The organism is Kitasatospora sp. NPDC094028, from assembly GCF_049543595.1.
Taxonomy (GTDB): domain Bacteria; phylum Actinomycetota; class Actinomycetes; order Streptomycetales; family Streptomycetaceae; genus Kitasatospora.
The window spans coordinates 527,362-582,021 of record NZ_JBMVFA010000002.1 but is presented as its reverse complement, the minus strand read 5'-3'; the positions used below and the strand labels follow the sequence as shown (position 1 = coordinate 582,021).

The 54,660-nt window shown below is 75.2% G+C and carries 48 protein-coding genes, 2 tRNA genes, 1 rRNA gene, 2 pseudogenes and 1 riboswitch; of the genes and pseudogenes, 29 read left to right on the top strand and 24 right to left on the bottom strand.

From position 1 onward, the window contains the following. The 3 genes and pseudogenes from ACPC54_RS05750 to ACPC54_RS05740 all read right to left on the bottom strand — a co-directional run. Positions 1-93, bottom strand: a 16S ribosomal RNA gene (locus tag ACPC54_RS05750); the annotation flags it as partial. 596 nt (positions 94-689) lie between these two features. Further along, positions 690-1,982, bottom strand: a pseudogene (locus ACPC54_RS05745) (SpoIIE family protein phosphatase); the annotation flags it as partial. 170 nt (positions 1,983-2,152) lie between these two features. Then, positions 2,153-3,502, bottom strand: a complete 1,350-nt coding sequence (locus ACPC54_RS05740; protein ID WP_498961531.1) for an NAD(P)/FAD-dependent oxidoreductase — start codon at positions 3,500-3,502, stop codon at positions 2,153-2,155. A gap of 578 nt (positions 3,503-4,080) precedes the next feature. On the opposite strand from ACPC54_RS05740, the gene ACPC54_RS05735 reads away from it, so the two are divergent. Further along, positions 4,081-5,016 (top strand): TetR/AcrR family transcriptional regulator, encoded by a 936-nt coding sequence (locus tag ACPC54_RS05735; protein ID WP_498961529.1) that lies wholly within the window; start codon positions 4,081-4,083, stop codon positions 5,014-5,016. A gap of 508 nt (positions 5,017-5,524) precedes the next feature. Continuing rightward, positions 5,525-7,567 carry a sigma-70 family RNA polymerase sigma factor gene (locus ACPC54_RS05730; protein WP_498961527.1) on the top strand — a complete coding sequence of 681 codons (2,043 nt, stop codon included), beginning with the start codon at positions 5,525-5,527 and terminating at the stop codon, positions 7,565-7,567. A 30-nt stretch (positions 7,568-7,597) separates the two neighbouring features. Here the strand turns inward: ACPC54_RS05730 and ACPC54_RS05725 are convergent, their stop codons facing one another. Further along, a complete protein-coding gene (locus ACPC54_RS05725; protein WP_498961525.1) occupies positions 7,598-8,302 on the bottom strand; it encodes a DsbA family oxidoreductase in 705 nt (234 codons plus the stop codon). Positions 8,303-8,559: 257 nt separating this feature from the next. Between ACPC54_RS05725 and ACPC54_RS05720 the strand changes: the two genes are divergently transcribed. Then, positions 8,560-9,084, top strand: a complete 525-nt coding sequence (locus tag ACPC54_RS05720) for a universal stress protein (RefSeq protein WP_498961523.1) — start codon at positions 8,560-8,562, stop codon at positions 9,082-9,084. Positions 9,085-9,096: 12 nt separating this feature from the next. Here the strand turns inward: ACPC54_RS05720 and ACPC54_RS05715 are convergent, their stop codons facing one another. Then, on the bottom strand, positions 9,097-11,253 hold the full coding sequence (locus tag ACPC54_RS05715; protein WP_498961521.1) for an asparagine synthase-related protein: 2,157 nt from the start codon (positions 11,251-11,253) through the stop codon (positions 9,097-9,099). A gap of 768 nt (positions 11,254-12,021) precedes the next feature. On the opposite strand from ACPC54_RS05715, the gene ACPC54_RS05710 reads away from it, so the two are divergent. The 8 genes from ACPC54_RS05710 to ACPC54_RS05675 all read left to right on the top strand — a co-directional run bounded on the left by ACPC54_RS05710 (position 12,022) and on the right by ACPC54_RS05675 (position 22,560). Then, complete coding sequence (locus tag ACPC54_RS05710) at positions 12,022-13,449, top strand: NsdA family TPR-like regulatory protein (protein ID WP_498961519.1); 1,428 nt, start codon at positions 12,022-12,024, stop codon at positions 13,447-13,449. A gap of 597 nt (positions 13,450-14,046) precedes the next feature. After that, on the top strand, positions 14,047-15,624 hold the full coding sequence (locus tag ACPC54_RS05705) for a TROVE domain-containing protein (RefSeq protein WP_498961517.1): 1,578 nt from the start codon (positions 14,047-14,049) through the stop codon (positions 15,622-15,624). A gap of 514 nt (positions 15,625-16,138) precedes the next feature. Beyond that, positions 16,139-17,374: an L-2-hydroxyglutarate oxidase gene (lhgO, locus tag ACPC54_RS05700; RefSeq protein ID WP_498961515.1), complete on the top strand. Its 1,236-nt coding sequence runs from the start codon at positions 16,139-16,141 to the stop codon at positions 17,372-17,374. Positions 17,375-17,530: 156 nt separating this feature from the next. Further along, positions 17,531-18,316, top strand: coding sequence for a tRNA (guanosine(46)-N7)-methyltransferase TrmB (trmB, locus tag ACPC54_RS05695; RefSeq protein ID WP_498961575.1), 786 nt, complete (start codon positions 17,531-17,533; stop codon positions 18,314-18,316). 171 nt (positions 18,317-18,487) lie between these two features. Further along, positions 18,488-19,789, top strand: a complete 1,302-nt coding sequence (locus tag ACPC54_RS05690) for a PrsW family intramembrane metalloprotease (RefSeq protein WP_498961513.1) — start codon at positions 18,488-18,490, stop codon at positions 19,787-19,789. Between the two features lie 50 nt (positions 19,790-19,839). Then, positions 19,840-19,913: transfer RNA gene (locus tag ACPC54_RS05685), tRNA-Met, on the top strand. Between the two features lie 201 nt (positions 19,914-20,114). Next, the gene (locus ACPC54_RS05680; protein ID WP_498961511.1) at positions 20,115-20,957 is read left to right on the top strand and encodes a hypothetical protein; all 843 of its coding nucleotides are present in this window, start codon (positions 20,115-20,117) and stop codon (positions 20,955-20,957) included. Positions 20,958-21,435: 478 nt separating this feature from the next. Beyond that, positions 21,436-22,560: a hypothetical protein gene (locus ACPC54_RS05675; protein WP_498961509.1), complete on the top strand. Its 1,125-nt coding sequence runs from the start codon at positions 21,436-21,438 to the stop codon at positions 22,558-22,560. Here the strand turns inward: ACPC54_RS05675 and ACPC54_RS05670 are convergent. The 3 genes from ACPC54_RS05670 to ACPC54_RS05660 all read right to left on the bottom strand — a co-directional run bounded on the left by ACPC54_RS05670 (position 22,557) and on the right by ACPC54_RS05660 (position 24,900). Continuing rightward, positions 22,557-23,339: a hypothetical protein gene (locus tag ACPC54_RS05670; RefSeq protein WP_498961507.1), complete on the bottom strand. Its 783-nt coding sequence runs from the start codon at positions 23,337-23,339 to the stop codon at positions 22,557-22,559. The two genes, ACPC54_RS05675 and ACPC54_RS05670, sit on opposite strands and share 4 nt — an antisense overlap. 86 nt (positions 23,340-23,425) lie before the next feature. Then, positions 23,426-24,178, bottom strand: a complete 753-nt coding sequence (locus ACPC54_RS05665; protein WP_498961505.1) for a sensor domain-containing protein — start codon at positions 24,176-24,178, stop codon at positions 23,426-23,428. 113 nt (positions 24,179-24,291) lie between these two features. Next, positions 24,292-24,900, bottom strand: a complete 609-nt coding sequence (locus ACPC54_RS05660; RefSeq protein ID WP_498961503.1) for a GNAT family N-acetyltransferase — start codon at positions 24,898-24,900, stop codon at positions 24,292-24,294. A gap of 42 nt (positions 24,901-24,942) precedes the next feature. Here ACPC54_RS05660 and ACPC54_RS05655 point away from each other — a divergent pair, with 42 nt between their 5' ends. After that, entirely contained in the window at positions 24,943-25,815 is an 873-nt protein-coding gene (locus tag ACPC54_RS05655; RefSeq protein ID WP_498961501.1) for a hypothetical protein, read from the top strand. Positions 25,816-25,935: 120 nt separating this feature from the next. On the opposite strand, the gene ACPC54_RS05650 is transcribed toward ACPC54_RS05655, so the two are convergent. Further along, positions 25,936-26,796 (bottom strand): M23 family metallopeptidase, encoded by an 861-nt coding sequence (locus tag ACPC54_RS05650; RefSeq protein ID WP_498961499.1) that lies wholly within the window; start codon positions 26,794-26,796, stop codon positions 25,936-25,938. A 12-nt stretch (positions 26,797-26,808) separates the two neighbouring features. Next, positions 26,809-26,967, bottom strand: a riboswitch (cyclic di-AMP (ydaO/yuaA leader). Between the two features lie 174 nt (positions 26,968-27,141). Between ACPC54_RS05650 and ACPC54_RS05645 the strand changes: the two genes are divergently transcribed. The 7 genes from ACPC54_RS05645 to ACPC54_RS05615 all read left to right on the top strand — a co-directional run bounded on the left by ACPC54_RS05645 (position 27,142) and on the right by ACPC54_RS05615 (position 32,346). Beyond that, positions 27,142-27,432: a YiaA/YiaB family inner membrane protein gene (locus ACPC54_RS05645; RefSeq protein ID WP_498961497.1), complete on the top strand. Its 291-nt coding sequence runs from the start codon at positions 27,142-27,144 to the stop codon at positions 27,430-27,432. Positions 27,433-27,743: 311 nt separating this feature from the next. After that, the gene (locus tag ACPC54_RS05640) at positions 27,744-28,997 is read left to right on the top strand and encodes an ATP-binding protein (protein WP_498961573.1); all 1,254 of its coding nucleotides are present in this window, start codon (positions 27,744-27,746) and stop codon (positions 28,995-28,997) included. Continuing rightward, positions 28,981-29,394 carry a roadblock/LC7 domain-containing protein gene (locus ACPC54_RS05635; protein ID WP_498961495.1) on the top strand — a complete coding sequence of 138 codons (414 nt, stop codon included), beginning with the start codon at positions 28,981-28,983 and terminating at the stop codon, positions 29,392-29,394. Before ACPC54_RS05640 ends, ACPC54_RS05635 begins: the two co-directional genes overlap by 17 nt. Continuing rightward, positions 29,391-29,738: a DUF742 domain-containing protein gene (locus tag ACPC54_RS05630; protein ID WP_498961493.1), complete on the top strand. Its 348-nt coding sequence runs from the start codon at positions 29,391-29,393 to the stop codon at positions 29,736-29,738. Before ACPC54_RS05635 ends, ACPC54_RS05630 begins: the two co-directional genes overlap by 4 nt. Position 29,739: 1 nt before the next feature. Next, complete coding sequence (locus ACPC54_RS05625) at positions 29,740-30,369, top strand: GTP-binding protein (RefSeq protein WP_498961571.1); 630 nt, start codon at positions 29,740-29,742, stop codon at positions 30,367-30,369. Further along, on the top strand, positions 30,366-31,847 hold the full coding sequence (locus ACPC54_RS05620) for a cytochrome P450 (protein WP_498961491.1): 1,482 nt from the start codon (positions 30,366-30,368) through the stop codon (positions 31,845-31,847). The genes ACPC54_RS05625 and ACPC54_RS05620 overlap by 4 nt, the downstream gene beginning before the upstream one ends. 235 nt (positions 31,848-32,082) lie before the next feature. Further along, positions 32,083-32,346 carry a hypothetical protein gene (locus tag ACPC54_RS05615; RefSeq protein WP_498961489.1) on the top strand — a complete coding sequence of 88 codons (264 nt, stop codon included), beginning with the start codon at positions 32,083-32,085 and terminating at the stop codon, positions 32,344-32,346. A gap of 74 nt (positions 32,347-32,420) precedes the next feature. On the opposite strand, the gene ACPC54_RS05610 is transcribed toward ACPC54_RS05615, so the two are convergent. Continuing rightward, entirely contained in the window at positions 32,421-33,230 is an 810-nt protein-coding gene (locus ACPC54_RS05610; RefSeq protein ID WP_498961487.1) for an isocitrate lyase/PEP mutase family protein, read from the bottom strand. An 11-nt stretch (positions 33,231-33,241) separates the two neighbouring features. Beyond that, positions 33,242-33,742 (bottom strand): carboxymuconolactone decarboxylase family protein, encoded by a 501-nt coding sequence (locus ACPC54_RS05605; RefSeq protein ID WP_498961485.1) that lies wholly within the window; start codon positions 33,740-33,742, stop codon positions 33,242-33,244. 129 nt (positions 33,743-33,871) lie between these two features. Here ACPC54_RS05605 and ACPC54_RS05600 point away from each other — a divergent pair, with 129 nt between their 5' ends. The 3 genes from ACPC54_RS05600 to ACPC54_RS05590 all read left to right on the top strand — a co-directional run bounded on the left by ACPC54_RS05600 (position 33,872) and on the right by ACPC54_RS05590 (position 36,003). Continuing rightward, complete coding sequence (locus ACPC54_RS05600; RefSeq protein ID WP_498961483.1) at positions 33,872-34,654, top strand: NRDE family protein; 783 nt, start codon at positions 33,872-33,874, stop codon at positions 34,652-34,654. Between the two features lie 96 nt (positions 34,655-34,750). Then, positions 34,751-34,984, top strand: coding sequence for a hypothetical protein (locus ACPC54_RS05595; RefSeq protein ID WP_498961481.1), 234 nt, complete (start codon positions 34,751-34,753; stop codon positions 34,982-34,984). Positions 34,985-35,082: 98 nt separating this feature from the next. After that, positions 35,083-36,003 (top strand): undecaprenyl-diphosphate phosphatase, encoded by a 921-nt coding sequence (locus tag ACPC54_RS05590; RefSeq protein ID WP_498961479.1) that lies wholly within the window; start codon positions 35,083-35,085, stop codon positions 36,001-36,003. A 95-nt stretch (positions 36,004-36,098) separates the two neighbouring features. On the opposite strand, the gene sigJ is transcribed toward ACPC54_RS05590, so the two are convergent. Continuing rightward, positions 36,099-36,983, bottom strand: a complete 885-nt coding sequence (gene sigJ, locus ACPC54_RS05585) for an RNA polymerase sigma factor SigJ (protein WP_498961477.1) — start codon at positions 36,981-36,983, stop codon at positions 36,099-36,101. 122 nt (positions 36,984-37,105) lie between these two features. On the opposite strand from sigJ, the gene ACPC54_RS05580 reads away from it, so the two are divergent. Further along, positions 37,106-37,555 carry a carboxymuconolactone decarboxylase family protein gene (locus ACPC54_RS05580; protein ID WP_498961569.1) on the top strand — a complete coding sequence of 150 codons (450 nt, stop codon included), beginning with the start codon at positions 37,106-37,108 and terminating at the stop codon, positions 37,553-37,555. 24 nt (positions 37,556-37,579) lie between these two features. Further along, positions 37,580-39,109: a MocR-like pyridoxine biosynthesis transcription factor PdxR gene (gene pdxR / locus ACPC54_RS05575; RefSeq protein ID WP_498961475.1), complete on the top strand. Its 1,530-nt coding sequence runs from the start codon at positions 37,580-37,582 to the stop codon at positions 39,107-39,109. 18 nt (positions 39,110-39,127) lie between these two features. On the opposite strand, the gene ACPC54_RS05570 is transcribed toward pdxR, so the two are convergent. From ACPC54_RS05570 to ACPC54_RS05540, 7 genes are all read right to left on the bottom strand, one after another. Continuing rightward, entirely contained in the window at positions 39,128-39,313 is a 186-nt protein-coding gene (locus ACPC54_RS05570) for a DUF6126 family protein (protein ID WP_498961473.1), read from the bottom strand. A gap of 32 nt (positions 39,314-39,345) precedes the next feature. Further along, on the bottom strand, positions 39,346-39,981 hold the full coding sequence (locus ACPC54_RS05565; RefSeq protein WP_498961471.1) for a helix-turn-helix domain-containing protein: 636 nt from the start codon (positions 39,979-39,981) through the stop codon (positions 39,346-39,348). A gap of 131 nt (positions 39,982-40,112) precedes the next feature. Continuing rightward, on the bottom strand, positions 40,113-41,825 hold the full coding sequence (locus ACPC54_RS05560; protein WP_498961567.1) for a pyruvate dehydrogenase: 1,713 nt from the start codon (positions 41,823-41,825) through the stop codon (positions 40,113-40,115). A gap of 135 nt (positions 41,826-41,960) precedes the next feature. Further along, positions 41,961-44,366, bottom strand: coding sequence for a glycoside hydrolase family 65 protein (locus tag ACPC54_RS05555; protein ID WP_498961469.1), 2,406 nt, complete (start codon positions 44,364-44,366; stop codon positions 41,961-41,963). Further along, a complete protein-coding gene (locus ACPC54_RS05550; RefSeq protein ID WP_498961467.1) occupies positions 44,363-45,118 on the bottom strand; it encodes an HAD family hydrolase in 756 nt (251 codons plus the stop codon). Before ACPC54_RS05550 ends, ACPC54_RS05555 begins: the two co-directional genes overlap by 4 nt. Before the next feature lie 109 nt (positions 45,119-45,227). Further along, positions 45,228-46,028 (bottom strand): VOC family protein, encoded by an 801-nt coding sequence (locus ACPC54_RS05545; protein ID WP_498961465.1) that lies wholly within the window; start codon positions 46,026-46,028, stop codon positions 45,228-45,230. A gap of 185 nt (positions 46,029-46,213) precedes the next feature. Further along, on the bottom strand, positions 46,214-47,959 hold the full coding sequence (locus tag ACPC54_RS05540) for an LCP family protein (protein ID WP_498961463.1): 1,746 nt from the start codon (positions 47,957-47,959) through the stop codon (positions 46,214-46,216). Between ACPC54_RS05540 and ACPC54_RS05535 the strand changes: the two genes are divergently transcribed. After that, positions 47,958-48,743 carry a winged helix-turn-helix transcriptional regulator gene (locus tag ACPC54_RS05535; RefSeq protein ID WP_498961461.1) on the top strand — a complete coding sequence of 262 codons (786 nt, stop codon included), beginning with the start codon at positions 47,958-47,960 and terminating at the stop codon, positions 48,741-48,743. The two genes, ACPC54_RS05540 and ACPC54_RS05535, sit on opposite strands and share 2 nt — an antisense overlap. Here ACPC54_RS05535 and ACPC54_RS05530 read toward each other — a convergent pair. Beyond that, positions 48,718-48,790: transfer RNA gene (locus ACPC54_RS05530), tRNA-Lys, on the bottom strand. The genes ACPC54_RS05535 and ACPC54_RS05530 overlap by 26 nt on opposite strands. A 108-nt stretch (positions 48,791-48,898) precedes the next feature. Beyond that, on the bottom strand, positions 48,899-49,627 hold the full coding sequence (locus ACPC54_RS05525; protein WP_498961459.1) for a nucleotidyltransferase domain-containing protein: 729 nt from the start codon (positions 49,625-49,627) through the stop codon (positions 48,899-48,901). A 125-nt stretch (positions 49,628-49,752) separates the two neighbouring features. Between ACPC54_RS05525 and ACPC54_RS05520 the strand changes: the two genes are divergently transcribed. Next, the gene (locus ACPC54_RS05520; protein ID WP_498961457.1) at positions 49,753-50,136 is read left to right on the top strand and encodes an SDR family NAD(P)-dependent oxidoreductase; all 384 of its coding nucleotides are present in this window, start codon (positions 49,753-49,755) and stop codon (positions 50,134-50,136) included. A gap of 129 nt (positions 50,137-50,265) precedes the next feature. Beyond that, entirely contained in the window at positions 50,266-50,958 is a 693-nt protein-coding gene (locus ACPC54_RS05515) for a tyrosine-protein phosphatase (protein ID WP_498961455.1), read from the top strand. 39 nt (positions 50,959-50,997) lie between these two features. Here ACPC54_RS05515 and ACPC54_RS05510 read toward each other — a convergent pair whose 3' ends face one another. Then, complete coding sequence (locus ACPC54_RS05510) at positions 50,998-51,447, bottom strand: RICIN domain-containing protein (RefSeq protein WP_498961453.1); 450 nt, start codon at positions 51,445-51,447, stop codon at positions 50,998-51,000. Between the two features lie 238 nt (positions 51,448-51,685). On the opposite strand from ACPC54_RS05510, the gene ACPC54_RS05505 reads away from it, so the two are divergent. Together ACPC54_RS05505 and ACPC54_RS05500 are read left to right on the top strand one after the other, a co-directional pair. Then, positions 51,686-52,780, top strand: a complete 1,095-nt coding sequence (locus ACPC54_RS05505) for a hypothetical protein (RefSeq protein WP_498961451.1) — start codon at positions 51,686-51,688, stop codon at positions 52,778-52,780. Between the two features lie 98 nt (positions 52,781-52,878). Then, positions 52,879-53,214: a hypothetical protein gene (locus ACPC54_RS05500; RefSeq protein ID WP_498961449.1), complete on the top strand. Its 336-nt coding sequence runs from the start codon at positions 52,879-52,881 to the stop codon at positions 53,212-53,214. 20 nt (positions 53,215-53,234) lie between these two features. On the opposite strand, the gene ACPC54_RS05495 is transcribed toward ACPC54_RS05500, so the two are convergent. Both ACPC54_RS05495 and ACPC54_RS05490 read right to left on the bottom strand, forming a co-directional pair. Continuing rightward, positions 53,235-54,059 carry a TIGR02452 family protein gene (locus ACPC54_RS05495; RefSeq protein WP_498961447.1) on the bottom strand — a complete coding sequence of 275 codons (825 nt, stop codon included), beginning with the start codon at positions 54,057-54,059 and terminating at the stop codon, positions 53,235-53,237. A gap of 191 nt (positions 54,060-54,250) precedes the next feature. Next, a pseudogene (locus ACPC54_RS05490) lies at positions 54,251-54,660 on the bottom strand (DEAD/DEAH box helicase); the annotation flags it as partial.

The window sequence follows — 54,660 nt, the reverse complement described above, 5'->3', positions numbered from 1 at the left end:
ACTGATCCACCCCGAAGGGCTTCACCGTTCGACTTGCATGTGTTAAGCACGCCGCCAGCGTTCGTCCTGAGCCAGGATCAAACTCTCCGTGAATGTTTACCGGTGATCCGGTTCACACCCGCGTTGAGCGGCACGGCAACCACCGGAATAAGGCGGCCCCGCGCACTGCGTCCTCGCTAGTGTTTATTTCAAAAGGAATCTCCAACCCCAGAAAATCTGAGGCCGGGGATGTCAACATATCTGGCGTTGACTTTTGGCACGCTGTTGAGTTCTCAAGGAACGGACGCTTCCTTCGAGCCGCCTTCCAGCGGGCCCTCTGGGCGCTTCGTTCTTTCGTGTTTCCAGCTTATCAGATGTTTTCCGCTCCGTTTCCGGGGCTTCGTCATCCAACTCGCCGGTGTCTTCCGGGGCTTGACGCCCTGTCCGACGTTTCAAACTCTAGCCGATCCCCGCTCCGAAAAGCGAATCCAGCCGAGTCCGACCACAATCCGATAAAACGTGCACACCGAATAAGCACCCTGCCGCGATGCGAAAACGCAAACGCGACCCGGCGCGAACCAGGAAGTGGTGTTTCAAGGGATTGGCTACCCCGGGGCCGTCCGCGCTGACGCGTGTCCGGTGCTCCCTGCCAGGCAGCTCGAAGAACACTAGACCTCTGGCACAGCCGAGTCAAGCTCCGCAACCGGATTCTCGGCGTCCGCCTCGGCCGGCAGCTGGAAGGCCAGGACGGCGACGTCGTCGTCGTGCTCCGAGGTGACCCCCATCGCCCGCAGCAGGCGGGCGCAGATGACCTCGGGGGCGCCGATCGCGCCGGTGAGGGTGCGGGCCAGGAGGTCGAGTCCCTGGTCGATGTCCTCGTCGCGGCGTTCGACCAGGCCGTCCGTGTAGAGGACGCCGGTGGTGCCGGGCAGCAAGCGCAGGGTGTGGGAGACGTGCAGGCCATCGCCGGTGCCGAGCGGGGGGCCGTTCTGTTCCTCGCTGCGCAGGACGGTGCCGTCCGGGCAGCGCAGCAGCATGGGGAGGTGGCCGGCGGACGCGTAGGTGAGGGTGCGGCGGCACGGGTCCCAGACGGCGTAGGTGCAGGTGGCGATCTGGTTGGCGTCGATCTCCATGGCGAGGCCGTCGAGCAGGCGCATCACCTCGTGCGGGGGCAGGTCGAGGCGGGCGTAGGCGCGGACGGCGGTGCGCAGCTGTCCCATCACGGCGGCGGCCCGCAGGCCCCGGCCCATGACGTCGCCGATGACGAGGGCGGTGCGGCCGCCGTCGATGGCGATGACGTCGTACCAGTCGCCGCCGACCGCGGCCTCGGCGCCGCCGGGCTGGTAGGTGGTGGCGACCCGCAGGCCGGCGGGCTGGTCGAGCTTCTGCGGGAGCAGGCTGCGCTGGAGGGTGACGGCGGCTTCGCGCTGGCGGCGTTCGGCCTCGCGGAGGCGGGCGGCGGCGAGGACCTGGTCGGTGACCTCGGCGGCGAAGATCAGGACGCCGGCGGGCGGGCAGTCCGCCGGGGCGTCGCCGGTGTCGCCGGGGCCGAGCGGGACGCAGGAGACGTTGTAGTAGCGGTTGCCGGTGAGGCCGAGGATGCAGCGGGCCTTGACGCTGCGGGGACGGCCGCCGCGGATGACCTGGTCCATCAGGGGGAGGACGCCCATGGTGCCGAGCTCGGGGAGGGCTTCGCCGGCGGGCAGGCCGGTGCGGCGCTCGCCGAAGAGCTCGCGGTAGGCGCGGTTGGTGTAGCCGAGCTGGTGGGCCGGGCCGTAGGTGACAGCGACCGGGGCGGGGATGCGGTTGAGGACCTCGCGCAGGTGCTGGGGTTTGTGCGGGTCGAGGAGTTCGGCGACGGTGGCCGGGTTGCTCGGGTCCCGGGGGCTGGGGACGACCACGGTGTCGGCGGAGGGCGTGCCCTCGTCGGTGCCGGCCCCGTTGGACGGGGTGGCACGCCAGGGGACCCCGGTGAGCCGGGCGCTCCAGCGCATGAGGTTCAAACGACGGCCACTTCCTCGTTTTCCAGTCATATCATCACCTTTTGTGTGCGCAGCAACACATGGGGTAATGACCAGTTCGGGCTGATCCTGTCAGGCGATGGCCCGGTTCCGGAAGTCGCGCGCCCGGCGTGGCCGTCCGAACGGCCCCCGGGCGGAATCCTCCGTGCCGCTCACCGGGAGGCTTCCGGTCCGCCGCCGGGCGGCCGGCCGGGCCCGGGGTCGAACCCCGCCTCGAAGTCCGAACGCCCGTACTCGATGCCGCCCAGCGAGACCACCTCGCGGGAGAACACCCCGCCGAGCACCCAGTCCATCAGCACCCGCACCCGGCGCTCCCGGCTCGGCAGCCGGCGCAGGTGCCGGGCCCGGTGCAGCCACCAGGCCCGCCGCCCGGTGAGCCGGCCGCCGCGCCGGGTGTGCGTGACGGCCCGGCCCAGGCCCAGCGAAGTGGAGCAGGCGGCGGGGCCCGGCCGGTACGGGGCCAGGCCGGGCGCGTGCGGTCCGCCGTCCAGGGCCACCGCGAGGTTGCGGGCGAGCAGGTCGGCCTGGGCGAAGGCGTGCTGGGCGTTGGGGGCGCAGGGCGCGCCGTCCGCGTGCGGGTCCGGGACGGCGGCGCAGTCGCCGACCGCCCAGACGCCGGGCAGCGCGCGCCCGTCCGGTCCGACCGCCTGCAGGGTGGCCAGGCAGCGGACCCGGCCGAGGGTGTCCAGCGGCAGGTCGGTGGCGCGCAGCAGCGGGGCGGGCCGCACGCCGGCCGTCCAGACCAGGGTGCGGGCGCCGAAGCGGCTGCCGTCCGAGAGCGCCGCGACCTGGTCGACGGTGGACTCCAGGGTGGTGCGCAGCCGGACGTCGACGCCGCGTTCGCGCAGCTCGCGGAGGGTGTGGGCGGCGAGTTCGGGCGACTCCTCGGCGAGGATCCGGTCGGTGGCCTCGACCAGCACCCAGCGCAGGTCCTCGGCGGCGACGTTGTGGTACTGACGGACGGCGGTGCGGGTCATGTCCTCCAGTTCGGCGAGCGCGCCGACGCCCGCGTAGCCGGCGCCGACGAAGACGAAGGTGAGCGCGGCCTGGCGCAGTGCGGGGTCGCGGGTGGTGGCGGCCAGGTCGAGCTGTTCCAGGACGTGGTTGCGCAGGTCGACGGCCTCGCCGACGGTCGAGAAGCCGCGGCCGTGCTCGGCGAGGCCGGGCACCGGCGCGGTGCGGGGGGCCGAGCCGGCGGCCACCACCAGGAGGTCGTAGGGGAGTTCGATCGGTGCGGGGGGCTCACCCGGCCCGGCGGCGTCGGCGAGGACCCGGCGGGCGGCGTGCTCGATGCGGGTGATCCGGGCGGTGAGCACCCGGCAGTCGGGCAGGGCCCGGCGCAGCGGGACGACGATGTGCCGGGGATCGATCGAGCCGGCCGCGACCTCGGCCAGCAGTGGGTGGTAGGTGAAGTAGGCCCGGGGCTCGACGACGGTGATCTCCGCTTCGCCGCGCCGGATCCGGTCCCGCAGCCCGCGCTGGAGGTTCAGCGCGGAGGCCATTCCGGCACAGCCGCCGCCGGCGATCAGGATTCGGATGGTGCACCTCCTGACGATGTGACGATTCGTCCCGGCCTCGCGGCCGGGGGTGTCCCCCCATCACGCCCCCCTATGAAGGACCGGCGGGGGCGGTCTTGTCCACAGCCCGTACGCCCCCGGTCGTGGCGGCCGGGGCCGGAGTGGCCAGTTGTGCTGCCCGGACGACTTTCTGACGCACTTTCGGACGCGAAGAGGCGTGAACTATGGTCGGATTGTGTACCGGAGCGGCCACCGCCACGACCATCGGCGGCGACGCACCGTGGATCGGCCACTACGGCCTGTTCCAGCGTTGGCGCGCGGACCCGACTGCGGGACAGTCATCCGGGGAAGGGTAGTTCCCGGACGAGGCCCCGGACCGGGCCGACGTGCCGGGCCGGAGCACCCGGCCCGGCCGCACGAACCACCACCGTGGTCGACGGGACGGGACGGGTCGCACGAGCGATGGATCATCGGGTCTTTTCTGACGGATCGAGCTGCACCGGGGGGTGCAGAGGCGGGCGACGACGGGTACTGGTTTCGGACGCCTGCGGGGGAGAGTTGGGATGATGGAGCAGAAGCAGGTGTTGGGGCGGGTGGACACACCGCACGCCGGCCAGGGCACGGTGCCGGAGCAGCGCGGTCCGGTGGACCTGCCGCCGCCGTTCGACGCGGCGCGGTCGGACTCCGTACCGGCCGCTCAGGCCGTCCAGGCCGTTCAGACCGTCCAGTCGGGAGCGCCGGCCGCCTACGCGGGTGCGCCGTACCGCGCGGAGCCGCCGCAGGCCGCTCCCACGGTGCCCGGGGCCCGGCTGCGGGTGGATGCCCGGCGGAACCTGGAGAGCGTGCTGCGGGCCGCCCGCGAGGTGTTCGGCGAGTTCGGCTACGACGCCCCGATGGAGGAGGTGGCGCGCCGGGCCGGAGTCGGCGTCGGCACCGTGTACCGGCGCTTCCCGAGCAAGGAGGTGCTGGTCCAGCGGATCGCCGCCGAGGAGGTGGCCTGGCTGACCGACCAGGCACGGGAGTCGCTGTACGGCGGGGACGGCGCCTGGGACGCGCTGGCCGGCTACCTGGCGCGGGCGGTGAGCACCGGCGCCGGGCGGCTGCTGCCGCCGGAGGCGTTCCGGTACGCGGAGGAGCTGGGCCGGGTGCCCGAGCCGCGGCTGCCGGAGCAGCCGGCCGTCGTCCGTTTCGACCCGCGCGGCGAGGACGAGCGGTCCGACGCGGGCGAGCCCTCGGCGGCGGACGCCGATCCCCGGCTGCTGCTCCAGTTACTGGCCGCCCTGGTGGCGCGGGCCGGCGCGGCGGGCGAACTGCGCCCGGGCGTCACGGTGTCGGACGTGGTGCTGGTGCTGACGGCGTCGGTGCCGGTGCACGCGGCGCGGACGGCCGTGGCGGGCGGCGGGTTCGGTGCCAACACTCCTCAGGCGGACGGGCAGCCCGCCGCCGGGCCCTCGGACCGGCTGCTGCAGATCCTGCTGGACGGCCTGCGGGCGCGCTGACCCGGCTTCGGGGCGCTCCGGCCCGGCGTCGTACGCGCCGGACGGGCCCGGGGAGTTGAGCGGACCACCGGCGCGCGGACTGGTCACGCGCGCCGGGTGCGGGCGGCGCGCGACCCCGTGCCGCGCGCCGGGCGAACACATCCGCGACGGCCCCACGGAAGAGTGGGTACCGGCCGGTCCGGCTACCGGCCCGCGCTGCGCTATGCCATCCTTTGCCCGTGGTTGGAGCCAATGTCCGGATGCGCGCCCTTCGCGCGCCGTCGGCGCCGCACGCCGGGGAACAGTGCGCCTACGCACTCCCGCGCGCCCTGCCACACTACGGGGGCTGTCGTGGAATCTGGGGTCCGTTGTGAGCGCCGAGGAACAGAACGACTACGGGCACGGCCTCGACTTCGGGGGCCCGTCCGGTAGTACGGCCGAAGGATCCGCCGCGGGCCCCGGCGGTGCCGCCCACGCGCCCGGCGCCGCGGCCGGTCCGGGCGCCGGACACGTCCCCGACCAAGCCGGGATGCCGAGCCGCGAATCGCTGTCCGCCGCACCGCTGCCGCCGGGCCGGGTGCCCGGCCAGGCCCCGGCCGGGCGCGGCGGTGTCGCCCCCGAGGCCTTCGTCGGCGGCGGCCGCCCCGTGCGCCGCACCGTGCCCGCCCCCGCCGACCCGGTGGACGGCGAGCGCCCGCCCGCCGACGCCGAGTTGACCGCCCGGGTCCGGGCCGGCGACGACACCGCGTACGAGGAGATCTACCGCCGGCACGCCGACTCGGTGCGCCGCTACGCGCGCACCTGCTGCCGCGACAGCTTCACGGCCGAGGACCTGGCCGGCGAGGTCTTCGCCCGCACCCTGCAGGCACTCAGGGCCGGCAAGGGACCGGACTTCGCCGTCCGCGCCTACCTGCTGACCGCCGTGCGCAACGTCGCCGCCGCCTGGCACCGCAGCGAGCGGCGCGAACAACTCGTCGACGACTTCTCGGTGTTCGCGCAGACCTCGGCCGCCGTCGCCGAGTTCGACCTGGCCGACCCCGGCGCCGACGCCTGGGCGATGGCCATGGCCGACCAGCGCATGGTGATGCAGGCCTATGCCGAACTCCCCGAGGACGACCGGGTGGTGCTCTGGCACACCGAGGTCGAGCGGGAGTCCCCGAAGACCGTCGCCGTGATGCTCGGCAAGACCGCCAACGCGACCGCCGTCCAGGCCCACCGGGCCCGCGACCGGCTCGCCGCCGCCTTCCTGCAGGCTCACGTCTCCGGCAGCCAGGCCAGCTCCTGCGAGGCGTACGCCAACCGGCTCGGGGCGTACGCGCGCGGCTCGCTGCGCAAGCGGGCCTCGGCGGAGGTCGGCCGGCACCTCAAGGAGTGCGACCGCTGCACCGCGGCCTGCCTCGAACTGACCGAGATCAACACCGGACTGCGCGCGCTGCTGCCCGGCGGCGTGCTGGTCTGGGTCGGCGTCGGCGGGGCCGGCGTGGCCGCGGCCGCCGTGGGCGGGGTCGCGGCGTTCGGCGGCGCGACGGCCGTCGCCGGTGCCGGTGCCAGTACGAGCGGTGCCGCGGCGGCCGGTGGCGGTGCCGCCGGGGCCGGTGCGGCCTCCGGAAGCGGCGGGGCCGCCGGGGCGGCGGCCGGCGAGGGCCTGGGCGCCGCCGCCAAGGCGGGCATCGCCGCCGCGGTCGCGGTGGCCGCGGCCGCCGTCGCCGCGTACGCGCTCACCGGCTCGCCCGAGCCCGCGCCCCCGGTGGCCGCTCCCCCGGCCACCAGTGCGCCGGCCGTCCCCAGCCCGGCGCCCCCCGCGCCGCCGGCCCCGGCCCTGGCGCCCAGCAGCGCCGCCCCGGCCCCGGAGGAGCCGGCGCCGAGCGAGCCGCCGGCCCCGGCGCCGACACACGCCCCGACGCCCACGAAGGCGCCGCGGACCGCGCCGCCCGTCCGGAACGACCCGGCGCCCGCGCCCGCGCCCGCGCCGGTCGACGCACCGACGCCGGTGCCCGAGCCGACGATCCCGCCGGTGCCGGTGCCGGACGTCCCGGACATCCCGGTGCCGACGATCCCGACGATCCCGACGATCCCGCCGGTCCCGACGCCGACCGTCGAACCGCCGTCGCCGCCCGCGCCCAGCGACTTCTGGGCCGACGCGCTGCCGGTGGTCAAGCCCGGCAACAACCGGGTGCCGCCCGCCGGGCCGAGCATCCGGCAGAAGGGCAGCGACAAGTTCCGGCAGCGCGACGGCGCCTGGATCGGCGGCGAGTACCACCCGCACGCGGTCACCGTGCACGCGCCGGCGACCACCCTGATCGACCTCAACCGCGGCTGCACGTCCTTCGACGCCGTGGCCGGGGTGGACGACGCCACCCTCTCGCCGGGCGGTGTGGTCTTCACCGTCCAGGGCGGCGACGGGAGCACCCTGTGGCGCTCCCCCGCACTGGGCGGGGGCGACGACGCGGTGCCGGTGCACGTGCCGCTGGCCGGGCAGACCTCGATCCGGCTGGTGGTCACGCCGGTGCACGGGATCTGGTCGGCGCTGAACATCGCGGACTGGGCCGAGGCCCGGTTCAGGTGTTCCTGAACCGGGCCCCGGTGGACGGCGGGTGCGGCGTCAGATCGCGCAGGCGCCGTCCGCGCAGGCCTCGCCGGCCGGGGCGACCGGCTGCGGGGCCGGGCGGCGCTCGCCGATCTCCTCGGCGACCTGCTCCAGCACCTTGCGGAAGGTCTCGGCGTCCTGGGCGCCCTGCACGGCCCACTTGCCCTCGAACACGAAGGTCGGCACGGCGGTGATGCCCAGCTCGCGGGCCTCGGCCAGCTGGGCGTCGACCTCGGCGGCGCCCTCGTCGCCCGCCAGATAGGCGGCCGCCCGCTCGCGGTCCACGCCGGCGGACGCGGCGACCTCGGCCAGCGCGGCGCGGTCGCCGACGTCGACGCCGTCGGTGAAGTGCGCCTTCAGCAGGGCTTCCTTCAGCCGGCCCTGCACCTGCGCGCCGTACTCCGTCTCGGCGAGGTGCAGCAGGCGGTGGCCCAGCAGGGTGTTGGCGTGCAGCGCGGCGTCGAAGTCGTACGTGATGCCCTCGGCCAGGCCCAGCTCGGCCACCCGGGCGTCCATCGCCACGGACTGCGGGCCGTAGCGCTCGGCCAGCCAGGCGCGGTGCGGGCTCGCCGTCTCCGGCGCGTCCGGGACCAGCTGGTACGGGCGGTAGACGACCTCGACGCCCTCCTTGCCCGGGAAGCCCGCCAGGGCCTGCTCGAAGCGGCGCTTGCCGATGTAGCACCAGGGGCAGGCGATGTCGCTCCAGATCTCGACCTTCATGCGGGGTGGCTCCAGGGGTTGGGCGGAAACGGGTGTCAAGGTAGGTGAACGATGAACCATCTCGGGACATTCCCGGCACCGCGCGCCGCCGGGCGCGTGCGGCGCGGCTGCGGGGGCCGGTCCGGCGGGGCGGGCCATGATGGCGGGGCCGCGGATCACGGGTGCCGGCGGTGTCGGCGGCGTCGGTAGTCCAGCGGTGTCAGCGATGTCGGCGGTGTCGGCGGTGTCGGCGGTTCCCGAGGTGAGGAGGCTGTGCGGTGGCCGGTGTGAGCCCCGGGCGGGACGTGCCCGTCGTGCTGTCGGTGCTGGGGCGTCCGCCGGTCGCGCGGCCGCCGGGCGTGCTGGCGGCCTGCGACGGCTCGGACGGCTCGCTGTGGGCGCTGGACCGGGCGATGACCGAGGCGGAGCTGTTCGCCCTGCCGCTGTACGTGCTCGCCGTGGTGAACCCGGCCCCGGCCGGCTACCCGCCGGGGATGGCGGAGCTGGTGCAGGAGAGCGTGGAGACGCTGGTCGAGAGCATGGCGGACGGGCTGCGCCGTGCCGTCACCGCCGTGCAGGAGCAGCGGCCCCGCCCGTACGCCGGGGAGATGTCGCTGCACGTGGTGCTGGGCAACGTGATCGAGGTGCTGCTGGAGGCGTCGACCCGGCAGCACACGCTGGTGCTCGGCACCCGCGGCAACGGGGGCTTCGCCCGGCTCCTGCTGGGGTCGGTGTCCTCGGCGGCCGTGCACCACGCGGCCTGCCCGGTGCTGGTGGTCCCGGCGCCGCCGGATCCGCGCTGATCCCGGCCCGCCTCACGGGGTGAGGGCGTGCTGCCGGGGTTGCGGGAGGCCGGTCCAGCAGGCGCCGTGCCGGCGGGCGCGCAGCCGGCGCAGCCAGAGCTCGGTGGAGACCAGGTCGGCGAGGCCGGCCAGGTCCGCCGGGGAGAGCGGGGTGTCGGGGTCCGCGCCGTGGGCGAGCCGGGCCCGGACGGCGGGCAGGTCGATCAGGCCCGCCTCGGCGAGCAGGGGGGCGTCGAAGAGCTCGGCGAGGCCGTCCGCGGCGAGGCGCAGGCCGGCCCGGGCGGGGGCGGCGCGGTCGGGGCGGGGGCGGCGGCCCCAGTCGGGGGGCAGGTCGGTGCGGCCGGCGCCGGTGAGGACGGCGCGCAGCAGGGCGTGCCGGGCGCCGGGCTGGAGGCGGACGTCGTCCGGGAGCAGCCGGGCGGCGCGGACCACCTGGTTGTCGAGGAAGGGCGCGTGCAGGCGCTGGCCGGGCTGTTCGGCGGCGTGCACGAGCGTGCGGAAGGAGCGCGCCTGCCGGTAGAGGGCGTGCCGGGCCCGGTGCGCGCCGGGATGTTCCTCGGGCGCCGGTCTGCGCGCCGCCGTCCGAAGCCGTAGCGCGACCGCGGAGAGCGCCTCGTCGGAGAGCCAGCGGGCGGCCGGGCCGGGGACGCACCAGGCGAGGTCGGCGGCCGAGCGGTGGCCCGCCGTGCCGGCGCCGTCCGGGACGTGCCGGGCGGTCAGCCGGGCGGCGGCCTCGTCCAGCGCCTCGGCGTAGCGGACCCGGGAGAGCCGGTGGGCGGCCCGGACCACGGTGAGCGGGGTGCGCAGCGCGCCGGCCAGCACGCCCACGGCGGCCCGGTCGGCGCCGGCCAGTGCGGCGACCGGGGGCAGGAGTTCGCGCGGGCGGCCGGCCCGGAGCAGGTCGGCGAGCCGGGCCGGGTGGCCGTCCAGGACCTGGCGGGCGCCGTAGCCGGTGAGGTGGTCGGTGCCGCCGGCGTCGAAGCGGGCCTCGGCGCGGGCGGCGGCGACGAGTTCCGGGCCGGGCTCGTCGGTGAGCCGGCCGGTCTGCGGGTCCGCGCCCAGCCCGGCGTACGGGAGGGTGTCGGGGGCGGGGTCGAGGACGGTGTGCCGCAGCCGCGGGGTGTCGGGGGCGGGCGCCGGGACGGCCGGGGCCGCGCTCTCGCCGAGCGTGACGGCGGCCAACTGCTCGGGGGCGGACGGCTCCCGGGCGGCGGTGCGGGCCCAGGAGCCCTTCACCGCGCCGTTGCGGGCGCCGCCCCGGCCGCCCGCCCGGGCACCGGGCACGGCCGCCGTCGCCGCCGCCGCCGGTGCGGTCGGCGGCAGCGGGACGGCGGCGGCGAGCAGGGCGACGGTCGCGGAGGCGGTGCCGTACGAGAGGTCGACGCCGAGCCGGGCGCGGCCGTCCGGACCCGGCGCGGGCACCGTGGTGCGGACCCGGGAACGGACCGACTCCAGCAGGGCGCGGGTGAGTTCGCGGATCGCCGGGGCCTCGCCGCGCGCCTGGCCGGCGCCGGCCGACTCGTCGTAGGCGTCCAGGTACGGGCGGCCGTCGCGGACGGCGAGCACGTGGCCGGGCGGCACCCGCTGGACGCCCAGGTACGGGGTGCCGGTGCCGAGCGCCTCCGGCGACTCCGGGCAGGCCAGCCGGGCGGCGAGGTGGCCGGTGTCCAGCCGGGCGCCGACCAGGTCGGCGAGCGGGAGGGCGGCGGTGGCGTAGGCGGTGCCGCCGGCCCAGGGGGTGTGGAAGACCGGCTGGGCGCCGGCCAGGTCGGTGAGCAGCAGGGTGGAGCGGGTGCCGGTGCGCAGCACGACGGTGTGGCTGCCGGGCCAGGCGGTGAGGTGGCGGACGGCGCCGCCGCGGGCGGCGGCGAGGCCCGCGGCGAGCTCGGCGTCGGTGGCGCCGCAGTGGCCGAGGACGGCGAGCCGGGAGGTGGCGGGGGTGTCCTCGACCTGGTCGGGGGCGATGGGGCCGGTGGTGACGGTGGCGGGGGCGCCGGGCCGGAGGGTGACCAGGCGGATCTCCTCGGGGCGCCAGTCGCCCACCGCCCAGAGCGGGTTGGGCCCGCCCCACAGGGGGCGCGCGGCGATCGGCGCGACCGCGGCGAGGACTTCGCGCGCCGGTGCGCCCGCCCGGGACGTGCCCGTGCTCCAGCCCGTCAGCCACCGCATCGCGCCTCCACCGGACGAGGACCAGCATCCGTGCGGCGCGTCCGGGCGCGGGGCGGCCGGGTCGGGGTGCCGTGGCCGGGCGCACGCGTGTCCGGGTGTGCCCGCCGGCGCTCCGGCGCGCCGTCAGTCTGGGGACATCGTGCCACCGCCGGGCACCGCTGTGGCCGGTGTTACCGGTTCCGGTTCCGCGCCGGGCTCCCCGGCGAGGCCGCGGGAGGGCTGTGGGAGGGACGGACGAAGGCCGCGGGAGGGCCGGAGGGAGTCCTCGGAAGGGCCGTGGGGGAAGGGCGGGCCGGGCCTTCCCCTCCCGGGCCCGGACCGCCAAGGGGCCGCCTTGGCATGGGCATCGCGAGATGGCCGAAAGGCATCGCCCAGCCCGGGAGGGCATCCGCATGCCCTCCCGGACCTCGCCGCCGCCCGCGGGGATTGAGACGGCGGCGTCCCCCGGCCCGCCGGGTCCTCGACGGCGGGCCGACCCACGACCACCAGCGAACTGCCGACCAGCCGGTCGGGCCAGGGGGCACGGCCGGGCGCACATCGACACGGGACCGGAGCACGGCGCTCCGGCGCGTGGCACTTTCGGCCGGAAACAAGCGGTCCGGACCAACTCCCGCGCCGCCCCCGCACGGTGACCCGGGCACGCGATCCCGCCATCCGGAATGCGACCTCTTAACCCTCGGAACGCGTCCGACTACGCTAGGTACAGCAGCTACGGCCCGGTGCCGCCCGGGCCCCGCGCACAAGGCCGCAGGAGGTGCCGCCGCCACCATGACCGTCAGCCCACGAGGACCGAACGAACGGCTCGGCACGCTCCTGTCCCTCGCCCAGATCAGCAACGCCGGACTGGCCCGCCGGGTCAACGACCTGGGCGCCCAGCGCGGGTTGACCCTGCGCTACGACAAGACCTCGGTGGCCCGCTGGGTCAGCAAGGGCATGGTCCCGCAGGGGCCCGTCCCGCACCTGATCGCCACCGCCATCGGCGGCAAGCTCGGCCGCCCGGTGCCGCTGGAGGAGATCGGCCTCGGCGACACCGACCCGGCGCCCGAACTCGGCCTGGCCTTCCCGCGCGAGGTCGCCGACGCCGTCCGCTCCGCCACCGACCTGTGGCGGGTCGACCTCGACCTGCGCCGCGGCCCCGGCGGCGGACGCTGGAGCGACAGCCTGGCCGGCACCTTCTCGGTCGCCGCCTACGCGACGCCCGTCTCCCGCTGGCTGATCACGCCCGCGGACGGCTCGGTGGCCCGCGAGGTGCCGCGCGCGGTCAGCGAGGCCGCCTCCTACCGGGTCGGCCACTCGGACGCCGCCAAGCTCCGCGAGGCCGCCCAGGAGGCCCGCCGCTGGGACTCCAAGTACGGCGGCGGGGACTGGCGTTCGTCGATGGTGCCGGAGTGCCTGCGGGTCGAGGCGGCGCCGCTGCTGCTCGCCTCGTACAGCGACACGGTCGGCCGGGCGCTGTTCGGCGCGACCGCCGAACTGACCAGGCTGGCCGGCTGGATGGCCTTCGACACCGGCCAGCACGAGGCCGCCCAGCGCTACTACATCCAGGCCCTGCGGCTCGCCCGGGCCGCCGCCGACGTCCCGCTCGGCGGCTACGTGCTGGCCTCGATGAGCCTGCAGGCCGGCTACCGGGGCTTCGCCGAGGAGGCCGTCGACCTCGCGCAGGCCGCCCTGGAGCGCAACCGGGGCCTGGCCACCGCCCGGACCATGAGCTTCTTCCACCTGGTGGAGGCACGGGCCCAGGCCAAGGCGCGCAATGCGGCGGTGTGCGCGACGGCGCTCGGCGCGGCGGAGAGCGCACTCGAACGGGCGCGCGCCGGGGACCCCGACCCGGCCTGGATCGACTTCTACGCCTACGACCGGCTCGCCGCCGACGCCGCCGAGTGCTTCCGCGACCTCGGAGTGCCCTCCAAGGTCCGGCAGTTCACCCGCGAGGCGCTGGCCAAGCCCACCGAGGGCTACGTCCGCTCGCACGGCCTGCGGCTGGTGGTCTCGGCGATGGCCGAGGCCGAGGCCGGCGACCTGGACGCCGCCGTCGCCGCGGGCGAACGGGCCGTCGAGGTCGCCGGGCGGATCTCCTCGCAGCGCAGCCGCGAGTACGTGGTGGAGATGCTGCGGCGGCTGGAGCCCTTCCAGGGCGAACGCCGGGTGCGGGAGTTGACGGAACGCGCGCGGGCGGTGATCGTCGCGCCGGCGTGAGGGGCGTGCACGCTCCCGCGCGAGGGGCGCGGGAGCGGCGGTAAATCGGATGCGCCCGCGAGTGGGGCCTGGCTAAGGTCTCTCTCGTCCAGGTGCGCAGGCAGAGGTTACTTCCACTCCTCATGGGCGGGTCGCGGGTTCGAATCCCGTCATCGGCTTCGGGCCGGTGTAGCTCAGTCCGGTAGAGCAGCTTCGTCACCTCAGCCGACCTCGAACTCTGGACGCCTACACGTGAATAGAGACATCTGAACAAGATGTCCGCACCTCCCGGTGCGAAGGCAGCGGTTACTTCTTGGTAAGGCGCCCGAACGGCGCTGCGGTTCAAGTCCGCGACACCGCCGCCACCATGGATCTCGGGAGGCACAGCGCTTCGGAGTGCCCGGTGCGCAGGCGGGGGTTACTTCGGATCTTGCGGTTCCGGGTTCGAGTCCCGGGCGTGCCCGCGCGCGAGCGCGGCCGCTAGCTCAACCGGTAGAGCACAAGGCAAACACCTCCACCGACGCCGGCCGTTCGACGACGGCCGGCCCGATCTCGGGCACCCTCAGCCGCTGCATGCCTCCCTCCCGACGAAACCCGCAGGCCGAGGGGGGCTGCAGCATGTCCAGGTTCAACATCCGCAAGACCAAGGCGAACCCGCTCTCACCGGTGGCCACCACCGGCCGGCGCGCCACCAACCACAACGGCGGCACCGGCTTCCTCCGGGACGAGAAGTCCGAGCTCTTCCTGCTCGCCGTCGCCAACATGGTCGGCCAGGACACCTACTACGAGCACGGCGGCGACCGCGACGACCGCTACACCGCGCTGGTCCGCGAACTCGCCGTCAGCGATCCGGAGTGGACCCTCGCCCTGCTGCGCTGGCTGCGCGGCGGCGCGAACATGCGCACCGCCGCGCTCGTCGGCGCCGCCGAGTTCACCCGCGCCCGGCTCGACGCGGGCGCCCACGGCCACTCCCGGCAGGCCGTCGACGCGGTGCTGCGGCGCCCCGACGAGCCCGGCGAACTGCTCGCCTACTGGACGTCCCGCTACGGCCGGGCCCTGCCCAAGCCGCTCAAGCGCGGCATCGCCGACGCGGTGACCCGGCTCTACGACGCCCGCGCGCTGCTCAAGTACGACACCGCCGGAAAGGGCTACCGCTTCGGTGACGTCCTGGAGTTGACCCACCCCACCCCGGACCCGGCCAAGCCCTGGCAGGGCCCGCTGTTCCGCTACGCCCTGGACCGCCGGCACCGGCCGGAGGAGGCCGCCCCGCCGCCGTCCGACCGGGTGCTGACCGCCAACCGCGACCTGCTCGCCCTGCCGGTCGAGCAGCGCCGGGCGGCCGTGACCGCGCCGGACGGCGCCGAGCGGCTGTCGGCCGCCGGGCTGACCTGGGAGGCGCTGGCCGGCTGGCTGCAGGGGCCGCTGGACGCGGCGGTCTGGGAGGCCGTCATCCCGTCCATGGGCCCGATGGCACTGGTGCGGAACCTGCGCAACTTCGACCAGGCCGGGGTGTCGGACACCGTCGCGGCCGCGGTCGCCCGGCGGATCTCCGACCCGGACGAGGTGCGGCGCTCGCGCCAGTTCCCGTTCCGCTACCTGGCGGCGCACCGGCACGCGCCCTCGCTCCGGTGGGGGCACGCGCTGGAGACGGCGCTCGCCCACTCGCTCGCCAACGTGCCCGAACTGCCCGGCCGGACACTGATCCTGGTCGACCGCTCCGGCTCGATGTTCGACCGGCCCAGCGCGCAGACCCAGCTCAACCGGGCCGACTCGGCGGCGATCTTCGGCACCGCGCTGAAGATCCGGGCGGCGGAGGCGGACCTGGTCGAGTTCGGCAACGACAGCCGGGTGATCGAGGTCGGCCGCGGGGAGGCGGTGCTGCGGGTGCTGGAACGCTTCTCCAGCCTCGGCGGCACCTACACCGCCGCCGCCGTCCGCGGCCACTACCGGGGGCACGACCGGGTCGTCATCGTCACCGACGAACAGACCGGCCCGGGCTCCTACGGCTCCGACCCACTGGCCGCCGTCCCGGCCCACGTGCCCGTCTACACCTGGAACCTGGCCGGCTACGCCGCCGGTCACGGCCCCAGCGGCGGCGCCAACCGGCACACCTTCGGCGGCCTGACCGACGCGGCGTTCCGGCTGATCCCGCTGCTGGAAGCCGGGGCGAACGCCGGCTGGCCCTGGGAGGCCTAGCCGGAGCGAGGGGGGTGACGGCCGCGCCGGGCCCCGGGGGGCTGGCGCGGCCGCACCACGGCAGGTCGGGGGCCTGCCGCAGGAGGCGGGGTCCGGGGGGACCCGTCGTGGCACTGCCCTTGCGGCAGAGGGGGGTTGTGGCGGCGGCGCAGGGTCCGGGGGGGCCACCGCGCCGCCGCCGTTGCCGCCTGGACGCACGCCCCTCGGTGGCGCACGGGCGGGAGCCCCGCGCGCGCGGCCGGTTCGGGTCGACCCGGCTGCCACCGGCGCACGCTCCCGGCCCCGGCGCGCGACGGTGCCACGACCGGCCGGGAGACCGGCCGGCTCGGCGGCCCTACCAAGGGGGCTGGCGCCGCCACCTGCGACGGGGTGACACGGCCTTGCCGGCCGCTCGGCGGAGCCTTCACGGGCCGACCGACGCGCGGTGCGGCGGCCGTGCCGAGGCGCTCTGGACCGGCGTCGGGGGCCGTGGCAGCATCGGCCGCACATGCGGTCGGATGCGAGGAGCGCGGCGATGGCGGACGAGTTCGATGTCGCGGTGGTCGGCGGCGGGATCGTCGGACTGGCCACCGCGTACGCGTTGACGGCGGCACGACCAGGCCTGCGGGTGGCGGTGCTGGAGAAGGAGAGCGGCTTCGCCGAGCACCAGACCGGGCGCAACAGCGGGGTGATCCACAGCGGCATCTACTACCGCCCCGGTTCCTACAAGGCCCGGTTCGCCGTCGAGGGCGCCGCCGAGCTGGTGGCGTTCTGCCGGGCGCAGGGCCTGCCGTACGAGGTGACCGGCAAGCTGATCGTGGCCACGGACGCCGCCGAACTGCCCAGGCTGGCGGCCCTGGCCGAGCGCGGCCGGGCGAACGGCATCCCGGTCACCGAGCTGGACCGGGAGGGCATCGCCCGGTACGAGCCGAACGTCTCCGGCCTGGCCGGACTGCACGTCGGCACCACCGGCATCTGCGACTACGCCACCGTCGCGACGACGTACGGCCGGCTGGCCCGGGAGGCGGGCGCCGAGCTGCGGCCGGGCGGCGAGGTGCGGTCGGTGGCCCGGCGGCGGGACGGGGTGACCATCGGCACCGCCGCGGGCGAGCTGCGCTGCGGGGTGCTGGTGAACTGCGCCGGACTGCACAGCGACCGGATCGCCCGGATGACCGGGGACGACACCGGGGTGCTGATCCTGCCGTTCCGCGGCGAGTACTACGAACTGACCGAGGACCGCCGGAAGTTGGTGCAGGGCCTGGTCTACCCGGTGCCCGACCCGGCTTTCCCCTTCCTCGGCGTGCACCTCACCCGGGGCATCCACGGGGACGTCCACGTCGGCCCGAACGCCGTACCGGCGGCGGCCCGCGAGGGGTACGGCTGGGGCGTCGTCCGCCCGCGCGACGTGGCCGAGACGCTCGCCTTCCCGGGCACCTGGCGGATCCTCTGGCGGCACTGGCGGTACGAGGTCGGCGAGTTGCACCGCTCGGTGTCCAAGCGGGCGTTCACCACCGCCGTGCAGCGCCTGCTGCCGGCCGTCACCGCGGCGGACCTGGTGCCGGCCGCCGCCGGCGTGCGGGCCCAGGCGGTGGCCCGGGACGGCTCACTGCTGGACGACTTCGTCTTCGCCGGCTTCGACCCGGAGGACCCGCGCTCCCCGCGCCGGGCCGTGCACGTGCTGAACGCCCCCTCCCCCGCCGCGACGGCCTCACTGCCGATCGGCCGCGAGGTGGCCCGCCGGGCCCTGGCCGCGCTGGAGGCGGGCGGGTGAGCCCGGCGCGGGCGCAGGGTGGCACGGCCGCCGCGGCCCCGCACACCCCCGGATGAGCCGCGTCACAAGCCCTGCGGGGGAACGCCGGCGGCCCCGTAGACTCGGGTGATTGTGACTGCCACCGCCCCGATCCCCCAGCAATCGCCGTCCGCCCGGATGTCGGCCGCACCGGCCGCCTACCCCGCGCCGATGTACCCGCACAAGGCCACCGAGGCCCAGCACCGCGAGCGGCGCATCCGCAGCTTCCAGCCGCGCCGGGGCCGGATGACCAACGCCCAGGCGGGCGCCCTGGACCGGAGCTGGGAGACGTACGGCATCCCGATCGACGGCAGCCCGCTGGACCTGGCGGAGCTGTTCGGCGGCCTGCCGGTGACCCTGGAGATCGGCTTCGGCATGGGCGAGACCACCGCCGCGATGGCCGCCGCCGACCCGTCGACGGGCATCCTCGCCGCCGACGTGCACACCCCGGGCCACGGCAACCTGCTCGGAATGCTGGAGCGCGACGGTTCGCAGAACGTGCGGCTGGCCGCCGGCGACGCCGTGATCCTGCTGCGCGACATGCTGCCGGACGCCTCGCTGGCCGGCCTGCGGGTCTACTTCGCCGACCCGTGGCCCAAGCCCAAGCACCACAAGCGCCGGCTGATCCAGCCCGCCTTCCTCGACCTGGTGCTGCCCCGGCTCGCCCCCGGCGCCCTGGTGCACTGCGCCACCGACTGGGAGCACTACGCGGAGCAGATGCTGGAGGTGCTGTCGGCCTCGCCGGAGCTGGAGAACCTGCACCCCGAGGGCGACGGGACGGGCTGGCTGGAGCCGGCCGACCACCCGGAGGGCAGCGTCCCCGGCTACGCGCCGCGCCCGGACTGGCGGCCGGTCACCAAGTTCGAGCGGGCCGGCATCGCCAAGGGCCACGTGGTGCACGACCTGCTGTTCCGCCGCCGCTGACCCGGACGGACGGGCGGCCGGTCTCCCGCTGAACCACCGGCCGCCGTTCGAACGCACGACCGCGCACCGACCGGGTGTCGTTGCCCCGGACGGCCCAGTGGTCATGACCCGGACGGACGATTCGTCCCGAGTCCTCCCGGCGGGCCGCCCCCGTGGCCTACCCTGAGCCGCATGGGCAGCCCGTCCGGCGGCGGGCTCCGGACCACCGACCCGGCCCCCGCTGACGCACCGCACACGGCCCCGCGCACCGGAGGCACCCGGACCATCCCGGGGCCCCGGGGGCGCCGGGCCCACCGGCTGCTGCCCCGACCGGGCACCGCACCGCCGCCCGCCGGCCGGCCGCCCCGGCGGGGCCGCTCCCCGGCGCTCTCCTCGGTCACCGCGACCACCGTGCTGACGCTGGCCGGCTGCGGGGTGCTGATCCTGCACCTGGTGCAGCGGCAGACCGGCACCCTCGGGCTGGTCGTGGGCCTCGCCCTGGCGATGGTGCCGGTGCCGTTCGTGCTCGGCGGCCTGGCCTGGCTCAACCTGACCGCCCGGGTACCGCTGCGGCACACCGTGTTCTGCCTCGGCTGGGGCGCCTTCGCGGCCACCACCGTCGCCATCCTCGCCAACAACTGGACCGCCAGTCACCTGACCAACCACCAGGGCCCGCTCGGCGAACTGCTGGGCGCCGGGATGGCCACCCCGATGATCGAGGAGGTCGCCAAGGCCACCGCGCTGTTCGTGCTGCTGCTCCCGCTCGGCCAGCGGCTGCGCTGCCACGGCCGCCGCACCGGCCGCCCCTGCGCCCCCCTGCTGCACCGGCCGGCCGCCCCGCGCCGCCCCCGCGCGGCCGACCCGCACACCCGGGCGCGGCCGCGGCCGCGCCCGTACCTGCGGCCGCTGCCGTACCTGCGCCCCGCCCCGGTGTCCGGCGACGGGGCGCACCGCCGCTCCCGACCGCGCACCCTGGCCGCCGGGGTGGTGCTCGGCGGGATGACGGCCTGCGGCTTCGCCTACACCGAGAACGCCCTCTACCTGGGCCGGGCCTTCACCAACGACCAGCGGCAGCGGCTGGACAGCATCGGCCTCGGCACCCGGCCCAGCATCCGGGACTTCGACGGCACCGTGCAGACCTTCGTGCTGCGCGCCCTGCTCTCGCCCTTCGCCCACCCGCTGTTCACCGCGCTCACCGGGATCGGCCTGGCCGTCGCCCTGACCACCGGGCGGCGCTGGCTGGCCCGGCTCGCCGTGCCGGTCGGGCTGCTGCTGGCGACGGCGCTGCACGGCGCCTGGAACGCGGCCGCCGACCTGGGGACGGACGGCTTCCTGGTGGTGTACGCGGCGCTGATGGTGCCGTGCTTCGGGGCACTGGTCGGCTTCGCGGCCTGGACGAGATCGCGGGCGGCCCGGCCCGCCGGGCGGCGCGGGCGGCGGCCCGCGGGATCCCGGGCGGAGGCGGCCCGCGGAGTGCCCCGCGGGGCGTCCTGAGGAACCGATTTCCCATTTCGGCGACTTCCCCGTATCGTTGTGTTCACCGACGCGGGGTGGAGCAGCTCGGTAGCTCGCTGGGCTCATAACCCAGAGGTCGCAGGTTCAAATCCTGTCCCCGCTACTCAGTAGCCGAAAGACCCGGAGGACTCGTCCTCCGGGTCTTTCGCGTTTCCGGGCGCGGGCAGAGCACGTTCCTGCCACGAAGCTGTAACAGGGGCCGAAACCAAGATCCGCTGTCCGGGGCCTCCCGCATACTGCTGAGGAAAAAACTCGTCCAGTTGGGGGCACGACAAGACCGTGCCCTGGATAAGGAACCACTCTCATGCTGTCGAAGCGCCTGGTCAGCACCGCCGCCGTCTGCCTCGTCCTGGGGGCGGGCACGGCCGCCTGCGGCGACAACAAGGACGGCGACAAGGCCGCCGCCCCCGCCGCCTCCGCCGCGGCCACGTCCGCCGCCGCCGCGCCGACCTCCGCTGCGGCGACCCCCGCCGGGCAGAAGCTGGACACCGACAAGCTGACCGCGGACGAGATCAAGAAGCAGGCCAAGGACGCCCTGGCCTCCGCCACCTCCGTCAAGTTCGCCGGCGCCATGGTCGACGCGGACGGCAAGATGGAGATCAGCCTGGCCATGGACAACAAGGGCCAGTGCACCGGCAGCATGACGATGCCGGGCGCCGGCAAGGTCGAGATCATCCGCGACGGCAAGACCTCCTACATGAAGCCGGACGCGCAGTTCTGGACCACCATGGGCGGCCCGAACGGCGCCCAGGCCGCCGAGCTCTTCAAGGGCCGCTACCTGACCGGCTTCGACAACGACCCGCAGATGGCCGGCATGGTCTCGCTCTGCAACCTCGCCGAGTTCAGCAAGCAGATCGTCGAGGGCGGCGACAAGGCCGGTGCCGCGCCCGAGAAGGGCACCGCCGGCACCACCAACGGCGTGCCGACCTTCAGCCTCAAGGTCACCAACTCGAAGGGCGAGAAGGGCACCATCTTCGTCGCCACCCAGGGCAAGCCCTACCCGATGGAGATCCTGACGGAGCCGGCCAAGGACGGCCAGACCAAGATCGACTTCTCGGACTACGACAAGCCGCTCACCGTCCAGGCCCCGCCGGCCGACCAGACGATCGACTTCACCAAGTTCAAGGACCAGATCAAGAAGGCCTGATCGCGAGGGCCCGATCACGAGGGCCCGATCCGCTCCGGACACCGGGCGCGAATAAATCCGTTGCCCACTCCCGCGGGGGCTGCCTATCGTGGCGGCACACTGAAAGGAGGTGATCCTGAGTTGAGTTCCATCAGGATGCGTGAGGTGGCTGCTCGCTAGAGCCGCCCCTGCCTGCGCAGGGTGAGGCCCATGGCCTCCGGCAGGCGAAATCCATAGCAGTCACCCGGCCCGCGGGCTCACCGGTACATCCCCGGTGCCTCGGCGCCCGGCCAGTGCACGGGCCGGCGCGAGGAGCAGCCCGCGGGCTGTCTGCTTTTCCGGGGCGGCCCGCTTTCCCGGGGCTGTCTGCTTTCCGGGGCAGCGCTTTCCGGGGCCGTCCGCGCCGCCCCGCTGTTTGTGCGGCGGCCGTCCGGGCATCCCGAGGGGGGACCACGGCGAGGGCAGGCCCTAGAGTCGGCGCGGACACAGGGGGTGTGCGGTGGCGAAGGCGCGACGGCAGGGCGGGGCGACGGCCCTGCGGACGGCGAAGTGGGCGGCGGCCGGGGTGCCGGCCGGGACGGGCCTGCTCGGGCTGGTGCTGTTCGCGCTCGGCCGGGAGCGGGCCTGGCAGGCGCTCGGCGGCGGGCTGGTGGTGGCCGGGGCCTCGGCGGTGCTCGGCGGCGCGCTGGGCTTCCTGTTCGGGGTGCCCCGGGTGCGCGGCGGCTCCGGCGGGGGCGGCGAGCCGCAGGGCTCGTACGCGCCGAACACCAATCTGGAGCAGGTGTCGGACTGGCTGACCAAGGTGCTGCTCGGTGTCGGGCTGACCCAGCTCGGCTCGCTGGGCGAGCGGCTGCACCAGCTCGGCACAGCGCTGGCGCCCGTGCTCGGCGGGGACGACGCGGCGGTGCCGTTCGGGGCCGCCCTGGTGCTGTACTTCCTGGTGCTCGGATTCCTGGCCGGCTGGCTGGTGACCAGGCTGGCGCTGCCGCGGGTGCTGACCAGTGCCGACGACCAGGCACTCGACCTCTTCCTGGCCGGCCAGGACCGCGACCGGCACGGCGACAAGGTCGGCGCCGACGACCTGCGGGTCCGGGCGATGCAGCAGCTCGGCGTACTGGGCGGCAGTGCGGAGCGGCCCGCCGCGCTGACCGGCCAGCTGCCGCCCTCGGCCGGTTCGCCGGCCGGGCCGGACGGTGTGGTGGCCGAGGTGCGGGCGACGGCGAAGCGTTCGGCGCTGACCGCCGACCAGGTGCGGGACCTGTTCGCGGACGGCTCCGAGGGCCGGCGGATCCAGGCGCTGGCGCTGATGCAGGGCGATCCGGCCCTGGCGGACCTCACCAGCCTGCTGGACGCGATCGAGCACCCGCGCTCGGACTTCGAGCAGTACCACGCGCTGCTGGCCGCCCGTGGGCTGCTCTCCCGGCTGCCCGCCGACGAGGCCCGGCGGCTGCGGGACGCGGTGGCCGGACGGCTGATGGACCCGGCGGGCATTCCGTACGGGTCGGACCGCAGCTGGCTGGCCGAGAAGATCCTCTCCCGGCTGCAGGCCGCGGTGGCGCCCGTCCCGGCCCAGCCGGGGCCGCCCGACGCCCCGGCACCGGCCGGGCCGGCCGCGAACGCCTAACGACCGGGCCGGGCCGCGGCGCGGCGGCGGTGGTCGGCGGCGCGCAGCACCAGGAGGCGGCGGGTGAGGCCGTCCTCCGGGCGGGGGAAGCGGCGGATCTCGCTGGCGATCCGGCGCTCGCCGAGTGCGTACCGCAGCGCGTCGAGGTGGCCGCAGCGCCGGCCGTACCCGTCGTGCAGCGGCTGGACGCGCACCTCGCCGGCCGGGGAGGTGACCCGGACCAGCTCGGCCAGTGCGGCCAACTGGCGCTCGGGGCCGAACAGTTCGGGGTAGGCGAAGAGCAGGTAGCCGCTCAGGGTGAGTGCGAAGGCGCCGTCCGCGAACGGCAGCCGGGGCAGGGCACCGGCCACGTACTGCTCCGGGTGGAGCGCCGAGTCGGCGGCGAACAGCCGGCGGGCGCGGTCCCAGCTGCGCAGGTAGCGCTCGGAGCGCCGGCGGCCGGGGCGCGGGTAGAGCTGCGGGCGGGCGGCCATCGCGGCGGCCATCGACGCCCGGGCGGCCAGCGCGTGCGCCGCGACCACCGGCGGCGGAAGCGCGTACGCCGGATCGACGGCGATCACCCGGCAGCCCAGCTCGCGCGCCTCGGCGGCCAGGCCGGCCGCGCCGGCGGGGCAGTCCAGCAGCGGGCCGGGCAGGGCGGCGAGGCGGGCCCGGGTGAGGTCGAACAGGCCGCAGTACTCGTCCAGCGGCCGGGAGGTGACCAGGACGTCCGGGTCCGGCGGGGCGTCGGCGGGGTCGGCGGCGTCGGCGGGGTCGGCGGGGTCGGCGGGGTCGGCCACCCGGCCATCGGAACACGGGCCGCCCCGGCCCGCATCCTGGTGCGGGGCGGGGCGGGCCGGGGCGGGGCGGGCCGGGGTGCCGTGGTTCAGCGGCCGAGCAGGCCCTGGGCGGCGGCCCGGTCGACGTTGGTCAGGCCGCGGACCAGCTGCGCGGTGAGGAAGACGATCACCAGCCCGATCGCGGAGACGCCCGCGATCTGCGCCGGCGACTCGATGTAGTAGGCGTAGTGCTCGGCGCCGTCGTGGAAGTCGACGATCCGGTAGCCGGGCCAGTCGACGAAGGTCGGGAAGACCCAGTGGTAGACCGGGTACAGCGTCATCGCCCAGCCGAGCAGCAGGAACGTCAGCGTCACCGAGAAGCGGAACACCGCCCACGGGAACATCACCACCTGGTGCAGCACGGCCTTCCAGCCCGCCGCGTCCGCGAGCCGCGCGGTGACCCCGCCCCAGAAGCCCGGTCGGGTCTGCCGCACCGGCGCCGGGGCCGGCACGTCCAGGGCGAGCAGGCCGCGCACCCGGGCCCGCTCCAGCCGGCCGAAGCCGCGGGCGACGACGGTCAGGGCGCCCCAGACGGGCAGGCCGAGGCAGGTCACGAGGGTGCCCGCGCCGACGCAGAACATCGTGATCGCGACGGCGAAGCCCGCGATCGCCACCGGCAGGCCGGTGAGGGCGTAGCCGACCTCGCGGTAGTAGTGCGCGGAGAACGGCGCCCGCCAGAAGGGCGGCGGTTCCTCGGTGCGGCGGGCCCGGGCAGGACCCAGGTCCTGGCCGCGGCCTTCGTCGGCGTCGTGGTCCTCGTCCAGGACGTTCCACGCGCGGTCCTGCGTGCTGCTGCTCATCCCGGCCCCCGGTCCCTCGTTCTCGCGGTCGTTCGCGCTCGTCTGACGTTCCACAGTCTGGCCGCTCGGGGGACCGGGGGACCATCGGGAGGCCCGCCGGACCGGGGGTGGGGTTAACCCCCGGACCGCGCCCCGGGCCACTCGTCGGCGAGCAGCGCGTACTGGTGCGAGTCCGACCAGACGCCGTCCTTGTGCACGTCGTGCCGCACCCGCCCCTCCAGCCGGAAGCCGAGCCGGGTGAGCACCCGGGCGGAGGCCCGGTTGTCCACGTCGGTCAGGGCGACCAGCCGGTGCACGCCGAGCGGGCCGAAGGCGAGGCCGCAGAGCAGCCCGGCCAGCTCGCCGGCGTAGCCGCGGCCCCACGCGTCGCGGCGCAGCGCGTACCCGAGGTGGGCGCTGCGGCGCGGGCCGAGCGTGAGCGAGCCCTGGCCGATCAGGGTCGCGCGGACCGGGTCGTCGACAGCGGTGTCGGCGGCGGTGTCGCCGCCGGTGTCCGTGCGCAGGGCGACGGCGAGCCGGTAGATCCGGCGCGGCTCGGCCATCGCCTCGTCCAGGCAGAGTTCCAGCTGGTCGGCGCAGGTGTCCGGGTCGCGCGGACCGAACGGCAGGTGGCGGGTGACCTCCGGATCGCCGAACACGGCGTGCAGCGCCGCCACTTCCTCCGGGGTGTGGTGGTGCTCGCGGATGGCCAGCCGGGGGCCGGTGAGTCGAACGGGGACCATGGCTGCCGACCCTACCGGCGCCCGGCGGCTACCGTTCGGAGCATGAACGACGAAGACCTGCGGCTCGCCCCGCGCACCAGGGCCGCCGACCTGCTCGCCTGGGCGGCCGAGCAGGACCGCGCGCCGGTGGCCGAGGCGCCGCTGCGCGCGGTGCTGGCGCTGCTGGAGCTCGGCGAGGGCAGGATGCACGACGGCTGGCCCGAACTGACCTCGAACGCGGTGGAGCAGCTGCTGTACGAACGCCTCCACCTCTACGTCCAACCCGCGCCGGAGGAGGATCCGCTCGCGTACGGCGAGGCCGTCCGGCTGCTGGTCGACCACCAGCGGGCGGCGAAGCGGCTCAACGCCAAGCGCCAGGAGCGGCTGCACGCCGAGGCCGAGTGGCAGGGCGAGGTCGCGGCCGGGCTGCTGCGCCGCGCCGACCTGGTGACCTGGCCGCGGCTGCACGCGCTGCTGATGCACGCGCACGGGGTGGACGTCGCGGACCCGGCGGCGGTGCGCGCGTGGCTGGCCGGCTACGCCGCGCTGACCGAGGAGAAGCGGCTGGCCGGGTACGAGGCGCTGACGGCGGCCGGGTGGCTGGACGAGCTCGACGAGCGCGGCTGGGGCCCGGCCCGGGTGCTGTCGGTGGGCATGGCCACCGATGGCGCGCGGCGGCTGCTGGAGCACGGCCTGATGCGGCGCAGCTACCGCAACCTGGCCGAGCTGAACGCGCTGGGGCGGCCGATGCCGGACGAACTGGCCGGGGACTTCGGGACGTTCGAGGAGGCGGCGGCCGAGGCGGCGCTCGACCTGTCCGGCGAGTGGACGGTGCCGGGGCTGCCCCGGCTGCTGGTCGAGGAGTTCCCGGAGCTGGCGCCGGAGCCGGGGCCGGAGGAGATCGAGGCGTACCTGGCGCAGCTGCCGGCGGAGTGAGGAAGCCCGGCTGAGGACGCGCAAGGGCCCCGGCGGTGGAGTTCGTCTCCACCGCCGGGGCCCTTCCGTCGAAGCGTCGAGGCCCTCAGGAGCCCGCGGACCTCAGGAACCCGAGGGGCCTCAGGGGTTGAGGCCGCGCTGCTGGAGCCAGGGCTCCGGGTCGACCGGGGCGCCGCCGCCCGGACGGACCTCCAGGTGCAGGTGCGGGCCGGTGACGTTGCCGGTGGCGCCGACCTTGCCGATCTGCTGGCCGGCGGTGACCTGGCCGGAGCCCTTGATGATCGAGGAGAGGTGGCAGTACCAGATCTCGGTGCCGTCCGGCAGGGTCTCGACGATCCGGTAGCCGTACGAGCCGGACCAGCCGGCCGAGGTGACGGTGCCCTGGCCGACCGCCATCACCGGGGTGCCGGTGTCGGCGGCGAAGTCCAGGCCGGTGTGCAGGTGGGCCCAGTAGCGGGCGCTCTGCCCGTAGTGGGCGGAGAGCCGGTAGTCGGCGACCGGCAGGGTGAGCGCGGCGGCCTTGGCGCGCTCGGCCTCCTCGGCGGCGCGCTTGGCCTCGGCCTCCTTGGCGGCGGCCTTGGCCTCGGCCTCCTTGGCGGCCTGCAGGCGGGCGCTCTCCTCGGCGGCGGTGCGCTGGCTGTCGGCCTGCTGCTGGATGCGGGCGGCGAGCGCGAGGCCCGGGTCGGCGGAGAGCGCGACGGGGGCCTCGTCGGGGGCCTCGATGGCGGGGGCGGCGGCCGGGGTGGCGGAGGCGAAGCCGGTGGCGCCCAGGGTGGCGGCGACGGCGGTGACGCCGAGCAGCGGGGAGGCGCCGCGGGACTGACGGGGCAGCCGGTGGCGGTTGGTCTCGGCCTCGGGGCCGAGGGCCTCCGGGCCGTCCTGGCCGTCCTGGCCGGCGGGGCCGTCCGGGCCGGGGTGGTCGAGCAGCTGGGTGCCGGTTGCGGGGCCGGCCGGCTGGGCCGGGGTGTGCGTCGACGCCACGGAGGCGCGCTCCTTTCCTTCCCTCGCGCCTACCGGGTTAGCTGACGGGTTCGGAGCAGGAAGGTCTCCTACGGCCGGGCCGGGGCCCCGCCGATTCACCCCAAGGAACGTGGTTCCCCGGCTCCCTGACCTGCCCGGAGGCCGGCCGGCGGGATTAGGCGACGCGCACGGTGCCGTCTGGGTACGGCGTTGACGACCGCGCTGCGTTATCAAACGTTAATCCTAGGCAGCTCTGATTCCAAGCCGTCCGCCCGGGACGAATGGGGCCGAACACGTCAACTGCCGCTTCCCGATTGAGCACTCCTACTCATGTGCCGCCCGGCCGGACCGCCGCATGCTGGCGCCATGAACGCACCGATGCAGACCCGCACCACGGCCGCGTACTCCGTGCAGGCCGTGCTCTCCTTCGCCGTCTCCGGGACGGCCCTCGCCCTCGGGATCGCCTACCTGCCGGTCGGCGGGTGGACCCGGGCCTTCCTCGGGATCGGCCTGCTCTACACCGTGACTTCCGCGTTCACCCTGGCCAAGGTGATCCGCGACCGCCAGGAGTCCAACGACACCGTCGCCCGGGTCGACCAGGCCCGGCTGGAGAAGCTGCTCGCCGAGCACGACCCGTTCCGGGTCGAGGGCGCCTGACCGGGCGGGCGGCCCGACCGGACGGGACGGCCGGACGGGCCGGTGTCCCGGGCGCGCGCCGCCTGCACCGGACAGCATCGCTTTCCCGACACCCCGCGCACGATTCCTCCACATCAGGAGGTGCTGTTCGGCCGATCGCCGGGCCGCCGGCGCACCGCCAAGGCCCGGGCCGGGCGGGACCGGTGGCTCCGGATCGCGGTCGAACGAGGCAGAACCGGCGCCCCGTTGCCGGATATTGACGAGATCCGGTCACATGGCGAGATCCGGTCACACCTTCGTACGATCATCGCCTTACAATTCGCGACGTGACGATGACTCAATGGTGCGCAACGGCAACCGGCGTGCTCGCCGTCCTCGCCCTGGTGGCCGCCGCGCACTACCACGCCGTGTCCGTCACCCAGCGCCGCCGCGCCGACCTGCTGCAGCGCGAACTCGCCGTCCTCCAGGGCGAACTGGACGCCGAACTCGCCCGCCGCGGCGCCGAGCTCGCCGCCGTCCAGCACGAGCAGGAGCTCACCGCCGCCGCCCAGCGGGCCTTCCTCAGCGTCGCCCGCCGGATCCTCGTGATGGCCCACGACCAGCAGGCGCTGCTCGACGAGATGGAACGCACCCACGACGACCCCGCCCTGCTGGAGGGCCTGCTCAAGGCCGATCACGCCGCCGCCCAACAGGCCCGCCTCGCCCAGACGCTGGCCGTGCTGTGCGGCGCCCGGGCCGGGCGGCACTGGCCGGAACCCGTCCTGCTGGAGGACGTCGTGCGCGGCGCCCAGTCGCGCATCCTGCCGTTCCAGCGGGTGGTGCTGCGCAGCCGGATCGAGACCGCGGTGGTCGGCGCCGCCGCGGAGGCGCTGATCCACGCCACCGCCGAGCTGCTGGACAACGCCACCCGCTACTCCCCGCCCAGCACCCAGGTGTTCGTCACCGTGGTGCCGGTGCACAACGGCGCCGTCATCGAGATCGACGACTGCGGCGTCGGCATGCCGGAACTCGCCGTCGCCAAGGCCGCCGCCACCCTGGCCGGCGGCACCACCCTGGAGGTCTCCCGGCTCGGCGAGGCCCCGCAGCTGGGCCTGGCGGCGGTCGGCCGGCTCGCCGAGCAGTACGGCTTCCGGGTCACCCTCAGCTCCGCGCCCTCGCCGTACGGCGGCGTGCGGGTGGTCGTGATGCTGCCGAACGCGCTGCTCACCGAGCCGCTGCCGCCCACCGTCCCCGGCCTCGGCCCGGACGGCCCGGCCTTCGGCACCGCGACCCCGGCCGGCCACCTCACCGGCCACCCCCTGGTGGAGGCCCCGCCGTCCTACCCGGCCGACGGTCCGCCCCCGCCGCTGCCCCGCCGGAGCCACCGGCGCGGCCGCCCGGGCCGCCCCGCCCAGCACGCCGCCCCCGCTCCGCCGCCCGCGCCGCCCCACCGCTCGGCCCGGGACGCGCAGGCGTTCATGGCGATGTTCCAGGCCGGGACGGCCAGCGGCCGCTCGGACGCCCGGAACCAGCCCCCGACCGACCCTTCCCGTACCGCTTACCCCCGACTTCCCCAGCCCGGAGAGTTCCATGACCACCAACCCTGACCTCGGCTGGCTGCTCGCCGACATCATCGCCGTGCCGCACGTCCAGCACGCCGTCGTCGTCTCCAGCGACGGCCTGGAGATCGGCCGCAGCGCCCAGATCGCGCGCGAGGACGCCGAACGGCTCGCCGCCGCCTGCTCCGGCCTGCAGTCCCTGGCCCGGGGCGTGGCGGCCGGCTTCGGCGGGCAGGGCAGCACCACCCGGCAGATCGTCGTCGAGTACGGCGGCGGCTACCTGTTCATCGTCGCCGCCGGGGCCGGCGCGCACCTGGCCGTGGTCACCGGCGACGCCGTCGACGCCGGCCTGGTCGCCTACCAGATGCAGATGATGGTCGAGCGGATCGGCACCCACCTGACCAGCCCGCCGCGGTTCGACCACGCGGCGGGCGGCCTGCGGTGATCGGGCCCGTCCGGCCCTACGTCGTCACCGGCGGACGCAGTCGGCCCACCCGGGCCGACCTGGCCGTCGAGAGCCTGGTGAACGCGGTGCCGCGGCCGCCCGAACCGCCCCGGCACGTCCTGCTCAACCGGGAGCACCGGCGCATCCTCGGGCTGTGCCACAGCCTGCTGTCCGTCGCCGAGGTGGCCGCCCACCTGGGGCTGCCGCTCGGCGTGGCCAAGGTGCTGGTCGGCGACCTCTGGGACCTCGGCGCCGTCCAGGTCCTCCCGCCCGTCCCGCAGGCCGAGCGCCTGCCCACGACCCTCCTGGAAGAGGTGCTCGTTGGCCTCCGCCAACTCCGCTGACCTGTCCCCCGGAACCGCCGAGGCCCCCACCGCGGCCGGCTCCGCCGACTGGCCGCAGTACCTGCCCGACTCGGTGCGCGGCGCGGTGAAGATCCTGGTCACCGGCCCGTTCGGGGTCGGCAAGACCACCCTGGTCGGCTCGCTCAGCGAGATCACCCCGCTGCGCACCGAGGAGGACATGACCGCCGCCAGCACCGGCGTCGACGACCTCACCGGGCTCGGCGGGAAGACCACCACCACGGTGGCGCTGGACTTCGGCCGGATCACGCTCAACTCCCGGCTGGCGCTGTACCTGTTCGGCACACCCGGCCAGCAGCGCTTCCAGCCGCTGTGGGAGGACCTCTCGCGCGGCGCGCTCGGCGCCATCGTGATGGTCGACCCGCGCCGGCTGAACGACAGCTTCGACGTCCTCGGCCGGCTGGAGGAGCAGCGCATCCCGTTCGCCGTCGCCGTCAACACCTTCCCGGGAACGCCCAGTTACCCGGAGGAGGAGCTGCGTTCGGCGCTCGACGTGCTGCCCGACGTGCCGCTGCTGTTCTGCGACGCCCGCGACCGCCGGCAGTCCTACGACCTGCTGATCGACTTCGTGGACCACCTGCACCGCAGCTCGCTGCTGGAACTGGGCCGATGAGCGCGCCCGACCCGTTCGGCGGCAACGGCTGCCCCATCGGCCCCGGCGGCGGCGAACTCCCGTACGGCTCCGGCGGATCCACGCCGACCGACGGCCCGCCGACCGCGCTGTACGGCGCCGCCGTCGCCGAGGACCCGCACGGCCTGTACGCCCGGATGCGCGAACGCCACGGCCCGGTCGCGCCGATCGAGCTGGAGCCCGGCGTCGAGGCGTGGCTCGTGCTCGGCTACCCCGAACTGCTCGAACTCACCCGCAACGACGTCCTGTTCTCCAGCGACTCGCGGCACTGGCGGGTGCCCGCCGAGGGCCGGCTGGCCCCCGACTCCCGGCTGCTGCCGATGACCGTCTGGCGGCCCACCCTGCTCCACGTCGACGGCGCCGAGCACCAGCGGCTGCGCGCCGCCGTCTCCGACACCCTCGCGCAGATCGACCACCACCAGCTGCGCGAGACCACCGAGGCCGCCGCCAACAGCCTGATCGACGGCTGGGGGCCGGACGGCACCGCCGACCTGATCACCCGGTACGCCCGGCCGCTGCCGCTGCTGGTATTCACCCAGCTGCTCGGCCTGCCCTCCGGGGCCGGGCCCCGACTCGTCGAACTGATCAGCCACTTCGTGGACAGCGGCGCCCAGTCGGTGCGCGCCGGCACCGAGTTCCAGGCGATCCTGCTCGACCTGGTGCGCCGCCGCCGGGCCAGGCTCGGCGCCGACCTCACCTCCTGGCTGCTCGCCCACCCGGCCGGGCTGACCGACGAGGAGGCCATGCACCACCTGGTGGTGATGATGATCGCCGGGAACGAGACCTCCATCAACTGGATCGGCAACACGCTGCGGCTGCTGCTCACCGACCGCCGCTTCCGCACCACCCTGGCCGGCGGCCGGCTCACCGTCTCCGACGCGCTGGAGGAGGTGATGTGGCGCGACCCGCCGACGCAGAACTTCCCCGGCCGCTGGGCCACCGCCGACACCGTGCTCGGCGGCCGGTACGTCCGGGCCGGCGACATGCTGGTGCTCGGCCTGGCCGCCGCCAACGCCGACCCGGCCGCCCAGGGCCTCGCCTCCGCAGCGCAGGGCTCGCTCGGCGGCAACCGGGCGCACCTCGCCTGGGGCGCGGGGCCGCACGTCTGCCCGGCCCAGCACCCGGCGCGGATCATCGCCGAGACCGCGCTGGAGACCCTGCTGCACCGCCTGCCGGACCTCCAACTCGCCGTGCCGCCGGGCGAACTGACCTGGCGGCCGTCCCCGTGGTCACGGGCCCTGACCGCCCTGCCGGTGCTCTACAGCGCCTTCACCCCGCCCCGCCCGCCCGCCCCCGAGAGGCCCGCCTGGACGCCGCCGTCGACGACGCCGCGGCCCGGCGAGATCCGGCCCGACTCGACCCGTCCGAACGCGACCGGCGCGGCGGGAACGCCCGGCTCCGGGCCGCCGGGCCGGCCGTCCTGGTGGGGCTCCGTGGCGGGGTGGTGGTCCGGGCGGTGACCCACCACGCCGCGCTGCGGGACCCGCCGGCCGGCCCCCGGGCCGGCCGGGACCGGCGGCTGTGGACGACCTTCCGGGAGCCCCGGACGGCCGCGCCGATGCGGTCCCCCGGCCGAAGGCCGGAGGAGGGCGAACGAGCCGATCGGGTCGTTCGTGAGTAACGGCGTACGGACCCTGTGGGTGACGGTCCGGGTCACCCGGTTACCTCGGGGCGGCCCGGGTCGTTCGGCAGGGCATGAAGAAACTCGCCACCCTGGCCGCCCTCACCATGGCGGGCCTCGCCCTCGCCGCCCCGGCGGCGTCCGCCACCTCCCAGACCGCCGTCTCCCCGGACGCCACCGGCGGTCTCACCGACGGGATGAACCTCTCCCCCGCCGACCTCGCCCTGCAGACCGCGGGCAAGCTCAACCTCCCGGTCGTCAGCCACACCGCCGACGAGGTGGAGGCGGTCGGCACCAACCAGATGAGCCACCCGGGCCTCAGCGGGCAGATCGGCTGACCGGCGCGGCCCCGGCGGCCGACCGACCCCCGTACGGTCGGCCGCCCGGGCCCCGACCCGACCCGCGGGGCGGGTCAGCCCGCCGAGAGGTCGTTCAGCTCCTGGTAGCCCAGCCCGTCCGCCAGGGCGGTGTACGTGCCGCTGCCGTACACCTCCTCGGCGGCCCGGCGTACGGCCGCGTACGCCGCCTCCGCCAGGCCCGGGCCGAGGCTGATCCGGGCCACGCCGAGCCGCGCCAGCTCGGCCACCGGGAGGCAGCCGGGGCCGGCCAGCACGTTCAGCGGCGCGGGGACGGCCGCGACCAGCGCGGCGATCGTCTCCGGATCGTCCACGCCCGGCACGAACACGCCGTCCGCGCCCGCGTCGAGGTACAGCTTCAGCCGGCGGACCGCCTCGTCCAGCCGGCCCTCCGGCTCGCCGATCCCCCGCAGGAACACGTCGGTGCGGCCGTTCAGGTAGGCCGGGACGCCGGCCGCGTCCGCCGCCGCCCGGGCCGCGGCGATCCGCTCGGCGGCCTGCTCGGCCGGGTACGCGGCATCCTCCAGGTTGAACCCGACCGCGCCGGTGGCGAGCAGCGCGGCGACCGTCTCGCCGACCCCGGCGGCGGTGTCGGCGAAGCCGCTCTCGATGTCCGCGGTGACCGGCAGGGCGACCGACCGGACCACCTGGGCGGTGCGGACCAGCACCTCCGCACGGTCGGCGCCGCCGCCGTCCGCGCTGCCCAGCGACCAGGAGACGCCGGCGCTGGCCGTGGCCACCGCCTTCGCCCCGGCGGCCGCCACCAGGCGGGCGCCCGCCGCGTCCCAGACGTTCGCCAGCACCACCGGGTCGCCCGGGCGGTGCAGTTCCCGGAGCAGCCGGGCCTTCTCCTGCTGGTCGTTCATGTCCGTCCGTCTCACTTCGCGGCCGGGCTGAGGCGGGTGGCCACGCCGATCCGGTTCCAGGCGTTGATGGTGGCGATCAGCGCGATCAGCTGGGCCAGCTCGGCCTCGTCGAACCGCGCGGCGGCCTCGGCGTACACGGCGTCCGGCACGTGGCCCTGGGTGAGCAGGGTGACGGACTCGGTGAGGGCCAGCGCGGCGCGCTCGCGGGCGGTGAACCAGGGGGTCTCGCGCCAGGCCGGCAGGGAGAGCAGGCGGTGGTCCTGCTCGCCGTGCGCGCGGGCGTCGGTGGCGTGCATGTCGATGCAGAAGGCGCAGCCGTTGATCATCGAGGCGTGCACCTTGACCAGCTCGGCGAGGGTCGGGTCCAGGCCCTTCCGGGAGGCGCGGTCCACGGCGATCATCGCCTGGTAGTACTCGGGGGCCAGCTGCGGCATCGGGAGGCGCTGCGCGGGAGCGGGGACCGGGGCGTCGGCGGCCCCGGCCCCGGTCGTCGCGGTGTCGGTCGTCGTCATGGGGCCAGCCTAGGAAACCGATGGCCCGTCGTCCTGGTGTGATCGACTCCCGTTTCCTTGGGCCACTTCCGGCCGGCGAACGTGCGTGCGAGGATCGACGGGAGGATCGGATCAGGGGGAAACCAGCTCGTGTGCACGGCGTTCGTCAGCATAGAACCAGGCTCCGCGGTACCGGTACTGCTGCTCTCCGTCCGGGACGAGTACCTCGGCCGGCCCTGGCTGCCGCCCGGCCGCCACTGGCCGGACCGGCCCGGCCCGGTCGGCGGTCTCGACCTCGCCGCCGGCGGCACCTGGCTCGCCGTCGACCCCGAACGGCGCACCGCCGCCTGCCTGTTGAACGGCTTCGGGCCGCTCGCCCCGGCCGCCACCCGGCTCTCCCGGGGCGCCCTGCCGCTCACCGCCGTCCGGCACGACGGCATCGGCCATCTCGACCTCACCCCGTACGACCCCTTCCACCTCGTCCTGGTCCGGCCGGACGGCGCCCGGGTCACCAGCTGGGGCGGGCACGGGGAGCCGGAGGAGCACGAACTGCCCACCGGGCTCAGCGTGGTCGTCAACGACGGGCTGGAGGGTGTGGCCGCCAGCCGTACCGCCTCGGAGCGGGTGCGCGCCCTGATGGCCGCCCGCGCCGCGCACTTCCGGGCCCGGTTCGGCGCCACCCCGCGGCCGCGGCCGACCGCCGAGGGAACGGCCGAACAGGCCTGGGGCGACTGGCTGCCCATCGTCGCCGGCGACGGGCTGGCGCTGGACGCGGACGCGGCGCTCGTCCAGCGGCGCGACTTCGGCGACGGCCGGCTCTGGGGCTCCTCCGCCATCTCCCTGCTCGCCCTCGGGCCGGAGCTGCTGCGCTACGACTTCGCCGCCGCGCCGCTGCCGGACGGGCCCGGCTGGCAGCGGGTCGCGCTCGACTGACGCCCAGGGTGCGGAACCCCCGCCGCGGGAAAAGGACTTGCACCTGACGCAACGGCAGGCGGCAGGGTGGGTCCGTCGACCCGTAGGAGGCCCACGATGGACCCCGTCCGCCCAGCGCGTTCACCCGAACCGGACCGCACGCCCCGCGCCCTGCCCGCCGTCCTGACGGTGGCCCTGCCGCTGCTGGGCCTCCCGCTCGCGGTGACCGCCCTGCTGCTGCTCGGCGGCGCCGCGCACCGGACCGCGCCGTCCGCGGCCCTGCTCGGCTCGTTGGCCGCCGCGCTGCTCGGGCACCTCGACCTCGGTGTCCTGCAGCCGTACGCTCGGTGAATTTCCGATCGTCGCACTGCCGGGCGTCTACAGGTCGGTAGTAGCTTCGCGGAGGCCCCCGGTATCGGCCGGCCGCAGACTCCGAGCGAAGGTGCGCGATGTCCACCCTGACCTACCCGGAAGCGATAGGCGTCGGCCTGCTGCAGGGTGTGACGGAACTCTTCCCGGTCTCCAGCCTCGGCCACAGCATCCTGCTCCCGGCCCTGCTCGGCGGGAAGATCCAGCGGGACCTCGACATGACCGCCGACGGCTCCTCCTACCTCGCCGCCCTGGTCGCCCTGCACCTGGCCACCGCGCTCGCGCTGGTGGTGTTCTTCTGGCGGGACTGGGTCCGGGTGGTCAGCGGCCTGGTCAGCTCCGCCCGGCACCGCCGGGTGCGGACCCGGGACGAGAAGCTCGCGTGGCTGCTGATCATCTCCACCATCCCGGTCGGCATCGCCGGGCTCGTCCTGGAGAAGGCCCTGCGGCACGCCCTCGGCAAGCCCGTCCCGGCCGCCGTCTTCCTCGCCCTCAACGGGCTCGTCCTGCTCGGCGCCGAGCGCCTCAAGCGCGGCGGCACCGGCCGCCGCCGCGCCGGGCACGCCGCCCCCGTCGACGAGCCGGGCATCGACGACCCGGCCGTCGCCTCCGACGCCCGGCTGACCCGGCTCAGCTTCGGCCAGGGCGCCTGGATCGGCGCCGCCCAGATCCTCGCGCTCTTCCCCGGCGTCTCCCGCTCCGGCGTCACGATGAGCGCCGGCATCCTGCGCGGCCTCCACCACGAGGACGCCGCCCGCTTCTCCTTCCTGCTCGCCACCCCGGTCATCCTGGCCGCCTCGGCCCTGAAGGTCCCCGAGCTCTTCAAGCCGGAGAACTCCGACGTCCTCGGCCCCGTCGCGGCCGGCAGCGTCGCCGCCTTCGTCGCCGGCTACGTCTCGGTCCGGTTCCTCACCAAGTACTTCGAGACCCGCAGCCTCACCCCGTTCGCGATCTACTGCTTCCTGGCCGGCGTCGGCAGCGCCGTCTACCTCTCGCTCTGACCCGTCTACCTCTCGCTCTGACCCGGGTACCTCCCGGTCCGAGCCGGGCCTGACCGGGCCGTCCGCGTCCTCGACGCGGACGGCCCGCGGTGCGTTCAGGCGGGCAGGCCGAGGGCGGCGAGGCGGGTGGGGTCGGTGAGGATGTCGAGGCCGGTGACGCGGCCGTCGTGGATGGTGAAGGACATCACCGAGAGCAGGCGGCCACCCGCGTAGGAGACGACGCCAGGGGAGCCGTTGACCAGGACCGGGCGGGCCTCGGCGGCGAAGCGGGCGAAGGTGATCGCCTGGGAGGCGACCTCGGCCGCGCCGCGGCGCAGGACGCTGGGCACCAGGGTGCCGCCGTCCGAGCGGGCCACCACGTCCGGGTCGAGGACGGTGAGCAGGGCCTCGAAGTCCCCACCGCGCGCGGCGGCCAGGAAGGCGTCCACCACCCGGCGCTTGCGGACGGTGTCGGTGTCGGCGGCCGGGGTGGCGCCCTGGACGCGGCGGCGGGCGCGGCTGGCCAGCTGGCGGGTGGCGGCCGGGGTGCGGCCGAGCACCTCGGCGATCGCGTCGAAGGGCAGCTCGAACAGGTCGTGCAGCACGAAGGCCACCCGCTCGGCCGGGGACAGCGTCTCCAGCACCACCATCAGCGCGAGGCCGACCGAGTCGGCGACCAGGATCTCCCGCTCCGGGTCGAGCGCCGCCAGGCCGCCGACCACCGGATCGGGCAGCCGGACCCGGCCGTCCTCCTCGGGCAGCGGGTCCTCCTTGCGGGCGGTGCGGGAGCGCAACTGGTCCAGGCAGATCCGGCCGACGACGGTGGTCAGCCAGGCGCCGAGGTTGCGCACCTCGCCCACGTCGCTGCGCTCCAGCCGCAGCCACGCCTCCTGGACGGCGTCCTCGGCCTCGGCGACCGAGCCCAGCATCCGGTAGGCCACCGACCGCAGTTGGGGCCGTTCCGCCTCGAAGCGGTCGGCCAGAGAACTTTTCCCGGTCACCTGTCACATCCTCGCGTCGGCATCCGTCGATCCGATGACGGACGCTAACCGACGAAGAGGAGCCAGCGGTGACCACCGCCGAAACCAGCAGCACCGGCACCACCCGCACCACCACCGCCCGCATGAAGAACCCCGCGTACGTCCTGCCGGACGCGATGAAGGGCATCCAGACCATCTACAAGTCGATGTACCAGGGCGGCGTCGCCCCGCGGCTGCTGGAGCTGGTCCACCTGAGGGCCAGCCAGATCAACGGCTGCAGCGCCTGCGTGTTCGGGGGCGTGGACAGCGCCAGGAAGCACGGCGTGAGCGACGACCAGCTGCACGCACTGGTCGCCTGGCGGGAGGCGCCGTTCTTCAGCGACGAGGAGCGCGCCACGCTCGCCCTGACCGAGGCCGCCACCCGGATCGCCGACCGCTCCGGCAAGGCCGTCCCGGACGAGATCTGGGACGCGGCCGCCGACCACTTCAGCGAGGAGCAGCTCTCCGCGATCATCCTGATGATCAGCCTGACCAACTTCTTCAACCGGATCAACACCACCATCGAGGAGCCGGCCGGCACCACCTGGAGCTGAGCCGCGACGCGGGACAATGGGCCGGTGAACGGCTCCTGGACCTCCTTCGGCGGCGACCTGCACCTGGACCTCACCGAGCGGCGCGCGGCCGGTGCCGGGCTGCGGGCCGCCTTGGAGGACGCCCTGCGCGAGGCCGTCCAGGACGGCCGGCTCGCGGCCGGCACCCGGCTGCCGTCCTCCCGGGCGCTGGGCGAGGACCTGGGGATCGCCCGCAACACCGTGGTCGAGGCGTACGGCCAGCTCACCGCCGAGGGCTGGCTCAGCTCCCGGCAGGGCTCCGGCACCACCGTCGCCCAGCGGTCCGTGCCGGCCCGCGGCCCCCGCGGCACCCGCGGCACCTGCGGCGCCCGGACGGGGCCGCACCGGCCGGCCTTCCGGCACGAGCTGATGTCCGGGCGCCCCGACCTGTCGCTGTTCCCCCGCACCGCCTGGCTGGCCGCCGCCCGCCGGGCACTGGCCACCGCCCCGCACGAGGCGTTCGGCTACGGCAGCCCGCTCGGCCGGATCGAGCTGCGGGAGGCGCTGACCCACTACCTGGCCCGGGTCCGGGGCGTGCGCACCGACCCGGACCACCTGTTGCTCTGCACCGGCGTCTCCCAGGGCCTGGGCCTGCTGTGCGCGGCGCTGCGCGAGCGAGGCACGAGCGCGCTCGCCGTCGAGCGGTACGGGCTGCCGCCGCAGCACGCCGTCGCCCGGGCGGCCGGGCTGGCGATCCGGCCGCTGCCGCTGGACGGCGACGGCGCCCGGGTGGACCGGCTGGACGAGCACAGCGGCGCCGTCCTGCTCACCCCCGCCCACCAGTACCCGACCGGCGCGGTGCTGTCCGCCGAGCGCCGGGCGGCGGCGGTGCGCTGGGCCCGCGAGCGGGACGGCTACGTCGTCGAGGACGACTACGACGGCGAGTTCCGCTTCGACCGGCAGCCGCTCGGCGCGATGCAGGCGCTCGACCCGGAGCGGGTGGTGTACGCCGGGACGGCCGCCAAGAGCCTCGCGCCGGGCCTGCGGCTGGCCTGGCTGGCCCTGCCGGACGACCTGGTGGAACCGGTCGCCCGGCTGAAGTCCCGGGCCGACACCATGTCCCCGGTGCTCGACCAGCTGACCCTGGCGGAGCTGATCACCTCCGGGACGTACGACCGGCACGTGCGGCGCTGCCGCCTGCACTACCGGCGCCGGCGGGACCGGCTGGTCGCCGCGCTGGCCGAGCACGCCCCGCACGTCGAGGTGACGGGCATCGCCGCCGGGCTGCACGCCGTGGTCCAACTGCCGCCCGGCGCGGGCTCGGAGGCCGAGCTGCTGGCCCGCGCCGAGGCCGCCGGGATCTCGTTGAGCGGGCTGAGCTGGCACCGCGCCGAACCGGATGCCGGGCCGGATACCGGGCCCGAGTCCGGGTCCGGGTCCGGGTCCGGGCCCGAGTCCGGGTCCGAGTCCGACGACGGGCCGGCGGTCGGCCCGGACGCGGCCGGCCCGGCCCTGGTGATCGGCTACGCCACCCCGCCCGAGCACGCCTTCCCGGCGGCCCTGGCGGCGCTCTGCGAGCTGCTGCGCGAGCGCTGAACCCGCCTGCCGGCGCGGCTACTTGTTGCGGTTGCCCAGCTGGAACAGGAGGATGATGAAGCCGGCGAAGGCGTGGCAGCCGACGGTGTAGATCACCAGGCGGAGGTAGATCCGCTTGTTGGCCCACTTGCCGGCGTCCATGGTCTTCGGACCGGCGGCGGTGTCGGGGGCGAGCGCCGGGTTGGTGGTGGTGGGATCGGCCATGGTGATCTCCTCCGAAGGGTTCTGACGGACGGTCAGTGGATCGCTGCGGGCCCGCCGCCCAGGCAGAGGTCGCCGCCCGGGCTCTGCAGCAGGGTGTGGACGAAGAGCAGTTCGACCCCGTCCTCGGACTCGGCCGCGATGCAGTGCGGGGTGAGCGAGTCGTAGTGGGCGGAGTCGCCGGGGCCCAGCTGGTGGACGCGGTCGCCGAGGGTGACCCGCAGCGTGCCGCTCAGCACGTACAGCCACTCCTCGCCGGGGTGCACCCGGACCACCGCGTCCTGCACGCCCGGCGGCACCTGCACCCGCAGCGCCTGCATGGCGCGGCCGGGGGCGCCGGCCCGCCGGTAGCCCCAGCCGCCGGCCCGGCCGGGCTCGATGGCGCCGCCGCGGACCACCGGGTCGGGCTCGGCCGCGGTCTCGCCGAGCAGTCCGGAGACGGAGGTGCCGTAGGCGCGGGCGAGGCCGAGCAGGACGGGCAGCGAGGGCTGCCGGCGGCCGGTCTCCAGCCGGGACAGATAGGCTGGGGAGAGACCGACCCGGGCGGCCGCGACCTCCAGGGTGAGGCGGCTGCTGAGCCGGTGCTCGCGCAGGCGGGCGGCGAGGCCGACGACCTCCTGGTCGTCGATCCGGTCGCCGGCGGCGTCCGCGCCGGTGGGGCTGCTGGTCATGTGACCAGTGGACACCCGCCCTGCCGCAGAGGCAAGAAATTTGCCTCAGGGGCAAACCAGGTTTGATCCGCTCATGAAGGGCCCGGGGCGGGTACGGGCACGCTCACGGGCGCGCTCACGAAGAAGCGCACTCACGGCCGCGGGATGTTGCGCAGGTTGCTGCGGGCCAGGTCGACCATCCGGCCCACCCCGCCGTTCAGCACCGTCCTCCCCGCCGCCAGCGCGAAGCCCTTCAGCTGGGCGGCGGTGATCCGCGGCGGGATGGAGAGCGCGTTGGGGTCGGTGACCACGTCGACCAGCGCGGGCCCCGGCCGCTCCAGCGCCTCCGTCAGCACCTCCCGGACCCGCTCCGGCTCGGTGACCCGCTTGGCGGGGATGCCCATCGCCCGGGCGATGCCCGCGTAGTCCACGTCGCCGTTGTCGATCTCGTACTCCGGGTAGCCGGAGACCAGCATCTCCAGCTTGATCATGCCGAGCGCGCCGTTGTTGAACACCACCGTCTTCACCGGCAGCCGGTGCTTGACCGCGGTGAGCAGTTCGCCGAGCAGCATGCCGATCCCGCCGTCGCCCGCCATCGCGATCACCTGCCGCCCGGGGCAGGCGAGTTGGGCGCCGATCGCATGCGGCAGGGCGTTCGCCATCGAGCCGTGCAGGAAGGAGCCGATCACCCGGCGCCGGCCGTTCGGCGTCAGGTAGCGGGCGGCCCAGACGTTGTTCATGCCGGTGTCCACGGTAAACACCGCGTCCTCGGCGGCGACCTCGTCCAGCACCGCCGCGACGTACTCGGGGTGGATCGGCAGGTGCTTGTCGATGCCCCGGGTGTACGCGCCGACCACGTCCTCCAGCGCCCGGCAGTGCTTGCGCAGCATCCCGTCCAGGAAGGAGCGGTCCCGCTTGGCGTCCAGCAGCGGCAGCACGGCCCGCAGGGTCGCGGCGACGTCCCCGTGCACGGCCAGTTCCAACGCGGTGCGGCGGCCCAGCCGGGTGGCGTCGTGGTCGACCTGCACCGTGCGGGCCTGCGGCAGGAACGAGTCGTACGGGAAGTCGGTGCCGAGCAGCAGCACCAGGTCCGCCTCGTGCAGCGCCTCGTGGCAGGCGCCGTAGCCGAGCAGGCCGCTCATGCCGACGTCGTACGGGTTGTCGAACTGGATCCACTCCTTGCCGCGCAGCGAGTGCCCGACCGGCGCGTTCAGCGTCTGCGCGGCCGCCATCACCTCGGTGTGCGCGCCACGGACTCCCGCGCCGCAGAACAGCGCCACCTTGCGGGCCGCGTTCAGCAGCCGGGCCAGCTCCTGCACCTGGGACCACGGCGGCGCGGCGACGGCCTGCTCGGTGAGGAAGTGGCTGCTGCCGGTCGGCCCGGCGGCGGGCCGCGCGGCGACGTCCCCGGGGAGGGCCAGCACCGAGACGCCGTGCGAGCCCAGCGCGTGCTGGATCGCGACGCGCAGCAGCCGGGGCAGCTGGGCGGGGGTGGACAGCATCTCGCACCAGTTGCTGCAGTCGGTGAACACCCGCTCGGGGTGGGTCTCCTGGAAGAAGCCGGTGCCGATCTGGCCGGACGGGATGTGCGAGGCGAGCGCCAGCACGGGCAGGCCGCTGCGCTGGGCGTCGTACAGGCCCTGGATCAGGTGGGTGTTGCCCGGGCCGCAGGAACCGGCGCAGACGGCGAGGCGGCCGCTCAGCTCGGCCTCGGCGGCGGCCGCGAAGGCGCCGGCCTCCTCGTTGCGCACGTGCACCCAGCCGATGCCGTCCGCCCGGCGGATCGCGTCGACGACGGGGTTCAGGCTGTCGCCGACGACGCCGTACACCCGCTCCACCCCGGCCTGCCGGAGCACCTCCACCATCTGTTCGGCCACGCTCGCCACGGAACAGCTCCTTCGCCGGGCGCCGGGTACGGCCGGGCGCCGGTTGCCACCGGACACCTGAACCCTCCGGCGCCCGGGCCCGCTCCGCACCCGGAACGGGCCCGAACAGGTGGACTACTCCGCCGCCAGGTGGTCCTGCTGCCCGAGCTTGCCGATGGCCAGGCCCGCCTGCGGCTGCCGGCGGGCGGGTTCGCGGCCCGGGGGCTGGACGCAGCGCTCCTGGGCGGGCGGGGCCGTGGTGGGCAGGGTGACCGGGGAGCCGGCCTTGACCTGCACGGCCTCGCCGTCGTGCCGCAGGTGCAGCACGTCGCCGCGGCGCAGCGCGTACGTCGTCCCGTCGTGGGTGATCCGGACGCCGAGCAGGTGCCCGCGGACCATCAGCGAGAAGCTGAGCTTCATCAGCCCGGGAGGCAGCCGGGGCCGGAAGGACAGCGTCTCGCTGTGGTCGCGCAGCCCGCCGAAGCCGGCGACGAGGGCGATGCAGGCCCCGGCGAGCGAGGCCATGTGCAGGCCGTCGCGGGTGTTGCCGCCGAGGTCGTGCAGGTCCATCAGCGCCGCCTCCGCCGTGTAGTCGTAGGCGAGGTCGAGCTGGCCGACCTCGGCGGCGATGACGGCCTGGGTGCAGGCGGAGAGGGAGGAGTCGCGGACGGTGAGGCGCTCGTAGTAGGCGAAGTTGCGGGCCTTCTGCTCGTCGGTGAAGGCGTCGCCGCGGACCTGCATGGCGAGGACCAGGTCGGCCTGTTTGACGACCTGCTTGCGGTACAGGTCGAAGTACGGGTAGTGCAGCAGCAGCGGGTACTTCTCGGCGGGGGTGTTGTCGAAGTCCCAGACCTGGTGGTGGGTGAAGCCGTCGGCTTGTGGGTGGACGCCGAGGTCGGCGTCGTACGGGAGGTACATCGCGGCGGCGGCGTCGCGCCAGGCGGCGGTCTCCTCGGTGTCGACGCCGAGGTCGGCGGCCTCGCGCGGGTGGCGGACGGCGGAGTCGGCGGCGGCGCGCAGGTTCGTCTGCGCCATCAGGTTGGTGTAGACGTTGTTGTCGGCGACGGCGCTGTACTCGTCGGGGCCGGTGACGCCTTCGATCCGGAACTTCCCGGCGGCGTCGTGGTGGCCGAGCGAGCGCCACATCCGGGCGGTCTCGACGAGGAGTTCGAGCCCGTACTCGCGCTCGAACTCGACGTCCCCGGTGGCCCGGACGTAGCGGACCACGGCGGCGGCGATGTCGGCGCCGATGTGGAAGGCGGCGGTGCCGGCCGGCCAGTACCCGGAGCACTCCTCGCCGCGGATCGTCCGCCAGGGGAACACCGCGCCGGCCAGGCCGAGTTGGGCCGCCCGCTCGCGGGCGAGCGGGAGGGTGGTGTGCCGCCAGCGCAGGGCCTGGTTGACGGCGCCGGGCAGGCAGTAGGTGAGCACCGGCAGGACGAAGGTCTCGGTGTCCCAGAAGCTGTGCCCGTCGTAGCCGGGGCCGGTCAACCCCTTGGCGGGGATGGCCCGTTCCTCGCTGCGGGCGCCGGCCTGCAGGGCGTGGAAGACGGCGAACCGGACGGCCTGCTGGAGTTCGACGTCGCCGTCGATCTCGATGTCGCTGGTGTCCCAGAACTGCCCCAGGTACTCGGCCTGTTCGGCGACGAGGCCGTCCCAGCCGGTGTACCGGGCGGCGGTGAGCGCGGCCTCGACCTGGTCGCGGACGGCCGGCAGCGAGCGGGTGCCGGACCAGCCGTAGGCGATGAACTTGACCAGCCGCAGCCGCTCACCGGGTTCGAGCACGGTGGTGACGCTGATCCGGCAGTGGTCGGACTCGGCCTCGGCGACGGTGTCGAGCTTGTCGGGGCCCTCGATGAGGTGGTCCATCCCGGCCGCGACCCGGATGCCGCTGTAGCGGGTGCGGTGCACCAGGACGGCCTTCGCGCCGCTCGCGTGGTGCGCCTCGGCCTGCAGCGGGGCCTCCAGGACGGCGGCGGCCCGCGGGTCGCCCTCGGGGCCGCCGGGCAGCTGCTCGTTGGCGACGAGCTCGGACTGCAGCACGATCCGCACCGGCCCGTCGACCGCCTCGACGCTGTACTCGACGGCGGCGACGGCGCGCTGGGTGAGCGAGACCAGTCGGGCGGACCTGACCCGGATGGTCCGGCCGGCCGGGGAGGTCCATTCGGCCTCCCGGTGCAGCAGGCCTTCGCGGAAGTCCAACCAGCGCTTGTGGCTGAGGAGTTCGCCGTAGCGCAGGTCGAAGGGCTCGTCGTCGACCAGCAGCCGGATGATCTTGCCGTTGGTGACGTTGATGACGCTCTGGCTGGACTCCGGGTAGCCGTAGCCGCCCTCGCCGTACGGCAGCGGGCGCAGCTCGAAGACGCCGTTGAGGTAGGTGCCGGGCAGGCCGTGCGGCTCGCCCTCGTCGAGGTTGGCGCGCAGGCCGATGTGCCCGTTGGAGAGCGCGAAGACGGACTCGGCGCGGGCCAACGAGGCGAGGTCCAGGCCGTGTTCGGCGATCTGCCAGGGGTCGACGGCGAAGTTGTCGGACGCGGTCATCGCGGGCCCTCCGCTCCGGACAGCAGGTCGGCGAGGTCGTCGACGACCACGGTGGCGCCGTCGCGGCGCAGTTCGGCGGCCTGGCCGGTGCGGTCGACGCCGACCACGGCGCCGAAGCCGCCGGCCCGGCCGGAGGCGACGCCGGCGAGCGCGTCCTCGAAGACGGCGGCGTGCGCGGGTTCGACGCCGAGGGCGCGGGCCGCGTACAGGTAGGTGTCGGGGGCCGGTTTGCCGGGCAGCCGCTCGCGGGCGGCGACCACGCCGTCGACGATCACCGGGAACAGCTCCAGGAGGCCCGCGGCGCGCAGCACGTCCCGGCAGTTGGCGCTGGAGGAGACCACCGCGCGGGGCAGTCCGAGCGCGTCCAGCCGGCGCACGTAGGCGACCGAGCCGGCGTACGGCTGGACGCCCCGGTCGTGGATGAGCCGCAGCACGGTGTCGTTCTTCGCCCGGCTGATGCCCTGCACGGTGCGGGCGTCCGGCGGGTCGTCCGGCGTGCCCTCGGGCAGGTCGATGCCCCGGCTGTGCAGGAACGCCCGGGTGCCGTCCAGTCGCGGCCGGCCGTCCACGTAGGTGTCGTACTCCGTGACGGCGTCGAAGGGGACGAACGGGCCGCCGGTGCGGGCGGCTTCGGCGCGCAGGAAGGTGTCGAAGGTGTCCTTCCAGGCCGCGGCATGCACCTTCGCGGTCTGGGTGAGCACCCCGTCGAGGTCGAAGAGGAAAGCGCGGATGTCGTCCGGTAGCCCCAGCATGGGTGCAGTATTGCCCGGCGCGGCCGGGGATGAGGGGGAAGCCGCCCATTTCCCGGCGGCGCGTCGCGGGAAGGGCGGCTTCCGTTCGCCTCTGGTCACCCGTCGTTCGTCAGGGCGAGTCCGGCAGTTGCGCCTCGGGGGCCTGGATGACGGCGAAGACGGCGCCCTGCGGGTCCCGCACGACGGCCATCCGGCCGGACTGCATGTCGAACGGCGGCTGGATCACCGAGCCGCCGGCCTTGACCAGGGCGTCCACGGTGGAGTCGGCGTCGTCGACCGAGAAGTACGCCATCCAGTGCGAGGGGGTGCCGCCGGCCAGGTAGCCGGGGATCGCCTGCATGCCGCCGACCGTGCGGTCGCCGACGTTGAGCGAGTAGTAGCCGTCCATGCCCTGGATGGTGGCCGGGCGCAGGCCGAGGGCCGGATGGTAGAAGCGGCCGGCGGCGTCGGTGTCGGAGGTGTTGAGTTCGTTCCAGACCAGCGCGCCGGGCTCGTTGACCACGCCGGCGCCGATGAAGTCCATCGCCTGCCAGACGCCGAACACCGCGCCGGTCGGGTCGGCGGCGACCAGCATCCGGCCGATCGTGCCGACGTCCATCGCCTCGTACAGGACGGTACCGCCGGCGTCGGTGACGGCCCGCTGGGTCGCGTCGGCGTCGTCCGAGGCGAGGTAGGTGGTCCAGCCGACCGGCGGCAGCGGCTGGCCCTCGGGCGCGGACTGCGTCATGATCCCGGCGACCGGACGGCCGTTGAGCGTGCACACGGCGTAGCCGCCGAACTCGGCCGGGCCGACCTCGCCCTGCCAGCCGAACAGGTCACGGTAGAAGTCGAGCGCGGCCTGCTGGTCGCTCGCCATCAGGTCGATCCAGCACGGGGTGCCGGGCTTGTACGGATCGGTGACTACGGGCATTGCTGGGCCTCCCGGAGGCGGTGGTGGCCGGCTGGGGTCGTCGGGCGGGCGCCGCGCGGCCCGACCGGTACGGCCGCACGCGCACGGCGGTACACCGCCCACCATCGGCCCGCCGCCGCGATCCCGCCACCGGACGGCGCCCTGGCGGGCGACCCGAGCGCCGTGGCCCCGTCCGGTGGTGACGCTCAGCCGCCGCTGCCGTACGAGGTGTTGGCGCAGATGTCGTCGTCCGCCGAGCGGGCGTCGTTGGTGAGGGTGGTGGGCAGCGGCTGCGGGGCGGTCGGACTGCCCGGGGCGGCGCCCGGGGTGCCGGAGGCCGCGCCGCCCACGCCGTTGGCGGCCGCGAAGTCCTGGCCGACGATCACCGACACGCCGCGCCCGCTGCCGGGCTCGATGCTGGCCCCCGGGAACAGCGCGGCGACCTTCTCGGCGTTCGCCTTCTGCCCGGAGCCGTACTCGACGGTCGTGGTCTTGACCTTGGTGCTGGACCCCTGGCCGGCCGTGACGGCGTTGAACTTGGCGCCCTTCAGCAGCTCGGTGCCCTTGCCGGCCAGGCCGTTGTTGGTGGTGCCGTTGTAGACCGAGACCTTGATCGTGGCGTTGGCGGCGTCCCCGGCCGGCGCGGCCGGGGTGGTGGGCGCGGCCGGGGTGCTCTGGGTGCCGGGGGCGTCCGGCTGCTGGCCGGTGGCGTTCTGGCCGTCGATGGTCTGGTCGGCCTTGAGGATGTCCCAGAGCCTGTTGGCGTCCGGCTGGACCAGGTCGATGTTGGCGTCCTGGGTGCGGTAGCGCCAGGGAGCGGTGACGAACTTGAGGTCGTGCATGTCGAGGTTCTTCAGCGACAGGCCGAAGGAGATCAGCTTGTCCGCGGAGTCCAGCCCCGGGTCGACGGTCAGCGACTTGGTGGCGGCGTCGGCCAGCGGCAGCAGGTTGGTGGGGCTCAGCCCCTCCTTCTTGATCTTGGTGGCGAGCGAGCTCAGGAAGGCCTGCTGGCGCTTCATCCGGCCGATGTCCGAGCCGTCGCCGATGCCGTGCCGCAGCCGCACGTAGTCGAGCGCCTTCTGCCCCTCGACGGTCTGCTTGCCCTGCGGGAGGACCAGGTCGCCCTTCTTGTGCAGGTTGGGGTTGATGTCGCCCTCGTAGATCGGCTTCGGCAGGCAGATGTCCACGCCGCCCACGGCCTTGGTCATCGAGGCGAAGCCGTTGAAGTCGACCACCATGGTGTGGTCCACCCGGATGCCGGTGATCTTCTCCACCGTGTTCTGGGTGCAGGCCGGGTTGCCGTCGTCGCTGCCGCCCATCGAGAAGGCCGCGTTGAACAGGTCGCTGCCGCCGCCCTTGGTCCACTTGCCGTTCGGCAGCTTGCAGGACGGGATCTGGACCCACGCGTTGCGCGGGATCGAGATGCCCACGGCGTGCTTGTGGTCGGCGTAGACGTGCAGCAGGATCGTGGTGTCCGAGCGGGCGCCGCCGTCCTCGCCGCCGCCGAGGTCGGCGTTGTTCTTGCCGCGGCTGTCCGAGCCGATCAGCAGGATGTTGACCGGCTTGTTGCCGTCCGCGTCGGCCTTGGCCTCCGGCGGGCGGTCGGTCGCTATCGCGTCGGCGTCGAAGGACTTGATGTTGGCGTTCAGCTTCAGGTAGATCGCGCCGCCCGCGCCCGCGATCAGCACCAGCACACCGGCCGCCGACCAGGCGACGATCTTCTTGACGTTCCGCTTCGGCTTGCCGCCGCGCCGGGCCGCCGCCCGTCCGCCGCCCTGGCCCGCGCCGTCCTTGGCGTCCTCGCCGCCTCTGCCGCCCTTGCCCTGGGCCGCCCGCCGGGCCTCGGCCCGACCACCGGCGCGCGGCGACGGCACGGCCGAACCCCCCGTGGTCGAGACCGCGCCGGGGGCGTCCTCGTCCCGATCCGGGCCCTCGCCCCACTGTCCTGACATGCGCGTACCTTTCACCGACGGAAGCGACGCCCCGGACGAACTGGCGCACCGCACACAGGAGACCGACCCGATCGGCTCCAGGTTGCACATACGAACGTCGAGACAAAACGACGAGCGTGGCTTCCGATCATATTTAGGGCTGTTGCGATCACGAACCTCCGGTCCACCAGCAGCCCCGGCGGCACGCCCGGGAGCCCTCGGCAGAACCGTCGAAAACGGTGGATTCCGGCGTGACCCACGCCACTTCGGCCGCCGACCGGCGCGCCGCGGTCCATCTCGACCTCGACCAGGCTCTCGGGGTGCTCGATCGGCAGGCTCGTCCGGTAGGCGACGGCGGGCATCGCCCCGCCCGTGGCGGAGTTCATCAACTCGCCCTTCTTTCAGTGGACTTGGCTCGAACGGGCCGGGCGGCCGAACCCCACTGCGGGCGCCCGGGCGCCCCGGACGTCGGCGGCGCTTCGGCGAACTGCGCACCCGCCGCCAGAGCGTGAGCCCCAAGGTCCTCACCCAGAGCCTGCGCCGGCTGGAGGATCACAGCCTGGTCCACCGCGAGGTCTGCGCCGAGGTCCCGCCCCGGGTCGAGTACAGCCTCACCGACCTGGGCACGGACGCCTGCGTCCCGCTCGCGCACCTGCGCGGCTGGGTGGACCGGAACACCGACCGGTTCCCGCAGGATCCGGCCCGCCCGCCTGCCCCGGACATGACGAAGGGCGCCCTCCCCGAAGGAGGACGCCCGACTCGGAAACACCCGCGCGCGGTGGGCCACCAGGGGCTCGAACCCTGAACCTACGGATTAAAAGTCCGCAGCTCTGCCAATTGAGCTAGTGGCCCGCGGCTCTCGGACCCGGCGTGCCGGGCGGGGAGGGCCACCGCGATCCTACCCGTTGGGGGGTGGGGCTCCGCCAGTGGATTGGGCGGGCGTGGCGGGCCGCGGGGCGCTCACGCGGACGGCCGGTAGTGGGCCGCGCGGACGCGCCGGAGCCAGGCCTCGGCGGGGCGCCGGTCGGGGGTGTCGGGGAGGACGCCCGGGCGGGAGAGGCGTTCGGCGGCCGCGGCGAGCAGGGGCGCGGCGGAGTCCGGTCGGTCGGCGATGCGTTCGCCGAGTTCGCGGACGCGTTCGGGGTCGGGCAGGCGGATCAGGTGCCGGCCGGTCTCGTGCAGGCGGACGGCCTGTTCGGTCAGCCGGACGAGGTGGCGGGCGTGCTTGGCGGCCCGGCGGCGGGCGGCCGGCTCGGCGGTGTCGCGGGTGAGCAGTTTGCGGAACTGCTGGTCGGCGTAGCCGAGGTAGGCCTTGCGGACGGCCGGGGCGCTGAGGAAGGTCGAGCGGATCGCGACGAGTTCGGCGCCGAGCGGGGTGCGGATCTCGTACAGGTCGTCGGGCAGCCAGACGAGTTCGGAGGCGGTCGGGTTGCAGCTCAGCGCCAGCCGGCACCACTTGGCGGCCTCGTGCAGGGTGAGGTCGGGCGTGGTGGTCACGTACGACTCGGCGGGGCGGTCCAGGCCGTGCAACTCCTCGGTGGGGGCGGCGAACAGGCCCAGCCGGTCGACGTCGGAGCCGGCGTGCGCGAAGCCGTAGGCGGTGGAGCCGACGATGCCGGAGAGCAGGACGGTCCCGGGGGCACCGGCACCGACGGGCACGGACGTGGGCACGGGCGCGGACGTGGGCAAGGGTCGGCTCCTCTCGGGCGGGTCGGCCGGGCACCGCATCCTCTCCGGCGGGCGCTGCCGCGGGCCACCGAATTCCGGCCGCACGCTCCCGCCGGATGATCGAACTGACGTGTAGCGTACGGAACATGTCGACCACCAACGATCCCGAAGAGGTCCTGCTCGTCACCGGCGGCGGCCGCGGCATCGGCGCCGCCACCGCCCTGCTGGCCGCCCGGCGCGGCTACCGGGTCTGCGTCAACTACCGGACGGACGAGGCCTCGGCCACGGCCGTCGTGGACGCCATCCGCGCCGAGGGCGGCACCGCCGTCGCCGTCCGCGCCGACGTCACCCGCACTGCCGAGGTGGAGCGGCTGTTCGCCGCCGTGGACACCGAACTCGGTCTGCTCACCGGCCTGGTGAACAACGTGGGCACGCTGGAGAAGCAGTGCCGGCTGGAGGACCTGGACGAGGACCGGCTGAACCGGATCTGGGCCGCGAACATCACCGGCCCGTTCCTGTGCGTTCCTTGACGTCTCCGGCGGGCGCTGCGCGGGCGCCCGCGCACGACGGAGCACGCGGACGGGAGGAAACCGGCCGACGCCGGACGGCCTCCTCCGGTTTCCTTCCCCCGGGCCCGCACCGCCCGTACGGTGGGGCACATGACCGACGCCTTCATCGAGATCCCCGGTGTGCGCAACTTCCGTGACGCGGGCGGGATCGGCAGCCTCCGCCGGGGCGTGCTGTTCCGCTCCGGTTCCTTCCACACCCTCACCGAGGAAGGCGCCCGCCGCCTCAAGGCCCTCGGCCTGCGCACCGTGATCGACCTGCGCAGCCCGTTCGAGCTGGAGGTCTGGCCGGACCAGCGGCACGGGCTCGACCTCGAATCCGTCAGCCTGCCGACCCTGCCGGCCAACCGCGAGGACGTCGACCAGCCCTGGCCCGAGGACCAGGCCACCCTCTACCCGTTCATGGCCGAGACCGGCGGCCCCTCGATAGCCGCCGTCGTCCGCCTGCTCGCCGACCCGGCCACCGGCCCGGCCGTCGTGCACTGCGCGGTCGGCAAGGACCGCACCGGCCTGACCGTCGCCGTCCTGCAGTCACTGCTCGGCGCGGACGAGGACGAGATCACCGCGGACTTCCTGCGCTCCAACCTCGGCCTCGGCCTGGACAAGGGCCCCGTCCCGTACGTCGACGAGACCGGCACCGAGCGCGTCTCCCGACCGGTCGGCGCCGAGCACCTGGCGTCCGCGCTCGGCACCATCCGCACCCGCCACGGCGACGTCCCCGCCTTCCTGGCGGCGCACGGCGTCACCGAGGACGAGCTCGCCGCCCTGCGCGCCAACCTGTCCTGACCGGCCCACCGGGCCTGACCCGGCCGGACCTGCGCGCACTCAGTCCCGCCGCTCGAACCGCCACCACTGCGCGGGCGAGTCGACGTCCTCCCACTGCTGGACCGCACCCTCGGGCGGTTCGGCGGCGGTCAGCGGCTTGCCGCTGATGAAGCTGGTGACGGTGTAGGTGCCCGGGGCGTCGACGTGGGCTTCGAGCAGCCACTCCTGGGCGCCGAAGGCGTTCGCCGACCACTGCTGGATCGGCACGCCGTCCTCGGTGGCGGCCCCGGTCACGTCGAGGCGCTTGCCGCTGGCGGCGTTCTCGATGTGGAAGAGCGCGCCGCCCGGGTGGACGGCGGCGAGCCGCCACAGCTGGGCGTCGGAGCCGTCGTCGGAGCCGACGCGGATCCTGGCGCCGCTGCGCCTGGAGGCGTCGGCGACCTCCAGCAGCAGGCCGGTGCCGACGTTGCGGATCAGGTAGCGGCCATCGGTGATCGCGGGGTTGGTCACGGTCGCAGTCTCCCACCGGGGTCCGACAGGCCGCCCCGCAGCATGCCGCCTCGTGGGCCCGGTGTGCCCGCTCATCGGTCCTGCATCAGCTCCACGGACCTGACTTTCCGCCAGTCCGGCGGTAGGCCGCTGCGGGGGGATGCCCATCCCCCCGGAGCGGCGTAGGCGCACCATCACGGAGGGTCATCTGCAGGACCGCGGAGTTCGGTGCACTGGCCCGCCACCTATGCTGCGGCGAATGTCTACCGATCAGATGCCTTCGCACCATCAGCAGCCCACCCTCCTCGACGCGGTGGCCGAGTTGGAGGCGGTGGTCGCGGCCGGGCACGACGAGCACGTCGGCCGGTTCCTGGGGCCGGTCGGCGGGCTGTTCGGCGGGGCCGGGCCGGCCGAACTGCACGCGGCCGGGCCGAGGCTGGCGGCGCTGCTGCCGGACGCCCCGCCGTTCCCCCGCGCCCACCTGGCCATGATGGTCGGCGCCTGCGTCGAGCAGGGCGCCGATCCGCTCGCCTGCGCGGGCCCCGTCCTGGCCGGCCTGCGCGGGGCGCTGACCGGCGCGCAGCGGCTGGTCGAGCGCTGGGCGGAGACCGGCGGCGGCCCGCTGCCCGACCCGGAGGAGGACGATCCGGCCGGGGCGCACGAGCGGATCGAGGACCCGGCCCGGCTCGACGAGTGGCACGCGCACCTGGCGGTGGTCGGCTGGTGGACGCTGCACCTGTGGCAGCAGGCCGCCTGGGCGGTGTACGCGCACCCGCCGGTCCGCGCCGAGGCCCGCGTCTCGGGCGTGACGGACGTCCTGCTGGAGCTGATCGGCCGGTACACCGGCGAGCAGCACGACTTCCGGGGCCTGACCCACCTGGCCCAGGTGCTCGACGACGAGCCGCTGCTCGTCCTCGACCGCCCGACCGGCACCGGCTACCTGCTGCGGATGAGCGGCCTGAGCGACACCTTCCAGCTGCACACCCTGCTCGCCGACGTGCTGATCGGCGGAGGCCACCTGCCCGGCGCCCCGCAGGACCCGGAGGTGGTCGCGCTGGCCCGCACCGCGTTCGTGGACGGCCGCCGGCTGATCGCCACCGGCGCGTTCAACCTGGTCGCGCCGGACGGCTCCTGGCTCTGGAACGAGGGGACGCCCGCCGACGTCCCGCCGCTGGACGGCGTCCGCACCCTGGTGCTGGAGCCGCTGCCGTACGAGCGCACCTGGACGGCCGGGCGGTTCCTCCAGGAACTCCCGGGGGACCTCCGGCTGGAGCGGGTGCTCGACCCGGCGGAAGCCGCCGCGCTGCTGGCCCGGACGGTGCCGGGCGTGGCCACGGCGTCGGCCTTCGGCTAGCGCCCGGGAGGCCCCGGCGCCGGGGCCGGTAAGCCGGGTTAGGGTCGGAAGCCGACGACGTCCCCCTGCCGACGTCCCCCGAGCGAGTGGAGCCGACGATGGCGAAGGTCCCGAACGTACTGGTGTCCGCCGCGCCCGCCGCGCTGACGGCGGCGAGCGGCCTGGTCGGCGGCTACGGCGTCGCCCGCTGGAGCGGCCGACGCGAACTCGGCGGCGCGGTGCTGGCGGTGGCCGGCGCCGGGGCGGCCGCGCAGTGGCGCCGCACCGCGGGCACGGGCGCCGCGGCGGCGCTGACCGGCCTGTACGTGGCGGCCTTCGGCGGCTCGCACCCGCTGGCGAAGCGGATCGGCGCCTGGCCGTCCGTGTTCGCCGTCACCGGCGTGGTCGCGGTGGCCTCCACCGCCGCGACGGCGCTGTGCGCCCGCCGGCGGTAGCCGGCGCCCTCAGGAGCTGATCAGCTCCCGAACCGCGCCTCGAAGGCGGCCCGGTTCACCGAGACCGGCGAGCGGTCCCAGACCGCGAACACCACCCGCTCGAAGGCCGCCCCGTAGCGGGCCAGCGCGCCCTCGAACGCCTCGGCGACCTGCGCCGGGTCGTTGCGGAACACCCCGCAGCCCCAGGCGCCGAGCACCAGCGCGCGGATCTCGTGCCGGGCGGCGGCCGCCAGCACCCGCTCGGCCCGCTCGGCGAGCACGCCCCGCACGTCGGTACCAGACGAACGCCGTTCCAGCTGGCCCGCGTTGGGCGCGGGCGAGGTCAGAAAGGTGACCGGGTACGGCCGGGCCAGCAGGTCGCCGCGCCCGCCGCGGATCACCGGGACGCCCGGCGAGACGATCACCCGGTGGCTGTACCGCAGGTCGGCCGAGGCCCGGTGCGCCTCGTAGTAGTCCGGCGCCTCCAGCAGGCAGGAGTACAGCAGCGCGCTGCGGCACAGGTCCTCCTCCTGGGCGCGGGCACCGCGCAGGTAGCCGCCGCCGGGGTTGCGCGCGGAGGCGAAGTTCAGCACCCCGACCGGCCCGGCCCCGGCCGCGACCAGCCGCCCGGCGGCCTCGACGCTGCCCTCGGCCGTCACCTCGATCCGCCCGCCGGCCGGGCCCGGCCCCGGCGCCCCGGCGGCCAGCAGCGCGTCCAGCGCCTCCGGCGCGTACGACACCGTGCCGGCCTTCGCCGCCGTCAGTTCCTTCCCCACCCGCACGAGTTCGCCCCCGGCCGTCCGGTAGCTCCCCCGCTCGGCGATCTCCTCGTTCACGCGTGCCACGTCGTGCAGTCTGCTGCTCATGCCGGTGACGCTACGGGACTACCGCCGACGCGCGCCACAGGTTATTCTCACTTCCAGAACAACACCTCGGGGGGGCTTGCCGGAGGTGTCGGGGGGTATCGGGGGAACGCGAAGGGCCCGCTCCGGGGGACGGAGCGGGCCCTTCGTGTGTTCAGTGCGGCCGGCGGTCGAGGACTACCGGCCGTACCGCGTCAGTTCTTCCAACGCGGCTTGCGGTCCTCGCGGTTGAAGCCGCCGCGGTCGTCACGGTCACGGCCGCCGCCGAAGCCGCCGGAGCGGGTGCCGCGGTCGTCGCGGCCGAAGCCGTTGCCCTGCGGGCGGCCGCCGGAGCGGTGGTCGTCGCGGCGGGCGAACGGACGGCTGTTGCCGCCGCGCTCGTCGCGGTCACGGCCGAAGGACGGGCGGTCGCCGAAGGAGCGGGCCGGGCGGTCGCCGAACGAGCGCTCGCCGAAGCCACCGGAGCGGCGGTCGTCGCGGTCACGGCCCTGGAAACCACCGCGGTCACGGTCGAAACCACCCGAGCGACGGTCGTCGCCGCCACGGCCACCGAAACCACCCGAACGGCGGTCGTCACGGTCACGGCCCTGGAAACCACCGCGGT

Bases quoted from the DNA above. Each gene is read 5' to 3' on its own strand.
- ACPC54_RS05615 (WP_498961489.1), top strand. From the start codon at position 32,083: ATGAAGAAACTCGCCACCCTGGCCGCCCTCACCATGGCGGGCCTCGCC.
- ACPC54_RS05660 (WP_498961503.1), bottom strand. From the start codon at position 24,900: ATGGTCCCCGTTCGACTCACCGGCCCCCGGCTGGCCATCCGCGAGCAC.
- ACPC54_RS05665 (WP_498961505.1), bottom strand. From the start codon at position 24,178: ATGAGCAGCAGCACGCAGGACCGCGCGTGGAACGTCCTGGACGAGGAC.
- ACPC54_RS05710 (WP_498961519.1), top strand. From the start codon at position 12,022: ATGACCGTCAGCCCACGAGGACCGAACGAACGGCTCGGCACGCTCCTG.
- ACPC54_RS05590 (WP_498961479.1), top strand. From the start codon at position 35,083: ATGTCCACCCTGACCTACCCGGAAGCGATAGGCGTCGGCCTGCTGCAG.
- trmB (WP_498961575.1), top strand. From the start codon at position 17,531: ATGTCGGCCGCACCGGCCGCCTACCCCGCGCCGATGTACCCGCACAAG.
- ACPC54_RS05555 (WP_498961469.1), bottom strand. From the start codon at position 44,366: ATGACCGCGTCCGACAACTTCGCCGTCGACCCCTGGCAGATCGCCGAA.
- ACPC54_RS05645 (WP_498961497.1), top strand. From the start codon at position 27,142: ATGAACGCACCGATGCAGACCCGCACCACGGCCGCGTACTCCGTGCAG.
- ACPC54_RS05595 (WP_498961481.1), top strand. From the start codon at position 34,751: ATGGACCCCGTCCGCCCAGCGCGTTCACCCGAACCGGACCGCACGCCC.
- ACPC54_RS05680 (WP_498961511.1), top strand. From the start codon at position 20,115: ATGCTGTCGAAGCGCCTGGTCAGCACCGCCGCCGTCTGCCTCGTCCTG.
- ACPC54_RS05515 (WP_498961455.1), top strand. From the start codon at position 50,266: ATGACCGACGCCTTCATCGAGATCCCCGGTGTGCGCAACTTCCGTGAC.
- ACPC54_RS05620 (WP_498961491.1), top strand. From the start codon at position 30,366: ATGAGCGCGCCCGACCCGTTCGGCGGCAACGGCTGCCCCATCGGCCCC.
- ACPC54_RS05725 (WP_498961525.1), bottom strand. From the start codon at position 8,302: ATGAAGGTCGAGATCTGGAGCGACATCGCCTGCCCCTGGTGCTACATC.
- ACPC54_RS05705 (WP_498961517.1), top strand. From the start codon at position 14,047: ATGTCCAGGTTCAACATCCGCAAGACCAAGGCGAACCCGCTCTCACCG.
- ACPC54_RS05535 (WP_498961461.1), top strand. From the start codon at position 47,958: ATGCGCGTACCTTTCACCGACGGAAGCGACGCCCCGGACGAACTGGCG.
- lhgO (WP_498961515.1), top strand. From the start codon at position 16,139: ATGGCGGACGAGTTCGATGTCGCGGTGGTCGGCGGCGGGATCGTCGGA.
- ACPC54_RS05735 (WP_498961529.1), top strand. From the start codon at position 4,081: ATGATGGAGCAGAAGCAGGTGTTGGGGCGGGTGGACACACCGCACGCC.
- ACPC54_RS05545 (WP_498961465.1), bottom strand. From the start codon at position 46,028: ATGCCCGTAGTCACCGATCCGTACAAGCCCGGCACCCCGTGCTGGATC.
- ACPC54_RS05495 (WP_498961447.1), bottom strand. From the start codon at position 54,059: ATGAGCAGCAGACTGCACGACGTGGCACGCGTGAACGAGGAGATCGCC.
- ACPC54_RS05715 (WP_498961521.1), bottom strand. From the start codon at position 11,253: ATGCGGTGGCTGACGGGCTGGAGCACGGGCACGTCCCGGGCGGGCGCA.
- ACPC54_RS05610 (WP_498961487.1), bottom strand. From the start codon at position 33,230: ATGAACGACCAGCAGGAGAAGGCCCGGCTGCTCCGGGAACTGCACCGC.
- ACPC54_RS05565 (WP_498961471.1), bottom strand. From the start codon at position 39,981: ATGACCAGCAGCCCCACCGGCGCGGACGCCGCCGGCGACCGGATCGAC.
- ACPC54_RS05655 (WP_498961501.1), top strand. From the start codon at position 24,943: ATGAACGACGAAGACCTGCGGCTCGCCCCGCGCACCAGGGCCGCCGAC.
- ACPC54_RS05635 (WP_498961495.1), top strand. From the start codon at position 28,981: ATGACCACCAACCCTGACCTCGGCTGGCTGCTCGCCGACATCATCGCC.
- ACPC54_RS05505 (WP_498961451.1), top strand. From the start codon at position 51,686: ATGTCTACCGATCAGATGCCTTCGCACCATCAGCAGCCCACCCTCCTC.
- ACPC54_RS05690 (WP_498961513.1), top strand. From the start codon at position 18,488: ATGGGCAGCCCGTCCGGCGGCGGGCTCCGGACCACCGACCCGGCCCCC.
- ACPC54_RS05740 (WP_498961531.1), bottom strand. From the start codon at position 3,502: ATGGCCTCCGCGCTGAACCTCCAGCGCGGGCTGCGGGACCGGATCCGG.
- ACPC54_RS05730 (WP_498961527.1), top strand. From the start codon at position 5,525: ATGCCGAGCCGCGAATCGCTGTCCGCCGCACCGCTGCCGCCGGGCCGG.
- ACPC54_RS05550 (WP_498961467.1), bottom strand. From the start codon at position 45,118: ATGCTGGGGCTACCGGACGACATCCGCGCTTTCCTCTTCGACCTCGAC.
- ACPC54_RS05500 (WP_498961449.1), top strand. From the start codon at position 52,879: ATGGCGAAGGTCCCGAACGTACTGGTGTCCGCCGCGCCCGCCGCGCTG.
- ACPC54_RS05560 (WP_498961567.1), bottom strand. From the start codon at position 41,825: ATGGTGGAGGTGCTCCGGCAGGCCGGGGTGGAGCGGGTGTACGGCGTC.
- ACPC54_RS05520 (WP_498961457.1), top strand. From the start codon at position 49,753: ATGTCGACCACCAACGATCCCGAAGAGGTCCTGCTCGTCACCGGCGGC.
- ACPC54_RS05540 (WP_498961463.1), bottom strand. From the start codon at position 47,959: ATGTCAGGACAGTGGGGCGAGGGCCCGGATCGGGACGAGGACGCCCCC.
- ACPC54_RS05580 (WP_498961569.1), top strand. From the start codon at position 37,106: ATGAAGAACCCCGCGTACGTCCTGCCGGACGCGATGAAGGGCATCCAG.
- ACPC54_RS05640 (WP_498961573.1), top strand. From the start codon at position 27,744: ATGACTCAATGGTGCGCAACGGCAACCGGCGTGCTCGCCGTCCTCGCC.
- ACPC54_RS05605 (WP_498961485.1), bottom strand. From the start codon at position 33,742: ATGACGACGACCGACACCGCGACGACCGGGGCCGGGGCCGCCGACGCC.
- ACPC54_RS05570 (WP_498961473.1), bottom strand. From the start codon at position 39,313: ATGGCCGATCCCACCACCACCAACCCGGCGCTCGCCCCCGACACCGCC.